The following is a 56,202-nucleotide window of genomic DNA, read 5'->3' as shown; positions in this document are numbered from 1 at the left end:
AACTGCTTAACCACCTCGGTGTTCAGGTCGATAACCTGTAACTGATGACCCTCCTGCTGGCAGTAGCTCAGCAGGTTGTTCGCCATGCCTGAGCCCATATTGCCCAGTCCGATAAAACCAATATTCATTACAGCTGATTCCTGTGGCTGTCAGCGCCGCATTACTCAGGGGCGTGCGGCAGCTGGGTGGCAGTTACTGTTTGTAGGATGGGTCCAGGCGATCGCACTTGCGCAGCAGTGCCGGCCATTCGTACATTCCAGGAGAAAAGGCTTCATACTGTTTTGAGGCCAGCTCCCACAGGTGAGTCGGGCCTGGATCAAGCTCGGCGCCAGATGCATTGGCCTGAAGTGCCACTTCACAGAGGCGGATCAGGTAATACATATTCATGAAGCACTCGCCGGCGGTCTCACCGACGGTAAGGAAGCCGTGGTTACGCATCACCAGGCAGCTGTTGTTGCCCATATTCTCGGCGATGCGGTGACGCTCATCCGGATCGACGGACAGCCCTTCCCAGTCATGGAAGCCAACCTTGCCGTAGAGCATGGAGGAGTCCTGTACCAGGAAAGGCAGCTCCTTGAACGCCGTGGCGGCAATGGCGGATTTCGGGTGGGCGTGGAAGACAAACTTGTTGTCTTTGTGGGTCTCATTCAGGTGGATGGCACCATGGATAATAAATCCGGCCGTGTTCACATCGCTTGGCCCTTCCAGCACTCTGCCTTCCTCATCCACCTTGATCAGGTTAGAAGCGCACACCTCGTCGTAGTAAAGACCGAAACGGTGCATATAGAAGTGATGGTCGGCACCGGGAACCCGCGCGGTAATATGATTCCAGATTGTATCGTCCCAGCCGAAGTAATGGGTCAGGCGGAACATGGCGGCCAGATCGATCCGCACCTGCTCCTGTTGCTGTTCCAAAGTCAGCTCAGTTGTCATCTCGAATACCTCAATTAAGCGTTTTGTTTTTGTTAAGTTGTTACAGGTCAGCAGGCCTGGGCACTGCTGATCCCTGCTGGCTGGTGGAGCGGGAAGGGCTGCGCGCCGTTCTCTATCCGTTGAATGTTGTCAGCCACCAATCTGGCCGCTGAACGGGCGTAAGTAGCGCCGGACATATGGGGGGTCACCGTCACCTTGCTGTGATGCCAGAACGGATTGGCCTGTGGCAGCGGCTCACTGGCGAAGGCGTCTAACACCGCATGGGCGATGTGACCGTTGTCCAGTTGTTCTATCAGATGCTGATCATTGATGACGGCGCCACGGCTAACGTTAATCAGGTAGCTGCCTTGTGGCATCAGCGCCAGCAGGTGTCGGTCGATAAAGTGTTGTGTGGCTGCGTTCAGCGGCAGGCAGTTAACCAACACATCAGTATCAGCAAACGCTGATGCCAGCTGCGTGTCACCACTAAAGCAGTGGACATCTTCGATCTCCTGAGGGAACCGGTCCCAGCCGGACAGTTGGTAGCCATTGCGCGCCAGTGTCGAGGCGACGGTACGGCCGACCATGCCAAGGCCCAGCACGGTGACGCGGTAATCCTGAGGGGCGCAGATCTCATGGCGCTGCCAGTGGGCATCCCTCTGTTGCTCGCGGTAGCGATCGTACTGGCGATGGAAATTCATCACCCAATAGAGCGCGTACAGTGCCATATCATTCAATACTTCCGGATCAACCAGGCGTACTACCGGAACATCGGGCAGCTGAGTTTCCTGGTCGATCGCTTCAGTACCGGCGCCCAGGAGCAGAATCGCCCGCAGGTTGGGATAGCGGATCAGGTCGCCGCGGGGATGATCCCAGACCACAGCAAACTCAATCTCTTTCCGAATCGCTTCAATATCGTCAATTTCCGGAAAAATATGGATTCTGCGCTCAGGCATCAGCCTGGACAGTGCTTCCAGCCAGGAGCGATTATCGTAGCCGTTGTTATTCAGAAGGATGGACATGGGAGGTCTCCGGGCCGGTCGTTGTATCGGAAGAAACGGAACTCACGGAGTGAAGGCCGATAACACCGATCAGGATCATCGCGATAAAGAGCAGCCGGGCGGCACTGATCTGTTCCTGGAAAACCAGCACGCCAAAGGTGGACACCATGACAATGCCAACGCCGGACCAGACCGCATAAACGATGCTGACATCGATGGTTTTCGCCGCCATGATGATCAGGGATATCGCTACCGCAAACAGCACAAAGCAGCTTACCGACGGCACCAGGTTGCTGAAGCCCTGGGATAGCTTCAGGCAGTAAGTGCCCGCTACCTCAAAGGCGATTCCCAGCAGTAAAAATGTCCATCCGCTCATCGCTTTTACTCTTAGTTTTTGTTCTCCGGCTAATATCCTCCGCCGCTTGAAAGTTGTAAAACGAATATATTCCATGGGGGGTATCGAAAAATTCGATATCAGATTAATGGCGGGTGGGTCTATTACGGAATTTAGTCAGGACAAATCTTGTTGTTGTGAATAAATCAGAATCTATTTGAAGATTTTATGAAGGAATAAAATAACCTGTCTCAGATTGATATCGGATTTTGTTTAAGAGTGCCGATACGTTTTTCGGGGTGTTTTAAAGTTAATGTTGTAGGGAATAGGCCGAATAATCAGAATGGTCTGGATTAAAAAATAGTGTACAGGGTTACGTTGCTGATGCCTGTTTCACGTTCCAGTTGCGCCATCGGTACATTGTTGGGTGGCATCATTTTCTGGATAACCGAGGCTTTCAGTTCGGTTGGATATCAAGCCATTTGTTCACTCTCCTTGATAAATCAGGAGAGGCGACAACTATGCTGACACAGGGGGGCTTGAAGATGTCCTCTTTGCTCATTCCCAGACTTTTCCACGCTTGGGTTGTTACCTCAGACGATATTGGAAGTTTCCGGATCGATCAGATATACGGCATCAGCCACATTATCGAACAGGGCTTCCAGTGCGGGTAGTTGGGAGAGGTTTTTTCCGGACATCTTGGCTACTACGTCATCGGATGTGAACCCACAAGTTCATTCGAGTAAACGATCGATAACCAGACTAAACATGTAGGTTTTGTACATGAAATTGCTTAGGGAGAAACAATTACGCTGACGACGATGATGACGCCGACTTTCAGCCCCCAGAAGTGGGAGCTATGCGAGCAGCTTGTCAGCTATTCAGGCGTTCAGCGAGGTAGTCGAGCAGTATGCGTACACGTCGTGACAGGTTTCTGTTTTGGGGATAGAGCGCTGAAATCGCAGTCGGCGGTTGGCTGAATTCAGACAGAAGTGATTTCAGTCTGCCATCCGCTAACGGTTTCTCGTACAAAAAGCTCGGCCCGTAGCCGATGCCTTGGCCGTTCAATACAGCGTTGTAGATCAGCGTACCATCGTTGCAGGTCAGATTGCCTTTGACCTTGATGGTGATGAATTCGCCATCTTTGAGCTGAAATGGCCAGTTACGGTTCGATTTGGATTCACCGTAAATCAGACAGTTGTGGTGGGTTAGGTCGGCGGGCTCAGTGGGTTCGCCGTTGCGCTTCAGGTAGGTGGGGGCGGCGACCACCTGAAAGCTGCAGTCGGCAAGCTTACGCGAGATCAGCGTGGAGTCTTCCAGTTGCCCAACCCGCAGCGCGATATCGATCCCTTTCTCTACCAGATCTTCTACGCGCCCACTGGCGATTACATTTAGTTCGATATCCGGATATTGCGCCTGAAAGTCCAGGAGCAGTGAACCTACACCCGAGATGATCAAACTCTGCGGAATGGTGATATTGATCCGGCCACGCGGCGTGCTCTGGCTATCGATAATCTCGGCGCGCGCATTCTGTGCTTCGCGCATGATGAGCTGACAATGGTTGTACAGCCGCGTGCCTTCTTCCGACAAACTGAGTTTCCGTGTCGTACGGTACAACAGCCGTGTACCCAGTTCCTTCTCAAGCGCAGAGACCTGCTTGCTCACAAACGCCTTTGACAGACCGAGCTGTTCCGCCGCAGCGGTGAAACTGCCCGTTTCTACGACCACCGCGAATGTTTCCATCAGTGTTAAGAAGTTCATATTGGTATTTCTGAGTTAACAATGTGTTGAATTGTAGCGCGTATATCGATCTTTAAGAAAACAATAAGCTTGTCTTATCAGGTCTCAAGCATGACCTAAGTGCGACCAGTTTAGATAAGAGAGGTGAGTTATGACGGGTATTCGCGATGCAGAGTTTAAGTACGGCGCAGTCACCAAGGTCCTTCATTGGGGGATGGCATTGATGCTGTTGACGCTGGTGGTGGTTGGCAGCTATATGACGGGTCTCGATAAAGCCGATCCGAGTCGATTGCAACTGATGGGGATGCACAAATCCTTTGGTGCGATCTTTATGCAGTTAGCGGTGTTCCGCGTGATCTGGAGCCGCATCAGTGCCCGGCCGCAGCTGCCTGAGGTGTTGTCCGGCTGGGAGAAACAACTGTCCCGCACAATCACCGCACTGCTGTACATCCTGATGCTGGCGGTTCCGTTCAGTGGTATGGCGATGTCGAACTTCTCCGGTTTCCCGGTGAGCCTGTTTGGTCTGGTTGAGTTTCCGATGGTGATTGCCAAGAACCCAGAGATGGCAGGTCTGGCAAAACAGGCACATGTGGCAATGGTGTATGCGTTGATGGGCGCGATTATTCTGCACGTGGCGGGTGCTTTGAAACACCGCTACCTGGACGATCCAAAAGCGGACGTACTGCCACGCATGACTTCCCTGAAACCACGGGTGTGATCCGGATTTAGCGAGACATAAAAAGAGGAGTAACAAGGTGTATTCGATAAAGCTTCATCACCATCCATTGTCAGTATGTTCCATGAAAGTGCGGCTGGCGCTGGAAGAGAAAGGATTGGTATGGGCCGGGCGTGAGATCGACATCATACGTGCCCAGGAACAGTTGGACCCGTGGTATCTGAAGCTCAATCCAAACGGGGTGGTGCCTACCCTGGAGTTCGATAACGGCAATGAAGAGGTGATTACCGATTCGGCACGGATCATCCGTTTTATCGCCACGTTACCTGACGGGAATCCTTTGTTACCGCAGGACGCGCAAGATCAAATCCAGATGGAGCAGTTGGTTGATCTGGCGGACACCATCGACCTTCAGATCCTGAGTTATGCGCGGCATCCATCGATGGAGAAGTCAGGCCGTATTCTGGATCGACGAATTCAGAAATCACTTCGGCTTTCGGAAGAACATCCTGAGCTGAAGGACAACTACCTGACCTGCGCGGAGCGTTCTGAAAAGAGTAAGCAGTTCCGGGTGGATGCGTTTCATGTGGCGCGTATGGAGCGCGAAGCACAGGAGGCGCTGGATATTGCAGAGGAGCGGTTGCACCAGGGTGAGTATCTGCTGGGCGAGTGTTATTCGCTGGCGGACGTGATCTGGACGGTGGTGCTCTCACGGCTTGATCTGCTTGGTTATACCGACTGGATTGATGGCTCGGAATATCCGGCGATTGGTGATTACTACCAGCGGATGCAAAAACGCCGAAGCTACACCCAGGCCCAGGTTCAGAACCAGTGGTGGGATAAATAATTCCAAATAAGAGGCAGGAGACAGATCGATGAAAACTCTATTTACGCGAGCCCTGATGGTTGTGGGCCTGATGATATCGACGCTTACATTTGCGTCTTCCAATTATCCGGTAAGCGAACCGATGGGTGGTCAGGCGTTTGGCCACAGCGTGAAGCAGATCAGTGACGGGCTCTATGTGTTCCGTTGGTGGGTATACCGCAATATCTTCATCGTTACCGACGAGGGTGTGATCGTGACCGATCCGCTTAATCCAAAAGCGGCGAAGCTGCTGCGCGAAGAGATCCGTAAGGTGACCGACAAGCCGGTGAAGTATGTGGTCTACAGTCACAACCACCATGACCACATCTCGGGCGGCAATATCTTCAAGGACGAGGGTGCAAAATTTATCAGCCACACCAATTTTGTGAAGGAGATGAAGGACCATCCAAGCCCGGTTATTCCACTGCCGGATATCACCTTTGATGACTCTTACACGCTGGAGTTGGGCGGTCGTACGCTGGAACTTCAGTACTTCGGTCCGAACCACGGTGACAGCCTGATTGTGATGCGTTTGCCGAAAGAGAAGATTCTGTTTGTGGTCGACATCGTGACCCCGCGCCGTGTGGCGTTCCGCATCATGCCAGACTTCTGGCCGGATGAATGGGTGCGCTCGCTAAAAGAGATCGAGCAACTGGATGCGGACTACGTTATCACTGCACACGGTCCTCACACCGAGCCGGCGATCGATACAGTATCCGTGGTAAGAGAGCAGCGTGAATACCTGGAAGATCTGATGGCGGCGGTGAAGAAGGCGATGGATGAAGGCGTGCATAGCCCGGACAAGCTGCGCGAAATGGTCAAACTGCCGAAATACGAACACTGGCGCAACTACGACATCTGGTTGCCGATGAACATCGAACGTATCTGGGCGTATTACCACATGGGCTGGTGATCAGGAGTAGTATCTGAAACTGGCACAAATCAAAAGGCGCATTGGACTCTCAATGCGCCTTTTTAGCTAATGCAGCAGATCGGATAGCGCGTCGATTTCTCAGCAGGGTAGAGCCGCCACTGACCACAATCAGCAGTCCCCCCATCAATGTCATCAGATCCGGACGTTCGCCAAAGACAAAGATACCCAGAATTAATGCAAAGATCAGACGGGTGTAGCGGAACGGCGTGACCACCGACACATCGCCGGTACGCATGGCGATGGTTAGCGCGTTGTAGGCGATCACACCAAAGATGATTGAGCCAAGAATCTGCACGGATGCGCCTGGATCAAATGAGATCGCTTCACCGGAATAGATCAGCAGGGCAAACCCGGTTGGGATCAACACAAAGAAACCGTACACACCCAGCTGCATATTGGATAACACTGGTGGTGCTGCACGGGTCGCCAGATCTCTTCCGGCAAAGCCCAACGTACCGATCACCGCAAAGATCGATGCGGGCGTAAAACCTTCCAGCCCAGGACGGATAATCATCAACACACCCACGAAGCCCACCAGAATCGCCAGCCAACGCTTAAGGCCAACGCGTTCACCGAACAGCAATGCCGCACCCATCACGACCACCAATGGCGTGGCCTGCAGGATTGCCGAAGCACTGGAAAGCGGGGTAAGTGTGATTGCGAGGGTGTAGAACAATCGGCCCGTGATTTCGGAGACCGCGCGCAACAAAATCGGTTTGGATAGCAGTGCCGGATGGATGATCTGCTCGCCCCGTTGTTTGGTAAGCAGCATAAACAGCAGCGTTCCGCCCAAGCCAAACAGTGCAAGCACCAGTCCGGTTGGCATATTCACCGAGGCGGCTTTGATAAACATATCCTCCACGGCAAACGCGGCCATGGCGAGGATCATAAAAAGGCTGCCTCGGGTGTTGTCCAACGGTGTTCTCCTTCCGGTTAGCTGCAGGTCAGTCCATCTATCAATGACGGTGACAGGGTTGTGATTTGATGTCTGCCACCAATGCGGTACGGCAGATAAGGCCAGCCCAGATTAGTATTGATCAGCGTCTTGAAACAGATACAGGTAGGTAAATTTTGCGGGGGATAGTGAGGAATCTCGTCTTAGATGTTGAGGTGATCGTTTCGGTAATATTTTTGCTACCGTGAATTATGAATCTTTCATGGAATTTAGTTCATAAAAAGCGAACAGTATGGAAATAATCGGACTGAAAACCTTCAAAGGGGTTGTTGACGAAGGCGGTATCAAGGGTGCTTCCGAAAAGCTGCAATAGCACTTTTAAAGCACTTGCAGTGCTAAAAGAAATGAAAAGCGAGGGTTGGCCGTGTCCCTTTGCAGAGCACGGGGCCAAGGTTAGCTGCAGTTCTAACTCGCTTTGTGACGTAGCCGCAGTGCCAGATGGATTGGCTGCCTAGATATTGTTTGAACCAAAGCGTTTCGATGACAGCAGAATACTGGTCTCTGAGGCTGCGATACCCGCTATCGTTCTGATTCTGCCCAGTACCTTATCGAATGCCTCCAGGCTATTGGCCTGCAACTCTACCACCAGGTCCCAGCGCCCGTTAGTGGAGTGATACGCCAGGACTGCGGGTTCCTGGCTCAGTTTCTCGCGAATCTTCATCGAGCAATTACCTTCAATCTTGATACTCATCATCGCCCGTACTCTGGATAGTGCCTCGTCGCTCTCACTGCTGAGCAGCACCGTGTAGCCGGTGATCACGCCCTGCTTTTCCAGCCGACTCATGCGGTTCTGTACTGTGGCTCTTGAGGTACCGATCGCCTTGGCCAGGGAGGCCACGGAGCTTCTGGCGTCTGTTCGCAGCAGGCTGATGAGTTGGCGGTCCAGATGATCTATTTCTGACATTATGTAATCCAGTCTTATCAAATCGACAGTTTATTTAGCATTTAGTCAAAGTTTATCACTTATTTGTAGCTTTGCTACTCCAGATAATGGTGCTTCCTCAATGAACTAACGAAAACAAGACCATGACCCATTTCATTGATGTTGCATCTCTAAGCCACTTTATACGCCGTCGGTCAGCCACCGAACTAATGTCAAAACTGGTGGGCTACCTGGAGCAGGATTACCTGCGTTGGGGCGAGTTTGATAAGTCTGCCCGCCTGGCCGCCCATAGCGAGGTCGGCGTTATCGAGCTGATGCCGATTGCGGACGACAAGCTGTACTCCTTCAAGTATGTCAACGGACATCCCAACAACCCTCAGCAGTTGCTGCCAACGGTAATGGCCTTTGGCGTGCTGGCTGATGTCGGCACCGGTTACCCGCTGCTGCTGAGTGAACTGACTCTGGTAACCGCACTGCGCACAGCGGCGACCTCAGTGATGGCTGCCAAGTACCTGGCGCGTCCGGGCTCTACCTCGATGGCACTTATCGGTAACGGTTCCCAGAGTGAATTCCAGGCGCTGGCATTCCATTCGCAGCTGGGAATTACCGAGCTGCGTTGCTTCGATGTGGATCCTGCGGCCAGTGAGAAACTCAAGGCTAACCTGAGCGGTTACCCGGACCTCAAGGTGGAGATCTGCCCATCGGCGGCAGAGGCCTGTGAGGGGGCAGACATTATTACCACCGTCACCGCGGACAAGCGGCTGGCCACCATCCTGACCGCGGACATGGTGTCTCCGGGCGTTCATATCAACGCAGTGGGCGGCGATTGTCCGGGCAAAACCGAGCTGGAGCGGGCGGTGCTCGAGCAGTCCGAGATCTTTGTCGAATACGAACCCCAGTCTCGTATCGAGGGCGATATCCAGCAACTGCCGGCTTCCCATCAGGTGACCGAGATGTGGCGGGTCATCGCCGGCGAGCAGCCGGGTCGTACCGAGGAGCAGCAGATCACCGTCTTCGATTCTGTTGGTTTCGCGCTGGAAGACTACTCTGCGTTGCGGATGCTGCACGAGTACGCCTGCCAGGGCGAGCTGGGTAGCGACTTCAATCTGATTCCTCAACTCGATAACCCGAAAAATCTCTTTCAGCTGCTGTTGGCAAATGAGCCCGTACAACAGAAAGCTAAAGTGGCGGTATAACAGATGATGGCAAGCAGTAATTATCAGGTGCGGCTTTCAGTGCAGTCTCCACGCGCAGTGGTGATGATCCGGCCCCATTGTTTCTATCCCAATCCGGATACGGCTGAGGACAATGCCTACCAAAAGCAATCCATCAGCGAAGAAAAGCCCCAGGTTTCACAGCGTGCCTACCAAGAAGTAACGGCCGCCGCGGAAAAGCTGCGTGAGCACCAGGTCGAGGTCTTCCTCTACGACGATGAAGGTGAAGCAACCCCGGACTCGGTGTTTCCGAACAACTGGTTCTCCACCCATTCCGGCGGGCATATAGCGCTCTATCCGATGTATTCCAACAACCGGCGTCTGGAGCGGCGTAGCGATGTTATCGAGGCGCTGAAGCAACGTTGCTATGTCCAGGATGTGATCGACTATTCCGGCCTGGAGCAGGATCAGATCTTCCTCGAAGGTACTGGCGCCATGGTGCTGGATCACATTGAGCGTGTGGCTTATACCGCCAAATCCAATCGTGCCAACGAGATCGCGTTGGAGCGATTCTGTACCCATTTCAACTACGAGCCGATGGCCTTTACCACCGCAGATCGCAACAGTCAGTCGGTCTATCACACCAACGTGATGATGAGCGTCGGCACCGAGTTCGCCATGGTCGGTACCGAACTGATCAGCGACGAGCCGCGCCGCCAGGCGGTGGTTGATCGCCTCAAAGCATCCGGACGCGATGTGATTGAACTGAGCCAGGAACAGATCGATCAGTTCGCCGGCAACGTGCTGGAGCTGGCATCACCCAATGGACGCCTGCTGGCGCTATCCCGCACCGCTTTTAATGCCCTGAACGAGTTGCAGCGCAAACGCCTGCAGCAATATGTCAGCTTCGTGGTGCTCGATATCCCGACCATCGAGCTTGCCGGTGGTTCAGTGCGCTGCATGCTGGCGGGTATCCATCTGGCGACACGCTGATTCAGGTTTTGATCGTGGCTTGTGTAAGCAACGGCCCTGGAGGGCTAAGGGGCCGGGCATCTACATAGGTTACACGACAGATGAGGCCTGAAAGAAATAGTGCGCTTTTTGGCCTGAAAACCAGGCACTGAAAATAATAAATAGATACGGAGCTCAAAATGAATAAAGCATCCAAATTACTGGCCTCAGGCTTTGGCATCTTTCTATCCACCGCAGCGCTGGCCGCCGATGCGGGTCAGTCCACGCTGGATGAGATCAGTGCTTCTGGCGAACTGAAAGTCTGCTTTGATGCCGGTTACATGCCTTTTGAAATGAAGTCCAAAGCGGGCAAGTTCATGGGATTTGATATCGATCTGGGCAAAAAAATGGCATCGGCGATGGGGGTTAAATACGTGCCGGTGAATACGGCCTGGGACGGAATTATCCCATCGCTTCAGACCGGCAAGTGCCACATCATCATGGCGGGCATGACGGTGACCGCGCAGCGCAACATGAAAGTGAGTTTTGCCGAACCTTATATCGTAGTGGGGCAGTCCATTCTGCTGTCGCCAAAACTCAATGGCACCATCAAAAACTACCGTGACCTGAATGACCCGAAATACAGGGTGGTGACGAAGCTGGGCACGACCGGTGACGCAGCCGTTAAGAGGCTGCTGCCTAAGGCGACTGTAAACCTGTTTGAAACCGAGACAGATGCCGTGCTGGAACTGGCAAGCGGCAAAGCGGATGCCTTTGTCTATGACATGCCATACAACGCCATTTATGCCTCACGGCACCAGGGGGCGGTAACCCATCTCGACAAGCCATTCACCCATGAGCCCCTGGGCTGGGCGGTGCGACGAGGCGACACTGATTTCCTCAACTTCCTCAACAACTACCTCAGCCAGATCAAGGGCGACGGGACCTACCAGCGTATCTACAACAAGTGGTTTAAGAGCGATGCCTGGCTGAGCCAGGTGCAGTAAGCCATTCGGCGGCGGTCGGTCCTCCGGCCGCGTTCTTCGATAATTACAACAGAGAGAGAGCTGAATGTTTGCGCAATCGAACAGATGGTTTTGGCACGGGGTGTTTATCGCCGTGCTACTGGGGATGGCGCTGCTGATCCAGAGCAGCAGTAGCCATATCAACTACAACTGGAACTGGCAGGTCGTTAAGCCTTACCTGATTAACACCGACCCGCTGCCGGTCTTTGCCTCGGAGGAGGGCACCATTTCTGCAAATGCCACAGGAGATCTGGTGCTGCGTACAGACGCGGGTGACGAGATTCTGAACCTGTCGGCGTATCCGGAGTTGAGCGTTGGCGAGGGAGACCTGGTCTTCGAGGGTGAGCAGCTGGCAAGTCAGCCCAACTGGCAGATGGGGCCGTTGCTGAAAGGCCTGGTGGTCACCATTGAGATATCGATCTATTCACTGATACTGGCGATCATTTTAGGCCTGATCTTCGGCCTGATGCGGGTATCTTCTAATGTAGCGCTACGTAACCTGGCGATCACCTACGTTGAGATCATCCGCGGCACGCCATTGCTGGTACAGATCTTTATCTTCTACTTCTTTATCGGCACGGTGCTGGACCTGGACCGCTTTACTGCCGGTGTTATTGCTCTGGCCGTCTTCTCCGGCGCCTATGTTGCAGAGATTACCCGCGGCGGTATTCAGTCGATCCCCAAGGGACAGATGGAGGCAGCCCGCTCGGTGGGAATGACCTATATCCAGGCGATGCGCTACGTGATTCTGCCTCAGGCGTTCAAGCGAGTGTTGCCGCCGCTGGCCGGCCAGTTTATCAACCTGATCAAGGACTCGTCGCTGGTCTCTGTTATCGCCATTACCGACCTGACCAAAGCGGGCAGGGAGGTTGTCGCGGGTAGTTTCGCGCCTTTCGAAGTCTGGTTTACCGTGGCCTTACTGTATCTGGTGCTGACCAGCAGTCTGTCCTGGGGTGTTCAACGTTTGGAAAAGAGGTTAGCCGCAAGTGACTAGAGATTATCAGGGCAATGACATGATCATTGCGAAGAACGTCGAGAAGATCTACCCCAATGGATGCCACGCGCTGAAGAAAGTGTCGGCAACTGTCAGGCGCGGTGAAGTGGTGGTGATCGTCGGGCCGTCCGGATCTGGCAAGTCCACTTTCCTGCGAACCCTGAACCAGCTCGAAACCATCAACGGTGGTTCCATCAGTATTGATGGCACCGATATGTACGATAAGAAAACCGATATCAATCAGCTGCGCGAAGAGGTTGGTATGGTTTTCCAGGGCTTCAACCTGTTCCCGCATATGGATGCATTGGGCAATGTGATGCTGGCACCGATCAAGGTAGCCAAACGCAATAAGGCCGATGTTGAGCGCCAGGCGATGGAATTGCTGACTAAGGTAGGCCTTCAACAGCGGATGGCCAACTACCCCAGCAATCTCTCCGGCGGTCAGCAGCAACGTGTGGCTATTGCCCGGGCCCTGGCGATGAAGCCCAACATCATGCTGTTTGACGAGCCAACTTCGGCCCTGGACCCGGAAATGGTCGGGGAGGTGCTGGACGTGATGAAGAGCCTGGCTGCCGATGGCATGACCATGGTGGTGGTGACCCATGAGATGGGCTTTGCCAGAGAGGTCGCAGATCGGGTGCTGTTTATGGAAGACGGCCAGCTGCTGGTGGATGAAACGCCGGAAGCGTTCTTCGATAACCCGAGCAATCCACGCCTGCAACAGTTCCTGTCGATGATACTGTAACGCTTCCACCTCAAGACAGAGGGTTGTCTGGCAACCCTCTGTCTTATTCCACGGCTAGCTTCGGGCATGGCCCGCCGGTTCAGTTCCTGCCAGCAATAACGCCACCATCCACATCCCAGATAGCCCCGGTGACCCAACTGGCCTCATCGCTCAACAAGAAGCTGATGCTGCTGGCAACATCTTCGGCGGTGCCGATACGGCCAATCGGATGAAAGCCGTCGAACCCCGCCAACTGCTCATCAATACTCTCTTGCGGGATAAACTCCTCATAGATCGGGGTTTTGACCACGGCCGGAGAGACGGCATTGACGCGGATACCGGCTTCGGCCAGTTCCATCGCCATATGCTGCGTCAGTGCATGCAGTCCTGCCTTGGCCATCGAGTAGGCGGATGAGGGTGTGGCCTTGATTGCCTGTTTCGCCCACATCGAACCGATGTTGACGATTGAGCCTCCTCCCTGGGTTTGCATATTGCGCGCTACCGCCTGGGATATAAAAAACAGCGCCCGGTTTAACTGTTGGTATTGTTCGTAATCGTCGTGACCATGCTCAAGAAATGGCAGGGGATTGAAATACCCTGCAGCATTAACCAGATATTTAATATGGCCTTTGTTTTCCTGCACAAAGCTTATTACCGCCTGTAGACCTGAATCCGTATAAAGATCTGCTTCGATATATTGACTGGGTGCTAAAGCTGAAAGCGCCTGATAGGCTGACTCCAGTTTCTCTGGATTCCGCCCGACAATCACGGTTTCTATATTCTTTGCTGCGAGTTGTTTCGCGGTAGCATATCCAATACCACTGGAGCCGCCGACAATGAGTGCGATAGTTTTGTCTGCTGAGTTCATATTGATACCTCCTGTCTGGTGGAGGCAGAATACGTCTGCAGACTGTGACGGAAAAAGTAAGCACAAATTGGTTAGGTAGTTACTTTTTGGTACATCTTGATGATAAATAACGAAAAAATATTTTCCCGAAAATCTGCCCCGGCGCGCAGTGCCCGCATGGTCGAGACGATCTATGGCTGCAAGTGGTCGCTGACCGTCTACCAGCTACTGGCCGCTGGCATAAACCGGCCGGGCGAGATGGTCCGTAGTGTCGAGGGACTGACCACCAAGGTGCTGAACGATTGCCTGCGTAAGAACGTCGAGTTTGGCATTCTCGAGCGCATTGCCTACAACGAGACCCCGCCCCGGGTTGAGTACGTAGTGACCCCGTTCGGCAACAAGTTCCTGCGTATTCTTGATGAGCTGGAAGCGTTGCAGCAGGAGATCGAGCAGCACAGCTAACTGACGTTCTGGTTGGTACTCATATCATCGGAAACCACTTCGCGCAGCGTTTCAATGGCGATCTCCAGCAACTCCATATCCACCGGCTCCTTGGGATAGGCCATATACACCGGACGTTGGAACTTGGGCGCATCTTCGATATAGAACAGCTTGCCCTGGTTAATAAGTGACTCGATGCTGCGTTCGGGGAAATAGCCGCAGCCGCCGTAGCGCAGGATATAGTCCAGCCCCACCATGCCGAGGCCAACGCTGAGCTTGGGCGCCCGGGTCTCCGGATAGGCCTGGGCGTGGGCCGCCCTGAATTCGGCACCCCAGTCGACAAAGACATAGTCGGGCATCCAGTGCTTGACCGCCTTGCGCGGCTCGGTCGATACCAGTACCAGGGTATCTTCCATCAGGAATTCGCTCACCAGCTCCGCCTGCTGGCGCGGGACAAAGGTGATCGCCAGATCCAGCTCGCCGTTGCTCATCGCCTCCAGCAGGTTTTCCGAATAATCCATCATCACCCGGGTGCCGATCTCGGGTAGTTTATGCTGCATCCGGTCGATCCAGGGCGGTGCCATCCGGTCCCAGAGATTGAGTTGCACGCCGAGCGAGATCACTGACTTCAGTTCATCGGGTAGCCCCACTTCCTGACGGGCCTGCTCCCAGGCGCGCACAGCGGTATGGGCGAAACGGATAAAATGCCGTCCAGCACTGGTCAGCTCGGAACCATCCCGTTTCCTGATCAGCAGCGAGCTGCCCAGCTGGGTCTCCAGCACCTTGATGCGTGAACTGACGGTGGATTGGGTGATATGCAGGCGCTCGGCGGCCAGCTGGAAACTGCCACTCTTGGCGACTTCGAGAAAGGCGCGCATATGGTTGATGTTCATGATGCTTATTCTTGTTGTTATTGAGAAATTAGATATATGAGGCTAGTAATAACTGATTATTGAATCAATAAGGGTGGCGGGGGCAGAGCAGAGGTGGCGCAAATTACATACTTTTCGTGACTTGAACTGCGTTAGCGATAGCCAGAGCAGTCGCAAGCTACCCTTGCACGGATCGAACTTTTCGATCGCCATAGTGGAAAAATTCAATTGGGAGAGCCTGAGTTTCCCCTGCTATTGTCGGGCAAGTCATTCAGTACAGGGGCAGGTGTGCAATGCAGCTGGTTCACTCGGAAAATGTAGCGGCGCGAAAGGGGATTGTGTTGTGCCTGCTATCGATGCTGGTATTTGCAACCCAGGATGGCATCACCAAGGTGTTGGTGCAGGATATGGCGGTGGCGCAATTTGTGATGGTGCGGTACTGGATATTTGCCCTGTTTGCCGTGGTTTACCTCCATCTCAGGGGAACACTTCGCCAAGCCTTTAGGACGGAGCATCTCGGCTTACAGTTATCACGCTCAATCCTCTCTGTGGCGGAGATCGCAATCTTCAATCTCTCGTTACGTTATCTTGGCTTGGCTGAGGCCCATGCCCTGCTGGCCTGTTTCCCATTGCTCGCAATTGTGCTGGCGGGACCTTTGCTGGGGGAACGTGTGGGGCGGCTACGCGGGATGGCAGTGCTGGTGGGCTTTATCGGCACCCTGATTATTATTCGCCCGGGCCTGGGGTTGTTTAAACCTGAGGCGCTGATTGCCCTGTCGGCTGCCGTCACTTTCGCCCTCTACAATATCATCACTCGCAAGGTCAGCCGCCACGACAACTTTGATACCAATATGCTGTATATGGCGCTGGTGGGCTGCATCGGTGGCAGCTTGTTCGGTATTCCCCAGTGGCAACCACCCAACTCTGATCAGTGGTTGATGCTGAGCATCCTGTCGGTCAGCGGGATTGCCGGACACCTGTTTCTGGTCAAAGCGCTGGAGTACGCTCCGGCGTCGATGCTGCAACCCTTCAACTACAGTTTGCTGTTGTTCGCCACCCTGATTGGGGTGGTGGTGTTTGCCGAGTTACCCGATGGCTGGACGATCCTGGGGGCTGCCATCGTGATTGGCAGCGGCCTCTATGCGATCGCCATCGGACGAGCCGAAAACAAGCGATGCTGAGGAGTACGCGATGAGTGAGATTAGCCAGTCGCCTACACAACGGTTGTACCGTATTGTCGAAGAGGCAATGTGCACCGGGTGCGGCTTATGCCAGTCCCTTGCCGGGGCAGAGAACGTTGAGATGTGTAAAGTGGCCAGCGGCTTTGAGCGGCCGGTAGTGGTGGGGGAACTTGATGACAGCGTGGTGGATCAGATCTACCAGCATTGTCCCGGAATCGTGATTGAAGGTATGCCGCAACGGCTTATAGCCTCGGATAGCAAGTATGACGAGACCTGGGGTAGCTATCGCAGGATGACGTTGGGTTGGGCTTCTGATGCCCGGGTACGGTTTGAGGCCTCCACCGGTGGGGCACTGACGGCCTTGGCAACACACCTGCTTGCCAGCGGCGAAGTCGATTTTGTCCTGCATGTGAAAGCTTCACAGCAGCATGCCATTTTCGGCCAGCGTCACCTCAGTTTTGATGCCGCCGATGTCTGGGAGGCAACAGGCTCGCGCTATGGGCCGGCAGCGCCGTTAATCGACATCCTGGAGATCCTGGAGCGTAACCAGCCGTTTGCCTTTATCGGCAAGCCCTGCGATATCGCCGCACTGCGCAACTATGCCCGTCAGGATAGCCGGGTCGACCAGCTGGTGAAGTACTGGCTGGCGCCGGTCTGTGGCGGCTTTCGCGAACCTAAGGCGGTGGAGGCCTACGCTGCCGAATTGGGGATGGCCCCGGATGTGTTACAGCACGTGCGTTTCCGTGGCCGGGGTTGTCCCGGGCCGACCCGATTTGAGTCGACGGATGGGCGGGTGATCGAGCGACGTTATTCCGATTTCTGGGGCGAGGATGAAGCTGGCTGGTCACTGCCGTTTCGTTGCAAGATCTGTCCCGATGGCATGGCTGAGGGCGCTGATCTGGTCGCTGCCGATAGCTGGCCAAACTGTACTGTGGATACCGAGGCAGAGGCGGAAGATCCGGGCACCAATACCATTATTGCCCGAACAGTCGCCGGGCAGGCATTGCTGCAGTCGGCGGCAGATGCCAGGACATTAACACTGGGGAAGGCGATCACGCCACGGGATATGGATAGTTACCAGCCCCATCTGGTGAATAAGAAGCAGGCCGCAGCGGCACGTATCGAAGGGTTAATGGCCGAGGGGCACCTGGGTATCCAGCATGCCAGGCTACGGTTGAACCGGTTGGGCGAAGCGCAGGGGATAGAGTTTAACCGCGAGCAGCGGGATGGAACCCGGCAGCGGGTCAGGGAGGGTAAGGCATCAGAAGCCTGCCCCTGTTCGGGTGAATAGGTTCAACACAGTGGCGGCCCCTCAGAGAGGGGCCGCACGGGCGATCAGTCCGTCTGGTTTAGTTTTAACTCAGCAGCTCGCTTTCAAACGGATAGGTCGATAGCTTTTCATAGCCATCAGCCGTGACCCTGACCATCTCCTCCAGTTTTACCCCCTCGCGGGCACCCTCGGCACCGGAGAAACTTTCGACGCAGAACACCATATTTTCCTCGATGATGCCGTCATAACCGCTGCGTCCCCAGTCCTCTTCGTAATAGATTTTAGGATACTCATCCGACAGTCCGGCCCCATGGAAAGAGCAGACATAGCGATTGGCCTTGTACTCCGGCTGGCGTTGGAAGGCGTTGTCGGATAGTTCCTTGAAGCTGACGCCGGGACGGATCAGTTCCATATTGAATTGGATCTCGTCATAGGCATGGCGGTAGGCGGCGCGCTGCTCGGCATTGCCCGGGCCGCCGCCACAGATCCAGCTGCGGGAGATATCGGCGATAAAGCCCATCGGGCCGATCAGGTCGGTGTCGAAAGCGACCATATCACCCGCTTCGATGCACCGCCCGGTGGCCTCCTGCAGCCAGGGATTGGTGCGCGGGCCGGACGCCAGCATCCGGCCCTCGATCCAGTCGCCACCATGAGCAATATTGACCTGGTGCAGTACCGACCAGAGTTCATTTTCGCTGATGCCCGGACGTAACTGGTCATGCATCTGGGCGATACCGAGCTCGGCAACGGCGATGGCGTGACGCATGCAGCGGATCTCGGTTTCATGCTTGATCAGCTTGGCGCGCTCGACGATACATTCGGCATCGGTCAGCCTGATGGAGGCCGCTTGCAGGGCCAGGGTTGCCAGGGGGGTAAAGCGTTCCAGGGCGACAGTCGCATCGGCAGGATCAAGCCCGAGGGAGCGCAGGGTCTCGCTCACCGACTGGCTAAAGCGGCGGCAGTTGCGATCCAGATCCAGGCCGCCATCAAACGGGGTCAGAAAGTCGGAAGCCTGATAGTGTTCCACCCCCGGAAGCGAACGGCTGGTGGCACCGTGCATCTGCAACGGTCCTTCCTGCGGCAGGAACAGGTAACAGGTGGGGATATGGGATTGAAACACCTGATACTCGTCGAAATTGACCGCATAACGCAGGTTAACCGGATTGCTGAGTATGCACAGATCCACCTGCTGCTGTTTCATCGCTGCACGGATGCGCGCCAGCCTGTAGTCGAACAGCGTATCGAGTTCGTTTTCACTGAAGTCCGGGGCACTGATCTGCGCCTGCATAGGGTAGCTCCTGTCGCTAAAGGGCCGGCGAATTGCCGACGCTCGAAGCATCAAGCTATCAACTAGTTCCCGCCAGTGAAAATTAAAAAATCGATGCCTCCTATCAAATATTTAAATATTCGATATCAGATACGGGTTGAGTGATTAAATTGGGCTGAATTCATCGTTTTAATGCCGGTTTATATAGAGAGGGTCTCTAAGGTACTTTATTTAAAGTGGTAACATTGCATTGAAAAGTTCGATATGAACCACAGAAAAAACTCGTTGTATTTCCTGGCTGAAAATTAGGATTATCGGTTTCAAGGTTTAAGCCTGATTTCCCCCAAAGGTTTAGAAAAATAAAAAGCAGGAAATACTATGAATCAAGCAGTGGAACTACCAAACCGTACCGGTCTGCCAACCCTGGCCGAGTTTGTCGATCTTGAGCGCTATCCAATCGACCAGCCGGACCACCCTTTACGTCAGGAATTGGTCGAGCGTTGTCGCGCTGAGCTGGATGCGGTGGGCTGCTGTCGTATTCCCAATATTATTCGTGATGAGTCGATCGAGCGGATGCGCGCCGAGGTGGAGCGTCAGTATGGCGAGATCTACTGGTCTGAAGACAGTCATAATCCCTATATGACGAAAGATGATCCTGAGATGCCTGAAGATCACCCCAAACGATTCTTCGAGCGCCGCAGCAGCGGTTTTGTAAACTCCGATATTCTGGAAGAAAATTCCGACCTGCGTGCAATCTATGCTTCTGACGAGATCCGCCAGTTTGTTTCTGATTGCCTGGGTGTGGCACCGATCTATAACTGGGCCGATCCGCTGGGTTGTAATCCTTACAGTGTGATGGAACCGGGCAATTACTTCCCCTGGCACTTCGATGGTAATGAATTCACGGTCAGCATCCTGGTACAGGAGCCGGAAAAGGGCGGTGAGTTTGAATACTATCCGGATCTGCGTACCCCGGAAAATGAGAACTTTGATGAAGTAGGTAAGGTATTAAACGGAGGACGAGAGGGCGTCCATACGCTGGAACTGCGGCCCGGCGATATGCAGATATTTAAAGGGCGCTTTTCCATGCACCGTGTGACCCGGGTTGAAGGTGAGCGCTCACGTTATATCGCGCTGCCTACCTATGTCACCGACCCGGATACGGTTAACCGTCCCGAGCGCGCTAAGCAGTTCTATGGCCGAGCGTTGCCGGTGCATTACGAACGTGAAGCTAACCGTCCCGATAACCTGACCGACTGAGGTTGTAGTACGGATTTGATAAACCGGGCCGATCATCGGCCCGGTCTGCCTTATTCCTGGTCTTCGCCGCAGACCTGCTGCCATAAGGCTTCCGCCAACGGCGACAGCTGGGAGGCGAAGCGATAGAGGTGGATCTTCAGCGTCATCGACGGCAGGGCTTCCAGCTGTACCAGCGAGCCTTGATCCAGCTCCGCCTCGATCAGGCTCCGAGGTAGTCACACCACCCCCATCCCCTGCTGTGCCACCGCTTTCATCGCTTCGCTCAGTGCGGTTTCCCCCATGGTATCCAGCCCCTGCTCGCTCTCCAGCCTTGGATAGATATGCTGGGTTAGCAACCGGCCAAAGAAAGACTCGGCCGGGAAACTGACGTGTGGTAGCTCAGATTGCTGTCCAATCCGGGCCGCCCGTTTTTCGGCTACCACCGGTATCAGGCTGTCGGCACCGACTACCACCGAACTGATATGGCTGTTTTCCAGCTCGTTACCGATCCCTTCCGCCCGATAGCAGAGCAGGAAATCGCTGTGTCCGGCCAGGAAGTAGTCGATGCAGTCATGATAGTTGCTGGCGTTGAGGCGTACGCCGCTGCGGCTGTCGTCGTCCTGCAACTGGTTAAACCAGTTGGGAAAGAAGGCGGTGCTGAGTGAATGCTGGGTTGATAGGGAGATCATGTTGTCCACGCTACCGGTAGTGCCGGTACCCAGGCGGGTCTGGTCACCGGTTTTGCCGGCAGCAACAGCCTGGTGCCTGTATTGGGTGTAGGCGTTCGTGTCCCTCAGGACGTGCAGGAAGCGAACGTCTTCCGTCTGGCGGAAGCGACCTGTGAACATATGGGCATTCCGGGTGCGGTAAAACGTGAGCAGGTGGTGGCTAACTGTAACTACATCGGTAAGGGTTACGGCTTCCCGGCGAAAAGCACCATCGAAGCGATTGAACTGTTGGCGCGTACCGAAGGCATCCTGCTGGATCCGGTGTACTCAGGTAAGGGCTTTGCCGGCCTGGTTGATCTGGTACGTCAGGGCCATTTTAAAGCGGGTGAAAATGTGGTCTTCGTTCACACCGGTGGCAGCCAGGCGCTGTTCGGTTACCGCGAAGCCTTTAACCTGCCGAAATATACCGGCTAAAACCTATCGCTAGCAGTCCCGCAGCCGGTGCCCGTAGCGGCTGCATGAGTATTTCATTCAGGCTATTCCTTCCGAGACAAAAGACGTTTACGCCGCTTTATAGCGGCGTTTTTTATTTCTGTGCTATTTGTTTCTGCCTTATAAGGGCTACCTTTACAGTAGCGCCGGGGTTCACTTTAGTAGCCTGTTTCCCGGCCCTGATCCCGGCTTTTCCCTTTCCATCTCACCTCCACGGACGGTATCGACAACCCGCCGGGTCCGATATCTCTATCTGTGTGGAGGCATATCATGAAATATATCGTCAACTGGCATGTCAGCAGCGACCACTATAAGGCGGCAGTAGAACGTTTTAAGGAAGCGGGGGCTCCACCACCGGAGGGCGTTACCATGCTGGGACGCTGGCATGATGTGACGTTAAGACACGGCACCGCTCTGTGCGAAGCTGACAGTCCGGTGCAGCTGGCACTCTGGACAAAGCAGTGGGCCGACCTGCTGCGCTTTGAGATCCGTCCGGTGCTGGACGATGAACAGCTGCAGCAGGTGTTGAGCGAATAGATAGCACCCCAAGGGCCTTTCTTTCACCGCTGTTCAGGGCAACCCTGTTTCTATCTATGGTAGAGTGCCGCATCAATCTACAGGTGTGAGGCCCTATGAATCCCTGGACGGTACTTGGAATAGCAGAAATTCCCAATGGTGGTGGTGAACTCAAGCTCTCGCAGCGAGGGGAGGAGTTTTCTATTCGCCTGTCCGGTGTGCGAGGTGAGCTGATGAATAGCCGCGTACACAATTCGGAGCAGGTCCTTGCCGAACTGGGCTGTGCTCACCTGAGTTCTGCCAAAGATGCGCAGGTGCTGGTGGGTGGCCTGGGGATGGGCTTTACACTGGCCGCCGCGCTTAAAGCAGTGCCGGCATCGGCCAAAGTGACCGTTGCTGAGCTTATCCCTGACGTGGTGGAGTGGAACCAGGGGCCGCTGGGAGCCTGTGCTGGCAATCCACTACAGGATAGCCGTACCCGGGTTCACCTCGGTGATGTGGCCGGATTATTTAAAGATGCCCAGCCGACTTTTGATGCCATCCTGCTGGATGTCGATAACGGTCCTGAAGGCCTGACCCAGACCGACAATCATGGTCTCTACTCGATGGCGGGGCTGGCCGCTATTCGATGCGCCATGCGCCCGGGTGGCATGCTGGCTATCTGGTCGGCCTTTCCCGACGATGCCTTCCTGACGCGGCTGAAAAAAGCCGGATACAAGGCTTCCTCCAAGATGGCCCGGGCCCGGGTGGGTAAGGGCAGCCGCCACACCATCTTTCTGGCCAAAAAGCCCTGAATGTGTGATCGGCCGGATGGGGCGGTTTATCAGCTTTAACCCCGGCTGATGGCAAAGTCCCCAAGTGTGATAATTCATAAATGTAGCTAAATCTGAAGGTGCAATGCGATGAGTGACAGCTGGGATCAATACGCTGCCGACTGGGATAGCAATGAAGATGTCAGGGCGTACGCCGACAAGGCATTCGCCAGCCTGACCGAAGTGGTGAATCCGGCAGGGATGCGGGTGCTGGATTTCGGTTGTGGCACTGGCCAGATGAGTGAGCGCTTAGCGCCTGTGGTGCAGGCGTTGGTGGCGCTGGACAGTTCTGAAAAGATGATCGAAGTGCTGCAGGCCAAGCAACTGGCTGGGCTGAATACGCTGGCACTGGAGTTGACGGCGGATAGCATTGGCGCCGAGCCACTACTGCAGCAACCCTTTGACCTGATTGTCGCGTCATCGGTCTGTGCCTTTCTGCCGCAGTATGAGCAGACCCTGGCGTTGCTGAAAACCCTGTTAGCGCCAAACGGCGTCTTTATGCAGTGGGACTGGCAGTCCGAGGGTGAAGAAGGGGATTTTGGCTTTACCCCGCAGCGCATTGAAGCGGCATTTGAGCAGGCCGGGCTGGAGACGGTGTCGGTGTCTGAGGCGTTCGTGATGCGCAGCGAGCAAGGGGAAATGACAGTTTTGATGGGCGTTGCACGCAACGGATGAGCGCCTGCTTTTGACGTCTGTCCAGTCTTAAAGGGCAGGAAAGGCCAAGAGCGGCAGATCAGCCGCTCTTGTGTTTTTTGATCCGGTTAGCCGCAGTATCCCGCTGACGACGACACGGGTATCAACCCAGTCTTCGTAACGGGGTTTCAGCCAGGTTTCGGCTTTTTTCGCTGCTTCCAGCACAGCGGTCTGCTGGGAGCCGCTCAGGCGCTCGAATTTGTTTTTGTTCATCATGTAGATGATGTTGCCGTAGAACAGGTCGGCGTTAACCATGTAAGGCATGACGTTCCACAGCTTCCATGAACTGTAGGTCGCAACACCCATGCTGATACCGTCCACGACGCCACGTTCGGCAGACTGGAACACCTCTTTCGGTGCCACAAATACCGGCTTACCCCCCAGCGCTCAATCATCATGCTGACCAGCGGCCCGATGGAGCGCACCAGTTTGCCATCCAGTTTGCCCAGGTTGTCGACCTTCTCTTCAAACCACCACTCCTGGTCATAGGAGTAGTTGGAGTTAAACAGCGGCATCAGGTTGGACTTAGCGGCTTCATCCTTCATCAGACTGGCGTATTCGGCATCCAGCTCGATCTGGTTTTCCAGACTGACAGAGGTCGGGTAGAGGGAGGTTACGCGATAACATGCCAGGCGCTTATCGGCCGGGATCCAGCTGATATCGGAGACGCCGCCCTGAACTGCGTCGACACCTTCACTCCAGCCGTTTAGGGTCGACTATGTCGAGCTTTTTACCCAGGGGCATGTGGATTATCTGTTCTGCTATGCCCACGATAATATCGGCTTGCCGCTGGATGATAGCCGCTATCAATATACGGTGGTGGGGCGGGAGAAACTAATCCCGGTTTCAGTGCCTGATGGCAGCCTGGATAATCCGTTATTTTCTCTGCCGGGCAGCCTCGAAGAGCCGGTCTCTTTCGTGGCTTATACCCATGAATCCCTCTTCGGCAAAGCGGTCGACCGGCTGATCCAGCAGAAAGATCATAACTGCTACCTGCGCCGTCACTACGAGAATCCCTTCTCCCATACCCTCAAATCGATGGTGCTGGAAAAGCTGGGTTTTGCCTGGCTGCCTTATTCATCCATCGTCAATGCCCTGCGTGACGGCAGACTTTGCCGCGCCGGTGATGAGCACTGGGACCTTGAGTTCGATGTCCGTCTTTACCACCACTCACGCGACAGCGAGTTGGAGCAGGCGGTACTGCAGACCTCCGAGGAGATGGGGCAGGAAGCCCTGAAGCACGGCTGAACTCGGGGAACTCTGATAAGGGGAACCTAACGCATGGTTCACGCGAACTTATTCAGGCCTTGTTATCCTTCAGAAACTGAACGGCCTGTAAGTTTGCTGTTACAGGCACCACTGCTAAGCTGACTAAAACAGCAGAATTCAGGGATGACGGCTGCAGTCATCGTATGGAATTTGTTCAGGTTGCTTAACAGCACAGGCTGAGAAGGGGATATCAAATGCGCTCTGCTCGGGCTTTTATCATGGGGTTATCGGCCCTCCTTTCATCTTTCTCGTATGCTGAAACCAACTCCGCGCAAGGCACCTCAGAGCCGTCGCGGCGTTTTGGTGTGGTCGTAACGGACAACAGTTTTCCGGTCAATCAGATCGTGCAGGGTGTGCAGGCGATGGCCTCCCTCTACCCGCAAACATTGGTTGAAGTGATCGATGGCAACAATATCGATCGCAGTATCTATAACTACGATCACCTGTTCTTTGTAAACGACAAGACGAAAAAATCCAAGTTGCCAATGGCGTTACAGGAGATGGGTAATATCACCCTGTTAGGGCAGTGGGATAAGCTGTCGACGCTGGGACGTACCAATATCACCATTGATAAGCCCATGGCGGCTGTCGAGATCGCACAGGGCGTCGGTGCCACTACCCAGACCGGTATTGCGCTGGTGGTTAACTGCGACAGCCAGAACAAAACCCTGGTGGAAGACCTTAAGAGTGCTTTCTTCCTGTCCAATATTGCCTACAAAGAACTGAAGTGTGATCAGCCTTTCGAGCCGCAGATCAAGGCGCTCTCTGGCGACGCGGTGGTGGCGCTGGATGAGGGATCGGCCCTGACGCTGGCGCGGATCAATAATCGCCGTTTTCGCCTCACTGCTTATGGCGAATCGATCCCGCTGATCAACAACGCCGTACTCTGTAATATTGATTACCTGGTCACTGACTTCTCCGGGATGCAGGGTGTGGTTGGCGTCAAAAATATGATGGAGGTATCGCATCGTTCACTGATGTCACCGAGTACCCGTATCCGTCCGCAGGGATTGGATTGCCGGCAGAACCGTCGTGATCTGATTAACCTGGGTGGCCTGAAACCCTTCAGGATGTGTGAGGACGGCTCTGTTTGCTGGAACTGACCTTCTGGCGCAAGAGGCCTTCCGGCTCGGATCTGAGGACAGGCCCGTTTGCTGGCCCGGGCGTAAAGAATTCTTGCTAAAGCATGGACCTGCCAGTGACGGAACTGCATTATCCCCGGATGGATAAATTCAAAGTATTTGGCCGCGACGCCGTGACCGGCGGCAACCTGATGGCGCTGGTCACCGAGCCTCATAACCCGGCCGAGTCCGGTATCCCTGTAACGGTGCTGCTCGAAGCGAGCAATTGCGCCGATATTCGCTTTCGTTTCTTCTATCCCGGCTCTAAGGAAGCACCGATCTGCGGTCATGCCCTGCTGGGCGCTGCCCAGCGGGTATCAGGCGATCATTTCCGTGTCGAGACCGGCTCCGGTATCTGCGAAGTCCGTAAACAGGGTGACTATGCGTTGGTGAATTTCGGCCCGCAACAGCGACTGGAGCCGGGTTTTACAGGGCAGCCTGATCCCGCCTGGTTTGGCCTTGGCGAGGGTGATATGGCGGTCACCGGAGTGTTCAGCGCCGGAAAGCCCAAGCTCTGCATTAAAGTCCGTTCGGCGGAAGCATTGCGTCAGGTTCGTTTCGACCTGACCCCACTTGGCGACTGGAACCGGAACAAAAACTTCAGCGGCTATATGCTCTGGTGCCGTGACAACAACCTGATCTATGCCCGGGCCAGCAATCCCCTCTACAACATGCCGGAAGATGCCGCCTGTGCCATCTGCTGCGCCGCGCTGCCTCTTTCAGAGGGAAAATCGGTGCAGGTTGCTATGGGTTGGCCGGAGTTCGAAAACCGTATCCGGGTTGAAAACCATAGCGGTGATATCTGGGTTGGTGGCAAGGTATTTGCCCTGTAGTCGGGCCGGGAATATTGCACGGGTTTCTGCTTCTTATAGCTGAGGTGTGGAAGTACTCTCGGCTGAGAATATTGTGTACCTGATAAAACGCTTTCCAGGCACGAATACCTGAGTTGTGGGACGATTTACTGTGCTATGAATGACTTCGAAGACTCTTTTAGGGTGAGCTTCCGGAGTCTGCTCTATTCGATCTGACTGAAAGCCAGTTTCCTGTTGTGAAGTTGTTCGTTTTCTTTGCTCACCCAAAGAAAACAGGTTTACCCCGGCAACTGCTGTACCGGCTGCTCCTGAGCCATTTCCCCTTTCGCCTTCTTGCGCTTAGCCCTGGAGGCTATTACGGCGGCACCGGCCAGCGCGGCGGCGCTGCAGAGGTACTTGGTGACCGTGGGCTTTTCCGACAGTGCGCTGGCCAGGGTAAGCCCTGCCGCAGCACCGATCAGTCCGTTATTGACCTGACGGGAATGGCTATCCAGCCCCAGCACATGAGTGACGAAGTGCTCGCAGTTACGTTTGCCGACAGAGTATTGCCACTGGCCGATCATGGCGCGGGCATTTTTCAGAACAAGATGCAGCGGCATCTCATGGCTGATCTGGGTGGGGTAGGTCTTCTTGCCGCGTGTCACAAGATCCCAGGGCTCCTCCTGTACCGTCCCCGTGCGGCGGCTGGCGGAGATCAGCATCGGCTTACCCTCATCGCATCGCTTGTTGGAGACGATAGAGTAGTGCTGGTAGCCACTGAAGTTGGTGACCACGATATCACCAGGAGAGACGACGATCTGATCCATAGGGAAGCCCTGTTTGGTTTTCTATGCGAAAGTAACTATATGGTGGCTGGAAGCTGATTCTTCAAGCATTCCGGCTTCTACCGTGCGAAGGGGAAGGCTGATCAGCGTAACGGCAGACTAATGTCGATACGTAATCCGCCAAGTTCCGACTTCATCAGATTCATAGATCCATTATGGTGATTGACAATGTCCTTCACTATTCCGAGTCCAAGGCCGGCTCCTGCAATACTTTCATCAAGCCGGACTCCCCGTTTACTGATATTAGCCAGTTCCTCTTCGTTACAGCCTTTACCATCATCTTCAATGACAATCTGTAGTTGGGGTCCTGTGGCACTGACAGAGACCCGAATGATGCCTTCACACCACTTGGCCGCGTTATCCATCAGGTTGCCGGCCAATTCCATAAAGTCGGCTTGTTCTCCTGGGAATGTGACCTCCTGTTGTATATCCAGCTGAGTGGTGATCGTTTTACTGCGGTGAATCATTTTCAAGGTGGCGGCGATCTCCTCCAATGCGGTTTGAATCGAAAAACAACTGGTCAGATGTCTCTCTCCGGCTATTACCGCACGGCGCATCTCCTGCTCGATAAGTCGGTTAAGCTGGTCTGCCTGTCGGGCAATGCCTGATCTTATCTCCTCCGGCAATGCCGGGTTTTTGCTGGCCGATATCTGGTGAAGCACGGCTAGGGGCGTTTTCATGGCGTGAGACAGGTTACCGATAGCATTACGGGTGCGTTGCGAGCGGCTGAGCATGCTGGTTGCTAAATCGTTAATCGCATTAATCAGTGGGGCCGTCTCTGTAAATGTGGGGCTGGAGAGCTGTATGCTTTCCCCCTTATGTAATGCCTGAACTTCGCGACGGGTCACGTCAAAGTGCAAGAAGGACATTCGCATCAGAGTGTGCTGAAGATAGATCATTACCGCCAGGACGGCGGATAGGATCAGGCCTAACTTTATATGGCTGTTGCGCAAAGTGGTGTTACTGGCAGTGATGTCCTTTGCGACGGCTACCTTTATAGGTGGGAAACCGGCTGAGGCAGGGTAACGCTTGATGCTAACAAGGAAGGTCTGTTTGCTACTCGCTACTTCATATTCGAAAGTGTTTTCTGTCTGGGTAAACCACTGCTGTGCCGGTAGGCTAAGTTGTTCGGAATAGCCGGATTGCCAGATCTCCCTTTTGTGAGCCACCATAAAGGCATGGCGTGGCACCCGACGATGATATAACAGGGTTTTAGCCAGTTCCTTATCCTGACTGAGGCTGAGCATTTCGTAGATCAGGTCTGACTCTTCGACCAGCGTATCCTTTTGCACCGCGCGAATTGTACTGTTCATCAGCCAGCCGTATAGCAATCCGGCCAGCAACAATAACAGGACTGACAACGCCAGAAACTGGCGTGTCAGAATTCGCTTGATCGATATCATGCCAGCCCCCGGAAGATATAGCCCTGCATCCGCTTAGTTTCAATGGCCTGCTTGCCCAGCTTCAGGCGAAGGCGGCGAATGTAGGCTTCAACGATATTGCTGTCGCGCTCATCACCATACTGGTAGAGGATGTCCAGCAGTTGTTGGCGACTGCGAAGTCGGCCGGCATTCAGCATAAAGTGCTTTAGCAAGCGGTATTCAGTTGCGGTGAAGTCGAGTAGCGTATCGTTGCTGACAATAAGAGCGGTTTGGTTATCTTCATCAAGCTGGATGCCTGCGACTTCCAGCTGTTGGCAGCGAAAGGGGTTATTGCGATTGAGCAACGCTTGCAGGCGTACTTCCAGTTCTTCAAAGTGAAACGGTTTGCAGAGGTAATCGTCGGCACCAGCCTTAAATCCTTCGACCCGCTCCTCCCAGTTACTGCGGGCCGTAAGTATCAGCACTAATATATGCATGTGGCGCTTGCGCCATTCACGCAGCAGGTCAAGACCGTTTTGGTCGGGCAGACCAAGATCAAGAATTATTAGGTCATAACTGATCTCGGCCGCCAGATACTTGGCATCGGTTGCGTTAGTGGCCAGATCAGCCAGGTAATTTCGCTCCATTAGGTTAGTTTTCAGGAAATGACCTAGGTTCGGATCATCTTCAATCAGTAAAAGACGCATCATATAAGCCTTTTGTCAGCAATGGAGGCCAAATGGCCTCCGGCTATCAGGGTTATTTATTGTTCGTGCCGGTATTTAGAGCGTGAAAACGGAGCATAAAGAACCGGAATAATGAACAGAGTAAGCAAGGTCGCAGAGATCAGCCCACCGACAACGACTGTTGCCAGGGGTTTCTGAATCTCAGAACCGATCTCCGTCGACATCAGAATCGGAATCAGACCAAAAGCAGACGTCAGGGCGGTCATCATGACCGGTCGCAGACGGGAGCAGGCGCCCTCAAAGATAGCAGTCTGCAGTTCTTGGCCGGCCTCAAGCCTCAGGTTGATACTCTCGACCATCACAACGCCGTTGAGTACGGCCACTCCAAACAAGGTGATAAAGCCAATGGAGCTGGGTACCGAGAGGTACTGGCCTGACAGATACAGCGCCAGCACACCGCCAATCAGCGCCAGTGGCAGGTTAAGCAATACCAGTGTGGCCTGCATCGTCGAGCCAAACGAGAAATAGAGTAACAGGCCGATTAATGCAATCGACAGCGGAACTACGACCATCAGCTTGGCCTGTGCCCGCTGCTGGTTTTCGAACTGACCGCCGATAGAGACTGTATAGCCCGCGGGAAGTTCCACCCGGGTATCGATAGCGGCATTGATATCGCGCACGATGCTGCCCATATCGCGGCCTTCGACATTGGCTTGCACCACCACCCGGCGCTGTACGTCGTCGCGACGAATCTGTGGTGGGCCGGATTCGATGGCGACCTGGGCTACATCGCCCAGCTTTACCCAGGCACCATTGGCTGACTGCAAGCGCAGATCGCGCAGGCGGGCAATATTATTACGCTGGTTTTGTGCCAGCCGGACATAGATATCGTAGCGTTCATTGCCGTTTACCACTTGGCCTGCGGCCATACCGCCGATACCAGTTTCGACTAGATCAATAATGTCTCCGATTGCCAGACCATAGCGGAACAGTTGTTCGCGATCAGGCCGGATAACCAGCTGAGCTTCACCTTCGACCTGTTCCATAGCGACGTCTCGGGTACCATCGATCTGTCTTACCTGCTGTTCTATCTCACGGCCTTTCTCGGCCAGAGTCGCCAGATCGGGACCGAACAGTTTAATTGCAAGCTGGGCTTTAACACCTGATAACAGCTCGTCTACCCGGGTAGCTATGGGCTGAGAGAAGTTCAATAACAGTCCGGGAAAGATTTCTAGTTTCTCTTTAAACTGTTGCTGCAGTTCCTGGCGGGTGGGTGCGGTGGTCCACTCGGATTGTGGTTTCAATCCGACGTAGATCTCTACGTTGGAGACGGGTTCGGGGTCGCCGCCCAGTTCAGGCCGACCTATGCGGCTTAACGCATAGGTAACTTCGGGGAACTGCAACAGTGTCTGCTCCAGTTTGGGGGCGATCTCCAGCGCCGTATCCAGATTCGCAGATGGTGCCAGGGTAACTCGGATATTAATGGTGCCTTCCTCCAGCTCGGGTACAAATTCAGTTCCAAGCTGTGGCACAAGTGCCATTGTTCCCAGTACCGATGCAATAGCCAGGGCCACCACAGCCTGGCGAAAGCGCAGGGCGCGCTGCAGCAGAAAGCGGTAAGCGGCGTCCAGGGGCTTAAGAATCGGACTTTCCTTCTCTCGAATTCCGGAGCGGAACAGGTAACTTGCCATTGCAGGCACTATGATCAGGGCGACTAGCAGAGCCGCCAGCATCGCAATAATGATGGTGATTGCCATGGGCTGAAAGAGCTTACCCTCTACACCGTCAAGGCTGAACAGCGGGGCAAATACCACGACGATAATCATTACAGCGAAGAAAACCGGACGCGCAACCTCTCGGGCAGCCATCTTGATTCGAAGTGGAATGCCGGAGTTATCGGTCGAAGCCGCGTAAGGATCATCACTGTCCGGCGCGGTATGGCCCTCGTGCATTTGATCCGGATGACTGAGGTGCTTAAAGATGTTCTCCATCATCACTACAGCGCCGTCGACCATCATACCGATGGCGATGGCCAGTCCGCCCAATGACATCAGGTTGGCTGACAGACCGTAGTAAGCCATCAGGGCCAGAGCCAGGCCGACTGAGAGTGGGATGGAAATTAGAACCAGTGCTGTGGCACGGAGGTTGAGCAGGAACAACGATAGTACAATGACGATAAAGGCAAATGCCTGCAGCAGGGCGGTGACCACGGTGTTGATCGCCTTACTGACCAGGTCAGCCTGATCATAGAATGGTTCAAAGGTAACACCGTCGGGAAGAGCACGATTGATCAGGGGAATCCGTGCTTTGATACCCTCTATTGTTGCATTGGTGTTGGAGCCCATGCGCTTCAGCACGATACCGGTAACTACTTCACCTAGACTTTCCGCTGCGCCAGACCCGTTGCGCATGGAGAGAGATACGGCGCCCTGACGGATTTCAGAGCCAAAACCGACGCGGGCGATATCGCTGACTCGTACCAGTGTACCGTCCTGTTCCTTCAGCGGGATTGCTGCGATATCGGCCAGGCCATCTGTGCCGTTACGTAACCAGCCGACGCCCCGCACAACCAGTTGCTCATTACCACGATCCATGTACCAGCCGCCGGCGTTACGGTTATTGGCTTCAATGGCATCGACAATGTCAGCAGTCTGCAGTCCGTAACTCAGCAGCTTGTTGGAATCAATCTCAACCTGATACTGTTTAACATCGCCGCCAAACGACAGCACTTCGGTCACACCGTCAACAGGCATCAGCAATAACTTAACCACCCAGTCGTTAAGACTTCGTAGCTGCATCACATCATAGTTGCTGCCGGGGTCTACCTTAAGCAGGTACTGAAATACCTGGCCCAGTCCGGAAGTATTGGGACCTATTTCGGGGATGCCGACCCCTTCAGGGATCATCTCGCGGGCAGCTTGGAGGCGTTCAAACACCAGCTGACGAGCGAAATAGATATCGGTGCCCTCCTTGAAGACAACGGTGACACCGGACAGGCCGGTTTTTGAAATAGAGCGTACCTGTGCCACATCGGGCAGGGCGTACATGACTGATTCGATAGGGAAGGTAATCAGCTGTTCAACTTCTTCAGCGGCAAGCCCAGGCGCTTCAGCATTGACTGTAACCTGGACGTTGGTGACATCCGGAAACGCATCAAGGTTAAGCCGCGGGATCATCAGTGCAGCGGCTGCGATGCTGGCAAGCAAGAGTAGCAGTACCAGTAGCCGGTTTGTGACCGCCCAGTCGACAATACGGTTAAGCATTCAGATAGATCTCCAACTCAGTGGCCGTGGGTATTGAAACCGCTTTTGGCCTGCTCAGAGGCCAGATAAAAGGTACCTTGAGTCACAACGGCCTGATTAGCACGCAGGCCTGATACAGCGCGCTCACCCGGCAGGTCAGCTATGACCTCGACCTCTTCCTGTTGAAACTTACCTGGGGAGACCTCATAAAATAGTGCCCAGTCACCGTCGGCTGTGCGGGTCAGGGCCTGTTCCGGCAACAGATAAGCCAGGGTTTTGGATGACTGTCTGAAATCGACGTTAGCAAACTGGCCCGGATGCAGGTTATGAGCGCTGTTATCTACCGCCACCCGCATCATGCGTGTGCGGGTGCGTTCATCAATACTATGTGATTGCTGAATGAGTTGGCCGGGCAGTATTTCGTTGCCAATGCGGACACTGATGGTTAGCTTTTTGTTATCGCTTTGCAGAGCATCGGGTGGCAGCAGAGCTTCGACCCAGATCTCCGACTCATCGACCAGCGTGATTAGTGGCTGGCCAGGATCTGCCTGTTCCCCGATGATAAAGTCATCGCTTTGAATGACGCCGGCAAATGGCGCCTTCAATACCAGTTGCCCGAGAGATTGTGGGGCGGTAGCGTTATCCAGTTTGTTGATGTCGGTACGGCTAAGGCCAAATGAGGTCAACTGGGTCCTGGCTGCTCTGAATGCGGTCAATGCGTTCTCATAACGGTTGCGGCCGGACGACTGTTTGCCCAGCTGTTTCACCAACGCCCACTCCTTATGAGCATTGATATAGCGTGTTTGTGCATTGAGCAGGTCGTCACTGAACAGCGTCACCAAGCTTTGTCCTTCACGGACATGATCTCCGAGAACAACATGGCGCTGCAGCACCCGGGCGGTTTTAATCGGAGAGATAACAGAGCTGCTGTATCGGTTAGCAACTACTTCTCCCGGTGCAGAGATTAGCTGAGGCAGGGGCTGCTTACGTGGCAGCTGGGTCTTGAGTCCTATCAGTGCCCGTTGTTGTTTGCTTAGAGAAATCGTCCCTTCATTCTCTTCGGTATCTCCTGTGTTCTGGTGATTTTCATTGGCGGGGTGGGCATTTCTATCTTCGACTGCCTGCTTGCTCGCCGGAGTGGCCGCAGACGCCAGCAGCAGGCCCAACGCCAAAGTGGCAGAAAGTAGAGAGTTCTGTGGCATTTTCATTGTCCTCGGTTTAGCGGTTGAGCCAGCTGAATAGCTGATCGCTTGCTTCCAGCCAATCAATACCGGCTTGCTGATAGCGGGCGTTCAGCTCTATCGCGGAAGCGATCGCTTCGTTGCGTTGTTGCAGGTTTTGCAGGTAGTCCCGGGTTGTAATCTCGCCCAGCTGCAGCATGCGGTTCATCAAGGCGCTGAATGCATTAATCTCGGTCTCACTGTCCTGTTTGGATTGCCGGTTACCGCGATCCAGAATCTGTAGCTGGGTCTGCAGCATTTCCAACAAGGTTTGGCTCGCGCGTAAGACCTGATTCAGTCGTTCTGTGCTCTGGTTATTGCGGAATGCACTGGCGCGCTGTTCTGCACTGTAGCTGTTACGGATATTCAGCGGCACGGTAAATGTGACTGCGGCTGTGGCGTTGCCGTCATCATCTCCCAGGCTGAATCCGATAGTCGGGTCGGCTTTGCTTAGGCTGGCAGCCCGCTTGATGTCCAGCTGACTCAGCTGAGAGTCCAGCTTGGCCAGGCGCACATCCAATACCCGCGGCAGTATTGCATTAATATCAGCGGCTGATGGTGGCTGAAAGGACAGATCATGAACAGCCATCTGTAGACCGCCTTGCCCGAGTAGTTCGGTGATGGTTGCTTCGGCCTTAGCATGCCGGTTATTGGCTTCGGTTTGGCTGAGGATTGAGTTGCTAACTGACAGGCGTACCAGTTTCAGATCGGATTGATTGATATCGCCTGCCTGGTACTGTTTTTCAGCTTGTTCTACCAAACTCTGCATCAGTGCCAGATTGCGCGTCTCCAGTACCAGTTGTTGGTTGCTGCTATCCAGCTCAGCCATTGCCCTGAGTGTATCGGCTATCAGCCGGTTGTTCTCCTGGCGTTTGATCAGGCGCTGTTTCTCCAGCCTGGTCTCTGCAATACGGGTATTAATCGCCCGCTTATCACTCCTGTCGATGGTTTGGCTGACACCCACCTGATAGGCTGCGGTATCGGCATCTTCGTAACTGAGCGACAGCTCAGGGTTGTAGATAGGCTGCTGTGCCGCATCCAGGTCGGCCTCGACTGCATAGACATTTTGCTCCTGTTGCCGCCAGCGTGGGTGCTCTGATAGCAATGACAGCAATTCTTGCCGCTCGCTTTCAGTCGCAGCATTGGCCGCCAGCGGTGTTAATACCGCCAGCACAATCAGGCTTTTGCCCAATAGTTTCTTCATTTCCACCTCCGTTCAAATCGGGAATAGATGGAAGTGTATTGTTGCTAAATGATTTGCAAATGAACGGAAATTAACTTCGTTAATAGATTGTTAAGCAATCGATCAGGATTTCATTTGCAATTCATTTTTCTCCCTATAATTTGCTGGGATCATGAGTGGATTTGAGTATTTTAAAAGAAACTTTCCGGGGCAGAGGTGTTTATGCGAATTGTCTGGGTCGAATCAGATACGGTCTTTAGAAACCTGCAGTCAGAGAATCTTCGAAGCCTGGGCTATGTAATCGATCAAGCTACAGATCTTGCACGGGCAGTGAAGTTAGCACGGAGTGGAGGGCGTGGTCTTATTATCTATGACAGGTCCTTTGGGCAAGGGATCGATTGGCTATCACTGAGCTTTTTGGCAGAGGTGAACATACCGTTGCTGATTATCGTCGATCAGGAATCTTCAGCGAAGCGTGAAGATATCATCGGTTTTAAGATCTGCCGGATAATTCATCGACCGGTTTCAAAAGAGAGGCTACTAGATGAAGTTCGAAACTGTCTCACTGATGGACGCTGTGAGCTTGAAGGCAGTCGCTATCGGTTAAACGGAGTTCTTTTGGATGAGGCGCGTTCAGAACTTGTGGATGAGAAAGGCGATGTAATCTGCTTGACACGAAGTGAAATGACATTGATGCGTTCGCTATTAATGTATCCGGATAAGGTCTTTTCAAAACATGAGCTGAATGTCTTGCTTGGTACAAGGCCCAATGGTTTCAAAGGGAATTGTGTGGAAGTACATATAGGGAATTTGCGGAAGAAAGTAGGAGCTTACCGAATAAGAACTCTGTGGGGTCGAGGCTATATGCTGGCCGCTACACCTTTTGAAAGAACTGATCGGTCCTGAATGATCGGTATAAATTTCCGGTAAGTTAATTTTGTTCATTTGTAATTCACTTCTCGAATTTATATTGATTGCATGAATACAGCATCGAGGAATTAGACATGAGCGCTATATCTAAAGTTATACTGGTTTCTGCTTTTTTTCTGTCATCTCAGGTAATGGCGGCGGGTTATCATTCAGCAATATCTGATCAGGGAAATACGCCATTCATGGGCCTGGAGCCTGCAGCTCCTTCGAAAGAAGCTCATATGCTTGAAGGTACTGATCGAACAGAGCGATTTGAAAATAAGGATGGCGAACCTTACAATTTTTCAAAAATTGGCCCAGCATGGCCATCTAAGGAAGCCTCTATGATGGCGATTGCAAGCAGAGATGTTCAATCAAAAAATACTCGAAGAGGTGATATCAGCGTAGACAAGATATTCTCTTCACTGGAACCTGGTTACCCATCAAAGGAGGCTGCCATTCGATAAAATAATTCTCAATACTCAACGACTTGTTAGATAATTAGAAGCAGTATGCATTTTCGTTACGGAAATGTAAAAGCTGATGCCGGGAAGAGTGATTTATCTGATTGCCAGACAGATACGGTTCCCTCCGGCGCTCCCTGAGTTGTACAGCCCTTCGTCGCAGTTTCGATCCCCCTTTCCCCCTTCAATAGGTCGGGGCTGCGACTTTTTTCTACTGAATTTCCTAAAATAGTATTTTATTTTCTTTTGATTTTTGAGCACTATTTCCCCCTTGTTATGAATTGAAAATGAAAACATAAGCTGTTTATTAAAATAAAGCCTCTAATTTGCTCGCTTGTGTGGTTTTGTATTGTTTTGTAATTCATATCTTTAATAATGGCTCTGTGAATCAAGTGGAGGATGGCTGTCATATAAGCAGGTGTTCTCCAACTTTAAAGGTGGTCTGCTTTGTATTAAGAGATGGTTTTGGTCATTTATTGTTTGCGATGCAGTCCTGATGGTTGTTTAGGTGTGATTAAACAGAGTCTGATATGAAAAACAAATTTGTAGTTACCTCTATTGCGATTGCCGTTTCCTCTGTGCTTTCTTCGGCAGCCTATGCTGCTGGGAGTGCTCAGCAAGATATTCAGCGTGAGATATCTCAGCTAAAAATGGAGATGGAACAGCTAAAAGCGTCTCAGGGAAAAGGAACTGCTGCTAAAAATACAGGGCCAAAAAAAACACATGTGGAAATATCCGGACACATTAACCGAGCCGTTCAGTACTTAAGTGATGGTAGCGATAGTTCTGTGAACAGTGTAGATAATGATAATTCTGCGACTCGGTTGCGGGTTATCGCGGAAAAGACGCTGAACAATGATCTTATGGTTGGCGGTGCGCTGGAAGTTCAGCTGGAATCTAACAGTACAGCTTCCATTAACCAGAATAATGAAGAGAGTGGAGACGGTAGCCAGTCTTTCAGTGATCGCCGTGCTGAAGTTTATGTCCGACATGAGAATTTAGGTAAGCTTTGGCTGGGGCAAGGCTGGACTGCATCTGATGGTACTGCTGAGAATGATCTGTCTAACACCTGGCTTGCCAGTGGTGCTTATGTTGGTGGTGCGGCTGGTGCTCTGTTCCGTCGCTCAGATGGCGTACTGGATACCGACAAAATAGGGTCTCTGGGGGCTAACCTGGATGGCCTGGGCCGGACTGACCGTATTCGCTACGATACACCATTCTTTGGAGGCCTCGGGTTTGCGACCAGCACCACACAGGGCGGTGCTTGGGATGTGGCGGCACGATATGGCTTAACCAATGAGGACCTTAAATTGCGAGCCTCTCTGGGTTATGCCGATGCCTCCGGTAACGATGACAAAGACTGGGATTCAACTACCAGTGGGTCAGTAGCGGTGAAGCTGGCGAATGGTCTCAATGGCTCAGTATCGATCAGCAGTCGGTCAGTCAAGGCAGGTTCTGCGCTGGCGGCCGCGGGGGCTGATCCGAAACACTTTTACACTAAACTAGGGTATCAGACGAACCTGGTACCCTACGGTAAAACCTCCTTTTCAGTGGATTACCGCAAGAATCAGGACATGCTGAGGGCTAACGATGAGTTGACCGGCTATGGGATTCAGGCCGTGCAATCGATTGCGGAATACGACACAGACGTGTATTTCGGAGTGAATCGTTATGAGCGTAACCGTGCCGGCGTTGACTATGAGCCGGTAACAGTCGCCCTGCTGGGCGCGCGAGTTAAATTCTGATGATCAAGGTAAGAGCTATCCTGAATCAGCTCGGGCTGGTTCTGCTTCTGGCCCTGGCTCCTATCATGCAGGGCTGTTCGGCATCAGTGCCTAAGCAGGATATTGGATATGCCAATCAGGGGCCATCTGAAAGTAAGGCTCCGCTGATCCGTCAGAAACAAGGCTTTTGGAAACGCCTGAGAGAGAAGCTTTAGAGACTGGGAGGTCCTGCTGTCAGCCTAGAAAGGGCCGGTAGATGAAATACGTATACCGGCCCTTTTTATTTACCCAGAAACGGTTTTAGCTTTAAAAGGGGGGCTGCTACCGGTCTGAAATCTTCACCGCCTCCTCACAGATAATCTCGCCCAGTAGCTGGCAATCCTCTTCGCTGAAGGTTAGCGGGATACGCATATCCAGCAGGGTGGAAAGGATCTGCTTGGTTTGTGGCAGCTGTGGGATCTCTTCGATATAGCGCCAGCTGTCGTAGCGGCTGGTGTAGTCGCGTGGCTCTTCATCACCGAACCACTTCAGTATTACCCCGCGTTCGGCGCAGTTGGCCACCAGTTGCAGGATCTGTTTGCGGCTGAAGCCGGGCACTGAGAACTGGATCGAGCTGGCGACAAACTGCTCTTTCTCCGACCGGGCCGGGATATGGATCACTTCAGAGTCGTTGAACTGGGTTTCTAAAATGCGGTAGCGGGCGTTCCAGCGCTGGCACTGGTTATCCAGGTCGGCGATCTGCGGGCGCAGGATCGCCGCGCGCAGATTGTCCATCCGGCCGCTGTAGTTCGGGGTCTCGTAGCGGATCTGCTCAAACAGCTCTTTCGGTGGTGCGGCGAAGTGGCGCTCAAACAGCATATAGGAGCCGGAGTGAATGATCGCTCGGGCCATAATCTCCGGGTGGCGGGTGGTGAGGAAACCACCTTCGCCGGAGTTCACATGTTTGTAGGTCTGGGTACTGAAGCAGGCGATATCACCGAAGGTGCCGCTCATTTTACCGTTCCAGCTGGCGCCCATGGTGTGAGCGCAGTCTTCGATCAGGAACAGGTCGTAGCGCTCGCAGATCTGCATAATGCGATCCATATCGGCCAGGTGGCCGCGCATATGGGAGAGCATAAAGTAGCGCGCGCCACTGTCGGCGGCTTTGCGCTCCAGGTCATCCAGATCGATGCAATAGTCTTCGGCGACATCGACCAGCACCGGTACCGCGCCGCTGTTGTGGATCGCACCCGGTACCGGGGCCAGGGTGAAGGCATTGCAGAGCACCTTGTCACCGGCTTCGACACCGGCGGCGCGCATGGCGATATGCAGGGCATAGCCGCCGGAGGCGCAGGCGAGGCAGTAGCTCAGGCCCATGTAGTCGGCAAACTCCAGTTCCAGCAGGTCGGTTTCGCTCTTCTCGTCCGGCAGGGTGTTGTAGCGGTGCAGGCGACCGGAGCGCATCACTTCAACCGCCGCCTCGATACCCGCTTGCGGGATCGACTCCTGCTGGGTAAAGGATTTCTCAAACTTTTTCATAGCGCGGCCTCAGTCGTAGTGCTTCTGATCGTACCGTTTTTGATCATAGACGTGGAAATCCCACTCTTCGTTCGGGAAGTACTTACGCAGACGCCAGTCACAGGCGCGGGCGTGGCCTTCCATCCCTTCGGCACGGGAGATGCGGGAACCGGCGGCGCTGAACGCCATATTGGCTTCTTCGCTGATCTCCTGGTAGGTGAGGATCTTGAGGAACTTCTGCACATTAAGGCCACCGCTGTAACGGGCTACGCGCTTGGTCGGCAGTATATGGTTGGTACCGGAACACTTGTCGCCGTGGGTGACGGTGGAGCCTTCGCCGAGGAACAGCGAGCCGTAGTTCTTCAGGTTATCGCGCCACCAGGTCAGGTCGGAGGTCATCACCTGAAGGTGCTCGGCGGCGTAGTCATCGCTGACTTTGACGCACTCTTCGCGGCTGTCGCAGAAGATGATCTCACCGTGGTTATCCCAGGCACTTTGCACCACTTCGGCGTTAGGCATATCGGCCGCGACCTGTGGCATCAGTTCGGCGACTTTCTCGCCGATACGGCGGCTGGTGGTAAACAACCAGACCGGAGAGTCGTAACCGTGTTCGGCCTGGGAGACCAGATCGACGGCGATGGTCATCGGGTCAGCATCGTCATCGGCGATGATGGCGGATTCGGTGGGTCCGGCAAAGACATCGATGCCCACCTCTCCGAACAACAGGCGCTTGGCTTCGGCCACATAACCGTTGCCCGGACCGACCAGGATATCCGCAGGCACTCCGGTAAACAGGCCCTTGGCCATAGTGGCAACTGCGTGGACGCCGCCCATTTCGAGGATGATATCGGCTCCGGCCAGATCCATCGCGTAGACGATGGCCGGGTGGATGCTGCCATCCTTCGGCGGTGAGCAGGCAACGATGGTTTCAACACCGGCGACCTTGGCGGTAGCGATGCTCATCAGGGCGGATGCGGCGTGGGAGTAACGGCCGCCGGGTACGTAGCAACCGGCGCACTGAACCGGAATGATCTTCTGGCCCAGCTTAACACCGGGCGCGGATTCGATCTCAAACTCGGTCAGGCTGGCGCGCTGGGCTTCGGCAAAGGTGCGCACCTGGGTATAGGCAAACTGGATATCCTGCTTTACCTGCTCCGGCACCTGGGCGATCAGTTCGGCGCGCTTCGCGTCGCTGAGGACGAAGTCGCCCTGCCAGTTATCGAACTGGGCGGCGTATTCGCGTACGGCGCTTTCGCCTTCCTCTGCAATGCGGCTTAGCATCGCTTTAACGGTCGCTTGAATCCGTTCGTCGTTTTCGGCAACCGGTGCAGTGGAGCGTTTCAGATATTCCATAGCTGTACCCTTGAGTCTGTATTCGTGATTATTGTTGTTAGCTTCTGACCTGATACTAGGGGCTGACGGCGGGGGCGGGCCAATGCTATTTTGGCTTTAGTGGTTACTTTTCGGCATAACAGCGATCTGCCAGCGCTGTTATTGTCGTCACCGGAATGCAGCTGTCGCTTTAAGGTATAGCAGGGGAGACTGGAATGGAGCTGAAGTGGTTAGAAGACTATATCGCGCTGGTGGAACATGGCAGCTTCTCCCGCGCCGCCGATGCCCGCCATGTCACCCAGCCTGCGTTTAGCCGCCGGATCAGGGCGTTGGAAGCCTGGCTGGAAGTCAGCCTGGTGGATCGCAGCCGCTCGGCCACCACCTTAACGGCGGCGGGAGAGGTGTTTGTCGATCAGGCCCGCCAGCTGATCGAGCAGATCTACGGCAACCGGGACCATCTGCAGGAGATCAGCTCTGACCAGCAGCAACTGCTGATCACCGCCCAGCATGCCCTGGCGGTGGCGTTTTTCCCGCGCTGGATGGCGTCACTCAGCGCGCTGGCGGACGATGCCCTGATCCGGGTCAGCGCCCGCGACCTGCATGATGCGGTGGAAGCCTTTATCTCCGGCTCCGGTGATTTCCTGCTCTGTTATGCCTCGCCCTCGATCTTTGACCAGCTGGAGCAGGATACGGTGGAGAGCCTGCAGGTGGGGGCCGATCAGCTGGTGCCGGTATGCGGTTGTGATAAATCGGGGCAGCCGCTGTTTGATTCGGCACAGGACAAGCCACTGCGAATGCTGCGTCATCCCTCGGAATCCTTCTTTGGCCGGTTGGTACAGCGGGAGTGCCTCAGTCAGTTACCACCCTCACTGGAGCTGCGTACCGTCTATGAAAATGCGTTGTCGGAAGGGCTGAAGGCGATGGTGTTGCAGGGGCAGGGTATCGCCTGGCTGCCCCGGAGCCTGATCAGTGCTGAGCTGGAATCCGGCCAGCTGGTGTTGCTGAACGGAGCACTGAGATCGATCGATCTGCAGGTACGCTTCTATCGCCTCAGGCGCACCCGCTCCGAAGTCGCTGAGCGTTTCTGGCGTTATCTGCAGGAGTTGTATGACCAGACCGCGCAGATCTATTAAGTCTCGGCTCGTGGGTTTCGTTCCTCTACCCACGCTACGAGCATGCTTTTGTAGCGTGGCGTAGAGCGCAGCGAAACCCACGAATAGGCTACAAAACGCCGCTATGCAAAAAAGTAACCGGGCGGCATGAAAAAGGCATTGGTCTATCGGTTGCTGCTGTTTTTATACTGCGAAAAAACAGAATCAGAAAGGTCCCGGAATATGCAGACCCAACTCGATATTCTTAACCGCGCAATTAACGAATGGATTCCGGATGAGCGCCCGGTCTCTCAGGCACCGCAGGCAAAGGAGCTGGCAGCAAAGCTGGACCTGGCGCTGGCGGATGAGGGCGGCTCCCAGGAAGAGCTGGAAGCGGCAATCAAGGCCTACCTGCACTACAACCCGGATGTGGCCCAGCCTGATTTTTTTAAGCTGCTCTATTCCGGCCAGAACAAAACGGCGGTGCTGGGCGACTGGATCACCAGCCTCAGCAACGCCACCATGCATACCTATCAGGTCGGGCCGGTGGCGACCCTGATGGAGATGGAGCTGATCCGCCAGTGGAACAAGCTGGTGGGCTTTGATGAGGGCGAAGGGGTGATGGTGGCTGGTGGCAGTCAGGCCAACTTAATCGCCATGATGCTGGCGCGTCACCATGCCTGCCCGGATATTAAAACCGAGGGCCTCAAGGGGCGGACGCTGGTGGCCTATACCTCCGATCAGGCGCATTACTCGGCGGAAAAGGCCGCCAATGTGCTGGGTATCGGCAGCAATAATCTGGTGGCAGTGGCCAGTGATGAAGATGGCCGCATGCTGCCCGAAGCACTGGATGCCGAGATCGAGAAGAGCCTGGCGGCGAGTCATATCCCGTTCTTTATCGGCCTGACGGCTGGTACTACCGTAGTAGGCGCTTACGATCCGGTCGAAGCCTGTGCGGAGGTGGCTAAGAAACATAATGTCTGGCTGCATATCGACGGTGCCTGGGGCGGTCCGATCCTGTTCTCTGAGCAGCACCGCCACAACGTTGCAGGCAGCCAGCTTGCAGACTCCTTTACCTGGGATGCCCATAAGCTGATGAATGTGCCGATCACCGCGGCAGTTATTCTGGTGAAGCATAAGGGTGCGCTGAAGGCGACCTGTTCCGGTGGCGGGGGTGAATACCTGTTCCACGAAGATGAGAATGCCGCCTACAACCTGGGTGAGCGATCGATCCAGTGTGGCCGCCGTGCCGATGCACTCAAGGTGTGGCTGAGCTGGAAGGAGATGGGCAATCAGGGTTTTGCCGCCAAGATCGATAAGCTGCAGCAGATCCGTAAGCAGTGTGTCGAGATGGTGGAAGGGCGCGATAACCTGCAGATGCTGGCCCCGGCGGTCTACCTCAACGTACTGTTCCGCTATGAGCCGCAGCATATTCAGGGCGAGGAAGCGATCCGCCAGCTGAATATCAGGATCTGCAAGACCATGATGGCTGAAGGTAATGCCTACGTCGATTACGCCCGCTTCAAGGGTCGTACCGGTATCCGCCTGATCCTTGCAAACGGTGAGGTCAGCCATGATGACCTGCAGCGCTTGCTGGATAACGTCCAGCGCATTGGTCGTGAGCTGGACCAGCCCGCGGACTGATTCAACAGGCTGAGTAAGCCTTAGATTCGTCTGAATGCAGGCGGGTGGTGAGCGCGCGAACCCCAGATGGGTGATATTGGGCTTTGTCGCTGCGCCAACTGACATTTATTCATGGTCTTCCGGCCATCTCCCCAAAAATCCCTGTCGCCACCGGTTACAGGGATTTCTCATTTTTGGCAGCTTTGCCAACCAGCGACCACACTTACCCTAATCTCAAGGCAAAGGGGCATCGCTATGTGGTTTCGGCGCAGTTGTGCAGCGCTGATCGGGATCTATCAGCGTTTTATCTCTCCCTATAAGGGCTTTCGCTGCGCCCATGCGGCGCTTCATGGCGGTACCAGTTGCTCGATAGAAGTGCAGCAGCTGATACTGCGCCATGGTCTGAGGGTGGCGTGGCCCCATATCCGCCAGCGCTTCGCCGCCTGTGACCGGGCGGCCCGCCACTGCCACGACTCCGATAAGGAGCACCCCAAAGGCTGTCGCCAGCGGGCCAGGGAGCGTTGCGCCCCGGAAATTTTCTGGCGTTAGCCCGCTCTGTCCAGGTTCTCACCGGTTTCGACGCCGAACAGGCGGTTTAATTTTTACTTAAGATAACCGCAATGGGGGCCTGTTAGGCTGCCTGCAAAATAATCTGCAGTGTACCTGAATCGATGGCCGCTCAACGCGAGTGGAGTCTGATGGCTGAATATCTGCGGAGGCTTTGGAGTTTACCGATCAATAACGTCGTAAACGGAGGTGACGTTGGATGATTGATCTCTATTGTGAGCGTCTGGATGCAGGGTTCTGGGCGGAACCGGTGAATGCGATCACCAATATGGCGTTTTTCTTCGCTGCTTTTATGGCCTGGCGTCTGGCGCGGGAGCGCGACAAACTCGATCTGCCGGTCAGGGTTCTGTTAGGCCTGATAGTGGCCATCGGTATCGGTAGCAGCCTGTTTCATACCTTCGCCAGCCAGTGGTCGCTGTGGGCGGATGAAGTGCCGATCATGCTGTTTCAGCTGGCGTTCCTCTGGCTCTACAGCCAGCGGGTGATTAAACACAGTATGGCTATTTCCGTCGCACTGCTGCTGGGATTCTTCGGTCTGACAGTACTGGCGGGGATGAACGCCGAGGCCCTGAATGGATCGGTGGTCTATCTGCCGGCGGCGGTGATGCTGTTCTGCCTGGCGCTCTACCATTCCATCACCCGGCATACCGAACGCAATGGCCTGATGATCGCCTTCGGTGTCTTTATGCTGTCTCTGTCCCTGCGCACCCTGGATAACCTGCTGTGCAGTGCCTGGCCGCTGGGAACGCACTTCGGCTGGCACCTGTTGAATGCACTGGTGCTCTATCTGGTGGTGCGCTCTATTCTGATGCGCCCGCTGACACCGTCGTCCCAGGCTCAGCATAACTCTGCACCCGCCTGATCCAGCCCGGCAGCCAGCGCGACTCATCCTTGGGGGCGTTGGCAACCCGTCTTCTCAGTACCTGTCCGGCGGCCCGGGCAAACTCCGCCGGAGGGTTGTCTGCCGTTGCTGACATCTCTAACAGCACCTGTTTCAGTCCCCAGCCCAGCCCCTGATAACGCTCGTTTTGGCTGGTGCCCAGTCCCTTGAAATTACTGTAGTCGAGCAGGGCGTAGAAGCCGGTGGCGCTTTGACGCAGTCGTTTTAGCTGCCCTTCCAGCGCGGCGCTTTCAGCAGCCGAGCTGTCTGCCAGCATCTGTTGAGAGCGTTGATTAAAGCGCTGCAGAATAAAGGCAGCCTGCTGAGGCAGGGTGTCGCTGAGTAACTGACGCAACGACCGTAAACGCGGCCCGTCAAAGTCGGCGTAGAAGCTTTGCCGGTCGGGCCAGGGACAGCCATCACTGTTGCTGAGCCAGTCGGGCAGGGGGATGCCCTGTAACTTCAGTGAATCCAGCAGGGCCGGAAACTGCTCTTCAAACCGGTCACTACGACCTTTGGGATACCAGAGGAAGTGGCCGATACCCAGCGAGGGGAAGGGTTCGTTTTTGCTCCAGTAGGTGAGATATTCGCGCTTGCCAGCCCCTTCGTTGTGCCAGATGCGCAGGGCGATCTGATTCAGCAGCGCGGCATCGGGCGCTGCGGCCGGAGGCGGTTGCCCGGCAGCGGCTATAGGGGGGCCGAGTAACAGCAAAAACAGCAGGGCAAAGTGCTTCATCATTGCGTCCGGAATGGGCCTGATGGCAAAGAAAGTACATTGAGTCATCCAGATTCGGCAATTGCTGAATCTATTGCAAGTTTAATTTACAGCACTGCCGTTCTGCACTGTCTAGACTCTGTATATACCCCGAAACAAGTTGTCACCTGTGGTTACCACTTGAATCCTGAGGGTCTGCTGGGAAGCGACCGTCACCATCCTTCTGCCTCAGCGCAGAAACCGGAGATCAGGCCGCTTCAGAATTCCACTGAGGAGCAGGCTTATGCGATTAAGTTACCCGCCAGGGAAGGGTTCCAGTTTAAAACGGGTTGGGCCGAATGGCCTGATCTTCATCTACCTGATTCTGGCCGGGTTGTTGATCTCCGGCTGCTCACTTCACCAGAAGCACTCATCCCTGCACCACAAGGTCTTTAGCCTGACCTCCGAATCACTGCAAAGCGGTGGTATCGCCTTTATGAGCCCCTCGACCGTCAACCGCAACGAAGAAGACCGTGAAACCGTGGCCTTTATCTTTGCCGATACGCTGGCGGCAGAACGTCCGGATATCCCCTATATCTCGCTGCCGGAAACCCTGGGCGCGATTAACCAGGCCGGACTGGCAACGGACTATAACCAGATGCTGAACAACTACCGGATGTCCGGGATCTTTGACCGTGAGACCCTGCTGAAGGTGGGTGAAGCCTCCGGCGCCCGCTACCTGGTTCAGCTTAAACTGGCTGAATTCCGGCAGGACTCACGTGGCCGTTTCGGCATACTGGGCATGCGCCTGTTCCAGACCAAGCACGCCAATATCCGCCTCTTTGTTCAGGTCTGGGACAGTCGCAACGGCACCATCGCCTGGGAAGGGGTGGAAGAGCTGAACCTGTCGGAAGACACCGGGCAGGAGAAGGATATCAGCTTCACCGATGTAGCCCAGGAGAGCGCCCGCAACCTGATCGGGCTGCTGCCAAAGAAGTTAGCGCTGGCGACATCGTCGGATGTTCCGACGGAGGAAACACTGGTGAAAAGCAACCCATAGCCGGGGCCTGTGCCTCGCTGCAATAAAACGGTTGTTAACGGTCATTCAGGCTTAAGTAGCGCACTTGCAGAATATGAACAGGGCACACCGATACCGGCCTGAATGGAAGCTCGGTATCCAGTTGCCAAGCTGGCGTATACAACGCCATAGCTGCTGCCGCGTGCGCTCCGCACCATCAGACACAGACTCAGTTCACCACTCATTGCAGACTCAAACTGGCAGAGAGTGACTTATTCGCTTTACTTAGCGTAGTTATTTGAATATAAATACGAATCGTTATTATTAAGTTTAAGTGGTGGTCGGATGAACTCATGGAAAGCACTGATGCGTACAGGTAATGAAGCATTCAAGTCCGGACGCCTGTCGGATGCCGAGCGACACTACCTGTCAGCGCTGCAACGGTTCGAGCACCTGGAGTTGCTGCCGGAACAGTCTGACGACCGGCTGATCTGCCTGATCGCCAACCACCATAATCTGGCCGAACTGTATCAGCGCTGCAGTGATCAGCAACGCGCCCTGCAGCACCTGATGGAACCCCATCGGCGGGTACTGGGACTGATGTCCGATGCCCGGGGTAATCACAGGCTGCTGCAAAACGCCTCAAGGGCGATGAGATATACCCTGCCACCCCTGATGAGCTTCGCCCGCTCACATCCGCTCTGCGATGACTGTATGTCGATGTTACAGCGCAGTCAGCAGTGGCTGGGAGCCGGTACCACCTACCACTAACTGCAAACCAAGGAATCCGAATATGCTGTATCAAGCCCTCTCTGCGCTGGACAAACGCATCAAGCTGCCCCGTGTTAAAGCCCATTGCGATATCCCCTGCAAGATCTACGATCCGATCAGCGCCCAGCTGGCAGTCCTGACCATGATTCGTATGGTCGATCTACTGGAAGAGCTGAGTGCCAAAGGTACCCTGACCGCCAATGAGCAGGCCCAGTTTTCCCGCCTGGTGGCGCAGAAGGAGGAACATGGCCTCAAAGTGAAGGAAGAGGTGCGGGTGATCTGGGGCGACTATTTCAAACAGCCGCAGTTTGAACAGTTTCCGGAGATTCACGACCTGGCCCACGGCATCATGCTGGCGGCATCGGCCGCGAAACAGCATATCAACCGCGACCGCGCGCTGGAGCTGCTGAACCAGGTTAACCGCTTTGCCGAGATCTTCTGGGCCACCAAAGGCGTTGCAACCTACACCGCCACCTGCCCGTATCCACCGGCCGAGCAGCTGGTCTACCCGAAACTGGCATGAGCAGCCTTCACCTGAGCCGGGTAGAGGGCCAGAGCATGGCCCCCCGGCTACCGGCCGACAGCTTTGTGCTGGTGATGCCCTGGCCGCGCTGGCTGAATCTGCGGCCGGGGATGCTGGTGAAGGTCTATCACCTGCGCTTTGGCTATCTGGTCAAGCGGCTCGACCATATCGACTCGCTGGGCTACCTCTGGCTGCGTGGGGAGAACGATCAGAGCCTGACAATGGAACAGATGGGACCGGTCGAGCGCGATCACCTCTGTGGCGTGGTCTGCTGGACCATTAAGCCCGACTGAGGCCGACCTAAGCCGCAGCCAGAGCCGCGGGTGCCTGTGGTAAACTCGCCACATCCTCCGTTCTCAGTAAGGAAGCGACTATGCACCTCAGCGCCGTCAGAATACCCAGCGACGATCTTCAGGCCTCTTTAACCTTCTACCGCGATGCCCTCGGCATGAGCCTGAAGTTCGGCAGCCCGGATCAGGGCTGGCTCGGCTTCGACGCCGGCAACTGCGACCTGCTGATCGAGCCCGCCGTAGCCGGTGAGTTCGAGGCCGGGCGCTTCCTCGGCATCTCCTTCCAGATCGACGACCTGCGCAGCCGCTGCCGTGAACTTAGTGTTATGGGCGTGCGCTTTGTCGGTGCCCCCGAACGCCAGCCCTGGGGCGGCGTACTGGCCCACTTCGAAGACAACAGCGGTAATGTACTGACACTGGTGCAGCAGGCTTAAAGCGCACTTCTGCAAGTGGCCCAGATGCTCTGGCACGACGATCAGGCTGACCTTCCGTTTCCGCATTTGCCGTTTTTCCGCTTGGTGGGGGGATGGCTACCTATAGGGTGCACTAATCCGGCAGTCTCATTAATTGATACAGGGACGTTTACGTTATGAAGAATGATTTAGTACAGCAAGCGGTAGCAGCGGAGCAAAGGCTTAAGGCCGCCATGGTTGATTCAGATATTGCTGTACTGGATGAACTGCTTGCGAATGATCTGGTGTTTATCAATCACCTTGGTCACAGAGCAAGTAAACAAGACGATATCGCCTTGCATCAATCCGGTTTACTGTCGATCGACTCAATCGAATTCACTGAATTGCAGGTCAGGCCTGAGGGGAATTTCGCGTTCGTTTACGTGAATGCAGAAATCAAAGGGCTCTACAATGGCGCAGAGGCCAACGGCAGCTTTGCGTTTTCCCGGGTCTGGTCTAAATCGGGCAGCCAGTTACAGCTTGTGTCGGCACAGTCGACAATCATTACCTGACAGGTTGCTATCCGCCAGGCTCAGTCCGCAATATAGCGCGCACTACTGAATCACCAGGTTGTTGGCCGCTCAAGGGGCGGTCTAGGATATCCGGATAAAAAAACGTCGAATGAAGGCATTATGATTGTAATTAAACGGCCACAAGAACTGGCGCGTTTGCGTCGCGTTGCACTGGCAGCACAGGGCTTGTTGCAGGCGCAGCCGTTTGGACGTGGTCTGGCGGGGGCACGTAAGGCGATTAACCATATAGGTTATGTACAGATCGACACCATATCGGTGGTGGAGCGGGCACACCACCATGTTTTCTATTCCAGGGTGCCTGATTTCAAGCCAGCCATGATCAATCAGCTGCTGCTCGACGGCGACATTTTTGAATACTGGTCACATGCCGCCGCCTTTTTACCTGTTGCCGATTTTCGTTTTTCCCTCCCCTACAAACAGGCGATTAAGAGTGGCCAGACCCATTGGTATAAAAATCCTGACAGAAAGCTTATGGGGGAATTGCTGGCGCGTGTGAGTTCAGAAGGTCCGATACGGTCGCGGGATCTCGAAACGAACACGACAAAGCGGGCCGGCTGGTGGGACTGGAAGCCTGCGAAAAAGGCGCTGGAACAACTGTATATGGAAGGTGAGCTGATGGTCAGCAACCGGGATGGTTTCCAGAAAACATACGATCTTACCGAGCGGGTACTGCCACCTGCGGTTAATTCGAAAATGCCCTCCATTGAAGAGTTTGCCGAGCATATAGTCGATCAGCAGTTGCGCTGCCATGGCTTTGCTTCACTTAAGGGGCTGACCTACCTGCGCCGGAATACTGAACTCCGCAAAGCGGTGAAAACCCTGGTCAATGAACGATTGGCAGCGGGGACTTTAGAGCAGCTGCAAGTGGGGACTGGTGAAGTATTTCTGCTGGAAGCCGGGGGATTCGAACGTCCCCTTCGGCGGCTGAAAAACCGTCTGTTGATTCTTTCACCGTTCGATAACAGCGTTATTCAGCGCGAGCGCCTCAAAGCACTGTTTCAGTATGATTATCAGCTGGAATGCTATCTTCCGGCAGCCAAACGTCAGTATGGCTATTTTTCCCTGCCGCTACTGTACCGCGATGAGTTTATAGGGCGGATGGATTGTAAGGCCTATCGGAAAATCCGCCACCTGGAGATAAAACGCCTGCACTTTGAACCGCACAGCTTCGATGATGAATTGGTTATCGAGGCATTTGTGGATGCCATTACCCACTTCTGCCACTTTCAGGCATGTGACGCAGTGTCTTTGACTGAAGCCCACCCCAAACAGCTGGCACAGCGCCTGCGCAGCGCGCTAAAACCGCTGGCGTGATGCCCGTATAGAGGCGATCTGGCAGGGCGCAGCCTGGCTGAGTTTCGGAAGCAAACAGTCAAGCGTGCTATAAAGCGGATAAAACTATGCATGGCTGATCGCAGCCGCAACAGAGAGATCGTGCGACTCACCCCCTGATCGTAAGTCGCCGGCAACGCTTCATGCAGCCCTGTCAAATCAGGCCGCGGCGCTCGCTACAGCTGCCATCACCATTAAAAATAGCTCGCCACCGGCTCGCCAAGCACATCCATATCCGGGGTAATGCCCAGCCCCGGGCTTGCAGGTGCGCGCACCTTGCCATCGATAATCGGGAAGTCGCCGCTGGCGGTTTGCAGGCTGACCATATCGCGGCACTCCAGTACCGAACGCAGCAGGTTAGGGCGCGCGCTCTGGCCGAGGTGGACGATCGCGGCGAAGGCGATATCAGAGCCGGTGGTTTCCTGCACGCTCATGGTCAGGCCGGCAGCGGTACAGATATCGCGCTGGCGGCGACCCTGCGTCAGGCCGCCGTTTTTTGATATTTTCAGGCCTATTCCGTCCGCCGCATCATCGGCGATCAGCTGGATAATACTGCGATCGTCCAGTGCCAGTTCATCGGCGATGATCGGCACGTCGGTGCGTTGACGCAGGCTTATGCACTCGCGCCAGGTGGCGCAGGGCGCTTCCAGTACGAAGTCCAGCCCCGCCGGTAGCAGGCGCAGCATCCTCAGGGCGTGTTCGACACTCATACCGCCGTTGGCATCGACGATGTAGTACTCACCCGGCTGGCGGTCCGCCAGCGCGGCAGCAATCCTTGCGGCATCCAGCGAAGGGCCGCCTTCGCTTTCAGATGCACCGACCTTTACCGAGTGACTTTTATAGCCCTGTCCACGGTGGGCGGCGACGCGACCGCGCATATCCTCCGGCTCGCCGGCGTAGATTGATGAGATAACAGGCATCGCCTCGCCGGTGCTACCGCCCAGCAACTCACAGACAGGCAGGTTGACGCTCTTGCCGAACAGATCCCAGCAGGCGATATCCAGCGCAGTCTTGGCATGCAGGTGACCGACCAGGGCCTGATCCATTGCATCGTAGATCCGGTCGACCTGACGTGGATCGCGGCCGATCAGGTTGGGCGCGATCTCGGCAATCCCCGCCCGTACGCCCAGGGCGTGAGCCGCGATATAGGTCGCGCCGAACGGGGTAGATTCCCCCCAGCCCTCCAAACCGTTATCGCAGGTAATCCGGACAAAGGTCGCATCGAAGCTGCTGAACAGGCGGCCGCCGGAGAGCTTATAGGTACCGCCGGAGTAGGGCAGGTCGACCTGAAAGACATCTATCTGTTTGATCTTCATGGTTCACTTTCACTGGTTGGCGATCTTATTGTTATTGGCCGCAGCGGGCGAGGCGCTGTAGCTGATCCTGATGCTTTGTCACCTTAAGAAAGGCCAGTGCTGCAGACAAACAAATAATTTTTAAGGATTACTTCAGTAAGGCTGAATAACGCTGTGATCTATCCATAAGTGTTGTAGTTCAGCCGTCAATGCTCAGCTGCGTCGAAGGGGGAAATGGGGCACTCCGTAGTGTGGTGTAGAGCGAAGCGAAACCCACGGCAGTTCCCAGGTCAATCACTGTGGGAGCTCGCTTCGCGAGCGAACGAATTCCGTGCCAGTACTAGTCGCGCACGGAGTGCACTCCTACAAGGTTCTGACCGCTTAGGCTCTTATCTAACTATGTACCAATGCCGATTTTGGTGGTTGTTCATTTCCTCTACTCGCATAAAGAAAATAAATAAAAAGAAAGTGTGTCCTACGACTTATGGGCTACGCCTGTTCCCTGCGCTTGCCGTCCACTACGAGGTGTGGTGAACACGCCTCGCTGCGCGCGTCAAACATCCGGCCCGCTGACCCGCATCAGCCGTTAATGCCCGGCTGCGTCGAAGGGCTGATTTACAGGAATAGCGGTACTCCGTAGTGTGAAATGGAGTGACCGAGCAGTTTACAAACAGGTATTGGATCAACCAATGGTGGAGAAAAGAGTTCAAGGGATTTCGTCGCAGATAGAGTTATGCGAGGATAGACACCACTTTGACGCTTTTCACAGAAGGACTCTGGAGCAATGCTTAAGGATGTGAGCAGAATCAAACACTTACCCACCGTTATTGAATCTCCGTTTTGTAGATATATGTCAAATTGACGTATTTAAACACGTCAATCTGACATATATCTAGCTGTTAACTAGCACGGTCAATATCGAGGTTACTGTGAAGCAAGCCGATCAAATAATAGAGCTATTGCAAGATACTTCATTTCCTCAGGTTGTATTACTTGATGGGGCATGGGGAAGCGGTAAAACTCACTTTATAAAGCACCACTTAAAAGCAAGGATTGAAGAACAATTCCGTCAAGAAATTTATTTTTTTTCTCTTTATGGTATTTCTAGTATTGATGACTTTAGAGATAAAATCATCTCATTATCATTAACTGACAAAGAAGAAGCCTCTATATTTGCAAAATATTTTTCTAAAGCTATTGATGGTGCAGCAATAAACTTCGGGGAGAGAGGAGTTGGAGCTGTGTTAAGCGGAGCTGCGGGGGCATATAAATATAAATTGTATGGTGAACTTAATGATTGTGTATTGATCCTAGATGACTTGGAACGAATTGCTGATGAAAAGCTAATAAAAAATATTTTAGGTGAGAGTTTAAGCTTAGCAGAGTCAAAAAATATAAAAGTAGTTGTCGTTGCCAATGAAGATAAACTTAACTGTAAAAATGATATTGAAAAGGTATTTGCAGATAAATATAAATTTAGTTTTACACATGAAGAAGTCGCCTCAATCCTTAAAGAAGAATATACAACTCTTAGTGACCAATTAGCTAACGAACTTCTTCTAAATATTACATCTATAAACTCGAAAAACATTAGAGTCCTAAAAAGAGCTCTATCAAAATTTACTCGTATTCAACAAGAAGTATCTCAAATAGAAAATGTTGTTCTTGATCAAGCACTATCAAGAATTTTAGGGGATATAGTAAGAATATGCTGTGCAAAGTTCGAGCGCTCTTTTTCTAAAGAAAAAATCATTGACGCTATTGATTCAAGACTTATTCGTCAAATGAAGAAAGATAAAGAAATAGAAGACAATGAAGAAACTAGTGATTATGAAAAGTTGGATGCAATATTTGCTGGTAGCTTCTATGGCTCTAATGAAAAGTTAATAAGTTACTGCTGTGATGGCCTTTATGAATTCACAAATTTAAAGGTAGAACTAAATTTACCAATAAAGCAGACTCTCCTTGATGCCATGAAGTCCCCTTGGGTACAAAATCAATTACCGGAAAGTGAGTTTCAAGAAGGAGTGTTATTACTAGAAAAATTCATATCATCAGAAACTGATGTAGATATTTATGAATGGTTCAGTATTTGTGACACATATATCTATATGCTTACTAACAAAGTTATCGACTCAAAACAGTACACGAAAACTAGTTTATTAGAATTATGTGGAAGCGTCGATGTAAATAGGTTTAAGATAACAACTGCAGAAGATGAGTTTGAATACAGGTATCGAATTAACTTTTATGATGACGAAGTCAGTAAAAAATTCTACTTGAAAAAATCTGAGCTAGATGCTCTAAAGGCAGATAATAAAAATTCTGAATTCTCTAAAAAATTTCAATTATCGTGGGCTCATATAAAGGATGATGTTTGCCAGAATTTGATGCATACACCTATTTTTCACAATCTGAGTCCAGAGACAGTAGAAGCAGCCCTTCGTACTTGGTCTAATGAAGATGTTTTTCAGTTCGCTAGATTCATCAAGCAGAGGTATAGCTTCAATAACATTGAAGATTTTTTTAAATCAGAATTAGAAGCTTTAGAAGTATTATATTTAATGGTTGATGATTTACAAAAAGAGCTAGGTGTAGGACTAAAAGTTGCTAGTTTAGTCGATCTTCATGATAGCTTACTTGAAGCACACTCTAGAATGGAAAAACATATATCTGAAAAAGGGCAAAGTGCTAGTTAACAAAGTGCTTAAAGGGCGGACACAAAAAGCTTTGGCTGGGTAGTGTTCAAAATTCTGTGTCACCTCTATAGTTTAACCCCTACAGGGAGTGACACACCATGTCTGACAAATACGAAATCGATATCCAGGCCTTCGCCAAGGCCCTTCAGTCTGGCCAAGATCTCAATGGGAAAGACGGCCTGCTAACCCCACTGATTAAACAGATCACCGAGGCTGCTTTAGGGGCAGAGTTGGATGAACATCTGGTTCAGGATAAGAGGGGAAAAAAGGACACCCACAAAATTTACAGCTGGGATTGGCTGATCTACAGTGAATCCCGGTAGCCACGGAATGGCTGCAATAGATGAATCTCATGGAGGAGTTCAAATGACCCGCGCCCGTTGTGAGCAGGTAAGCCTGCCAGCTACCCCTTATTACCACTGTATTGCCCGTTGTGTTCGCCGTGCTTTTTTATGCGGTGAAGATCAGTTTTCGGGCCAGTCGTTTGAGCATCGTCGGCAATGGATTCTGGATCGGATTGCGGAGCTGGATGCGGTGTTTGCTATCGATATCTGTGCCTACGCCATTATGTCCAACCACTATCATCTGGTGCTAAGGGTCGATCAGTCGCAGGCTGAATGCTGGACGAATGCAGAGGTGATCCGGCGCTGGAAGCTGTTGTTTACCGGCCCGGTGCTGATACAGCGGTTTCTGGACGGTGGCTGCTGTTCGCCAGCGGAGCTGGATAAGGTCGCGGAGATCATCGCGGAATGGCGCAGTCGGTTGAGTGATATCAGCTGGTTTATGCGCTGTCTTAATGAACATATTGCCCGTTTGGCGAATCAGGAAGACAACTGTACCGGCCGGTTCTGGGAGGGACGCTTTAAAAGCCAGGCCTTGCTGGATGAGCAGGGACTGCTGACCTGTATGGCTTATGTCGATCTGAATCCGATTCGGGCTGTTATCGCAGATTGCCCGGAGCGATCGGACTTTACCTCGATACAGCAACGAATACGAGAGTACCGGCAGCAACCAGCTGAGGCGGTAATCCTCCCATTTTTAGCTGATGCCAAAAGTAGAGGTTAAGCTGCCTTCAGTGGTGGTTTACCGCCGTTGGCTTTGTGTGGTCGTTCATGATTGTAAAACCATAACCATCGCGTTGCATAATCCTGGACATCGTCCAGCCTCTCGAACAGATGCTTACTGACCCAGCTATATCGTGCGGTGCGGTTAAATCGCTCGATATAAGCGTTCTGTTGAGGCTGACCCGGCTGGATATACTCAATTCTAATCGCGCGCTTACGTGCCCATCCAATGAATTCATGGCTGATGAACTCTGGGCCGTTGTCACATCGAATGATTGTG

At 53.7% G+C, this 56,202-nt stretch carries 57 protein-coding genes and 2 pseudogenes (1 of these 59 only partly in view); 36 read left to right on the top strand and 23 right to left on the bottom strand.

Annotation, left to right across the window (positions count from 1 at the left end):
- From Q354_RS0114280 to Q354_RS0114255, 5 genes are all read right to left on the bottom strand, one after another.
- Positions 1-128, bottom strand: partial view of an NAD(P)-dependent oxidoreductase gene (locus Q354_RS0114280; RefSeq protein WP_027858197.1) — the 5' portion only. It extends 766 nt beyond the left edge of the window; the window shows 128 of its 894 coding nt (coding positions 1-128); it begins with the start codon at positions 126-128; the stop codon falls past the left edge of the window.
- Between the two features lie 64 nt (positions 129-192).
- Positions 193-933 carry a class II aldolase/adducin family protein gene (locus Q354_RS0114275; RefSeq protein WP_027858196.1) on the bottom strand — a complete coding sequence of 247 codons (741 nt, stop codon included), beginning with the start codon at positions 931-933 and terminating at the stop codon, positions 193-195.
- A gap of 47 nt (positions 934-980) precedes the next feature.
- Positions 981-1,934, bottom strand: coding sequence for a 2-hydroxyacid dehydrogenase (locus tag Q354_RS25890; RefSeq protein ID WP_051560155.1), 954 nt, complete (start codon positions 1,932-1,934; stop codon positions 981-983).
- Positions 1,915-2,289, bottom strand: coding sequence for a DMT family transporter (locus Q354_RS0114265; protein WP_027858195.1), 375 nt, complete (start codon positions 2,287-2,289; stop codon positions 1,915-1,917). Before Q354_RS0114265 ends, Q354_RS25890 begins: the two co-directional genes overlap by 20 nt.
- Positions 2,290-3,120: 831 nt before the next feature.
- Positions 3,121-4,008, bottom strand: a complete 888-nt coding sequence (locus Q354_RS0114255) for a LysR family transcriptional regulator (RefSeq protein WP_027858194.1) — start codon at positions 4,006-4,008, stop codon at positions 3,121-3,123.
- A gap of 130 nt (positions 4,009-4,138) precedes the next feature.
- Between Q354_RS0114255 and Q354_RS0114250 the strand changes: the two genes are divergently transcribed.
- Genes Q354_RS0114250 through Q354_RS0114240 form a run of 3 tightly spaced genes read left to right on the top strand, consistent with a single transcriptional unit; the run spans position 4,139 to position 6,441 of the window.
- Positions 4,139-4,705 carry a cytochrome b gene (locus tag Q354_RS0114250; protein ID WP_027858193.1) on the top strand — a complete coding sequence of 189 codons (567 nt, stop codon included), beginning with the start codon at positions 4,139-4,141 and terminating at the stop codon, positions 4,703-4,705.
- A 37-nt stretch (positions 4,706-4,742) separates the two neighbouring features.
- A complete protein-coding gene (locus Q354_RS0114245) occupies positions 4,743-5,510 on the top strand; it encodes a glutathione S-transferase family protein (protein ID WP_027858192.1) in 768 nt (255 codons plus the stop codon).
- A 28-nt stretch (positions 5,511-5,538) separates the two neighbouring features.
- Entirely contained in the window at positions 5,539-6,441 is a 903-nt protein-coding gene (locus tag Q354_RS0114240; protein ID WP_027858191.1) for an MBL fold metallo-hydrolase, read from the top strand.
- A 49-nt stretch (positions 6,442-6,490) separates the two neighbouring features.
- On the opposite strand, the gene Q354_RS25885 is transcribed toward Q354_RS0114240, so the two are convergent.
- Both Q354_RS25885 and Q354_RS0114225 read right to left on the bottom strand, forming a co-directional pair.
- On the bottom strand, positions 6,491-7,378 hold the full coding sequence (locus Q354_RS25885; RefSeq protein ID WP_211252265.1) for a DMT family transporter: 888 nt from the start codon (positions 7,376-7,378) through the stop codon (positions 6,491-6,493).
- Positions 7,379-7,868: 490 nt separating this feature from the next.
- Positions 7,869-8,321 carry an Lrp/AsnC family transcriptional regulator gene (locus Q354_RS0114225; protein WP_027858190.1) on the bottom strand — a complete coding sequence of 151 codons (453 nt, stop codon included), beginning with the start codon at positions 8,319-8,321 and terminating at the stop codon, positions 7,869-7,871.
- Between the two features lie 122 nt (positions 8,322-8,443).
- On the opposite strand from Q354_RS0114225, the gene Q354_RS0114220 reads away from it, so the two are divergent.
- The 5 genes from Q354_RS0114220 to Q354_RS0114200 all read left to right on the top strand — a co-directional run bounded on the left by Q354_RS0114220 (position 8,444) and on the right by Q354_RS0114200 (position 13,169).
- Complete coding sequence (locus Q354_RS0114220; protein WP_027858189.1) at positions 8,444-9,496, top strand: ornithine cyclodeaminase; 1,053 nt, start codon at positions 8,444-8,446, stop codon at positions 9,494-9,496.
- 3 nt (positions 9,497-9,499) lie between these two features.
- Positions 9,500-10,447 carry a citrulline utilization hydrolase CtlX gene (gene ctlX / locus Q354_RS0114215; protein ID WP_027858188.1) on the top strand — a complete coding sequence of 316 codons (948 nt, stop codon included), beginning with the start codon at positions 9,500-9,502 and terminating at the stop codon, positions 10,445-10,447.
- A 158-nt stretch (positions 10,448-10,605) separates the two neighbouring features.
- Positions 10,606-11,412, top strand: a complete 807-nt coding sequence (locus Q354_RS0114210) for a transporter substrate-binding domain-containing protein (protein WP_027858187.1) — start codon at positions 10,606-10,608, stop codon at positions 11,410-11,412.
- A gap of 64 nt (positions 11,413-11,476) precedes the next feature.
- On the top strand, positions 11,477-12,424 hold the full coding sequence (locus Q354_RS0114205) for an amino acid ABC transporter permease (RefSeq protein WP_027858186.1): 948 nt from the start codon (positions 11,477-11,479) through the stop codon (positions 12,422-12,424).
- A gap of 19 nt (positions 12,425-12,443) precedes the next feature.
- A complete protein-coding gene (locus Q354_RS0114200; RefSeq protein WP_027858185.1) occupies positions 12,444-13,169 on the top strand; it encodes an amino acid ABC transporter ATP-binding protein in 726 nt (241 codons plus the stop codon).
- Between the two features lie 79 nt (positions 13,170-13,248).
- Here Q354_RS0114200 and Q354_RS0114195 read toward each other — a convergent pair whose 3' ends face one another.
- Positions 13,249-14,016, bottom strand: coding sequence for an SDR family NAD(P)-dependent oxidoreductase (locus tag Q354_RS0114195; protein ID WP_027858184.1), 768 nt, complete (start codon positions 14,014-14,016; stop codon positions 13,249-13,251).
- Positions 14,017-14,115: 99 nt separating this feature from the next.
- On the opposite strand from Q354_RS0114195, the gene Q354_RS0114190 reads away from it, so the two are divergent.
- The gene (locus Q354_RS0114190) at positions 14,116-14,457 is read left to right on the top strand and encodes a winged helix-turn-helix transcriptional regulator (protein WP_027858183.1); all 342 of its coding nucleotides are present in this window, start codon (positions 14,116-14,118) and stop codon (positions 14,455-14,457) included.
- On the opposite strand, the gene Q354_RS0114185 is transcribed toward Q354_RS0114190, so the two are convergent.
- Positions 14,454-15,329 carry a LysR family transcriptional regulator gene (locus Q354_RS0114185; protein ID WP_027858182.1) on the bottom strand — a complete coding sequence of 292 codons (876 nt, stop codon included), beginning with the start codon at positions 15,327-15,329 and terminating at the stop codon, positions 14,454-14,456. The genes Q354_RS0114190 and Q354_RS0114185 overlap by 4 nt on opposite strands.
- 272 nt (positions 15,330-15,601) lie before the next feature.
- Between Q354_RS0114185 and Q354_RS0114180 the strand changes: the two genes are divergently transcribed.
- Positions 15,602-16,489, top strand: a complete 888-nt coding sequence (locus tag Q354_RS0114180; protein WP_027858181.1) for a DMT family transporter — start codon at positions 15,602-15,604, stop codon at positions 16,487-16,489.
- A gap of 10 nt (positions 16,490-16,499) precedes the next feature.
- Complete coding sequence (locus Q354_RS25880; RefSeq protein ID WP_169828893.1) at positions 16,500-17,780, top strand: Coenzyme F420 hydrogenase/dehydrogenase, beta subunit C-terminal domain; 1,281 nt, start codon at positions 16,500-16,502, stop codon at positions 17,778-17,780.
- 64 nt (positions 17,781-17,844) lie between these two features.
- Here Q354_RS25880 and Q354_RS0114170 read toward each other — a convergent pair whose 3' ends face one another.
- Positions 17,845-19,047, bottom strand: a complete 1,203-nt coding sequence (locus Q354_RS0114170) for a M24 family metallopeptidase (protein ID WP_036229936.1) — start codon at positions 19,045-19,047, stop codon at positions 17,845-17,847.
- Positions 19,048-19,404: 357 nt separating this feature from the next.
- On the opposite strand from Q354_RS0114170, the gene Q354_RS0114165 reads away from it, so the two are divergent.
- A complete protein-coding gene (locus Q354_RS0114165) occupies positions 19,405-20,286 on the top strand; it encodes a HalD/BesD family halogenase (protein WP_051560153.1) in 882 nt (293 codons plus the stop codon).
- Positions 20,287-20,501: 215 nt separating this feature from the next.
- On the opposite strand, the gene Q354_RS25875 is transcribed toward Q354_RS0114165, so the two are convergent.
- Positions 20,502-21,113, bottom strand: a complete 612-nt coding sequence (locus Q354_RS25875; protein WP_027858178.1) for a type 2 periplasmic-binding domain-containing protein — start codon at positions 21,111-21,113, stop codon at positions 20,502-20,504.
- On the opposite strand from Q354_RS25875, the gene Q354_RS25870 reads away from it, so the two are divergent.
- The 4 genes from Q354_RS25870 (at position 20,994) to Q354_RS0114135 (ending at position 23,428) form a co-directional block, all read left to right on the top strand.
- Positions 20,994-21,407 (top strand): pyridoxal-phosphate dependent enzyme, encoded by a 414-nt coding sequence (locus Q354_RS25870; RefSeq protein ID WP_084332610.1) that lies wholly within the window; start codon positions 20,994-20,996, stop codon positions 21,405-21,407. The two genes, Q354_RS25875 and Q354_RS25870, sit on opposite strands and share 120 nt — an antisense overlap.
- Before the next feature lie 288 nt (positions 21,408-21,695).
- Positions 21,696-21,962: a DUF3303 domain-containing protein gene (locus Q354_RS0114145; RefSeq protein ID WP_027858176.1), complete on the top strand. Its 267-nt coding sequence runs from the start codon at positions 21,696-21,698 to the stop codon at positions 21,960-21,962.
- A gap of 95 nt (positions 21,963-22,057) precedes the next feature.
- Complete coding sequence (locus Q354_RS0114140; protein WP_027858175.1) at positions 22,058-22,735, top strand: spermine/spermidine synthase domain-containing protein; 678 nt, start codon at positions 22,058-22,060, stop codon at positions 22,733-22,735.
- A 108-nt stretch (positions 22,736-22,843) separates the two neighbouring features.
- Complete coding sequence (locus tag Q354_RS0114135; protein WP_027858174.1) at positions 22,844-23,428, top strand: class I SAM-dependent DNA methyltransferase; 585 nt, start codon at positions 22,844-22,846, stop codon at positions 23,426-23,428.
- Between the two features lie 27 nt (positions 23,429-23,455).
- Here Q354_RS0114135 and Q354_RS28570 read toward each other — a convergent pair whose 3' ends face one another.
- Positions 23,456-23,809, bottom strand: a complete 354-nt coding sequence (locus Q354_RS28570) for a type 2 periplasmic-binding domain-containing protein (protein WP_211252264.1) — start codon at positions 23,807-23,809, stop codon at positions 23,456-23,458.
- 369 nt (positions 23,810-24,178) lie between these two features.
- Between Q354_RS28570 and Q354_RS25860 the strand changes: the two are divergent.
- The 3 genes and pseudogenes from Q354_RS25860 to Q354_RS0114110 all read left to right on the top strand — a co-directional run.
- A pseudogene (locus Q354_RS25860) lies at positions 24,179-24,694 on the top strand (LysR substrate-binding domain-containing protein); the annotation flags it as partial.
- Positions 24,695-25,020: 326 nt separating this feature from the next.
- Positions 25,021-25,818 (top strand): hypothetical protein, encoded by a 798-nt coding sequence (locus Q354_RS0114115; protein WP_156948356.1) that lies wholly within the window; start codon positions 25,021-25,023, stop codon positions 25,816-25,818.
- A gap of 95 nt (positions 25,819-25,913) precedes the next feature.
- Positions 25,914-26,669 carry a PhzF family phenazine biosynthesis protein gene (locus Q354_RS0114110; protein WP_211252263.1) on the top strand — a complete coding sequence of 252 codons (756 nt, stop codon included), beginning with the start codon at positions 25,914-25,916 and terminating at the stop codon, positions 26,667-26,669.
- Positions 26,670-26,926: 257 nt separating this feature from the next.
- On the opposite strand, the gene Q354_RS25855 is transcribed toward Q354_RS0114110, so the two are convergent.
- The 6 genes from Q354_RS25855 to Q354_RS0114080 form a co-directional block, all read right to left on the bottom strand.
- Positions 26,927-27,454 carry a lecithin retinol acyltransferase family protein gene (locus tag Q354_RS25855; protein ID WP_051560151.1) on the bottom strand — a complete coding sequence of 176 codons (528 nt, stop codon included), beginning with the start codon at positions 27,452-27,454 and terminating at the stop codon, positions 26,927-26,929.
- Positions 27,455-27,555: 101 nt separating this feature from the next.
- A complete protein-coding gene (locus tag Q354_RS0114100) occupies positions 27,556-28,875 on the bottom strand; it encodes an ATP-binding protein (protein WP_027858169.1) in 1,320 nt (439 codons plus the stop codon).
- Entirely contained in the window at positions 28,872-29,543 is a 672-nt protein-coding gene (locus tag Q354_RS0114095) for a response regulator transcription factor (RefSeq protein WP_245601054.1), read from the bottom strand. Before Q354_RS0114095 ends, Q354_RS0114100 begins: the two co-directional genes overlap by 4 nt.
- Positions 29,544-29,596: 53 nt before the next feature.
- A complete protein-coding gene (locus Q354_RS0114090) occupies positions 29,597-32,782 on the bottom strand; it encodes an efflux RND transporter permease subunit (protein WP_027858167.1) in 3,186 nt (1,061 codons plus the stop codon).
- A 17-nt stretch (positions 32,783-32,799) separates the two neighbouring features.
- Complete coding sequence (locus Q354_RS25850) at positions 32,800-33,963, bottom strand: efflux RND transporter periplasmic adaptor subunit (RefSeq protein ID WP_169828891.1); 1,164 nt, start codon at positions 33,961-33,963, stop codon at positions 32,800-32,802.
- Positions 33,964-33,979: 16 nt separating this feature from the next.
- Positions 33,980-35,185 (bottom strand): TolC family protein, encoded by a 1,206-nt coding sequence (locus Q354_RS0114080; protein WP_027858166.1) that lies wholly within the window; start codon positions 35,183-35,185, stop codon positions 33,980-33,982.
- 201 nt (positions 35,186-35,386) lie between these two features.
- Here Q354_RS0114080 and Q354_RS0114075 point away from each other — a divergent pair, with 201 nt between their 5' ends.
- From Q354_RS0114075 to Q354_RS0114065, 3 genes are all read left to right on the top strand, one after another.
- Positions 35,387-36,070 (top strand): response regulator transcription factor, encoded by a 684-nt coding sequence (locus Q354_RS0114075; RefSeq protein ID WP_027858165.1) that lies wholly within the window; start codon positions 35,387-35,389, stop codon positions 36,068-36,070.
- 98 nt (positions 36,071-36,168) lie between these two features.
- Positions 36,169-36,540, top strand: coding sequence for a hypothetical protein (locus Q354_RS28275; protein WP_156948354.1), 372 nt, complete (start codon positions 36,169-36,171; stop codon positions 36,538-36,540).
- Positions 36,541-37,067: 527 nt separating this feature from the next.
- Positions 37,068-38,282, top strand: a complete 1,215-nt coding sequence (locus tag Q354_RS0114065) for a porin (protein ID WP_027858164.1) — start codon at positions 37,068-37,070, stop codon at positions 38,280-38,282.
- A gap of 300 nt (positions 38,283-38,582) precedes the next feature.
- On the opposite strand, the gene Q354_RS0114055 is transcribed toward Q354_RS0114065, so the two are convergent.
- On the bottom strand, positions 38,583-39,779 hold the full coding sequence (locus tag Q354_RS0114055) for a DegT/DnrJ/EryC1/StrS family aminotransferase (protein WP_027858162.1): 1,197 nt from the start codon (positions 39,777-39,779) through the stop codon (positions 38,583-38,585).
- A gap of 9 nt (positions 39,780-39,788) precedes the next feature.
- Positions 39,789-41,111, bottom strand: a complete 1,323-nt coding sequence (gene hisD, locus Q354_RS0114050) for a histidinol dehydrogenase (RefSeq protein ID WP_027858161.1) — start codon at positions 41,109-41,111, stop codon at positions 39,789-39,791.
- A gap of 194 nt (positions 41,112-41,305) precedes the next feature.
- On the opposite strand from hisD, the gene Q354_RS0114045 reads away from it, so the two are divergent.
- The 4 genes from Q354_RS0114045 (at position 41,306) to Q354_RS0114030 (ending at position 45,233) form a co-directional block, all read left to right on the top strand.
- Positions 41,306-42,223 (top strand): LysR substrate-binding domain-containing protein, encoded by a 918-nt coding sequence (locus tag Q354_RS0114045; protein ID WP_027858160.1) that lies wholly within the window; start codon positions 41,306-41,308, stop codon positions 42,221-42,223.
- Positions 42,224-42,424: 201 nt separating this feature from the next.
- Positions 42,425-43,825, top strand: a complete 1,401-nt coding sequence (locus tag Q354_RS25845) for a pyridoxal phosphate-dependent decarboxylase family protein (protein WP_036229929.1) — start codon at positions 42,425-42,427, stop codon at positions 43,823-43,825.
- Positions 43,826-44,059: 234 nt separating this feature from the next.
- Positions 44,060-44,353: a membrane protein insertion efficiency factor YidD gene (gene yidD / locus Q354_RS25840; protein ID WP_051560149.1), complete on the top strand. Its 294-nt coding sequence runs from the start codon at positions 44,060-44,062 to the stop codon at positions 44,351-44,353.
- Between the two features lie 217 nt (positions 44,354-44,570).
- The gene (locus tag Q354_RS0114030; protein ID WP_027858159.1) at positions 44,571-45,233 is read left to right on the top strand and encodes a ceramidase domain-containing protein; all 663 of its coding nucleotides are present in this window, start codon (positions 44,571-44,573) and stop codon (positions 45,231-45,233) included.
- Here Q354_RS0114030 and Q354_RS25835 read toward each other — a convergent pair.
- Positions 45,172-46,035 carry a hypothetical protein gene (locus Q354_RS25835; protein ID WP_156948352.1) on the bottom strand — a complete coding sequence of 288 codons (864 nt, stop codon included), beginning with the start codon at positions 46,033-46,035 and terminating at the stop codon, positions 45,172-45,174. The genes Q354_RS0114030 and Q354_RS25835 overlap by 62 nt on opposite strands.
- 214 nt (positions 46,036-46,249) lie before the next feature.
- On the opposite strand from Q354_RS25835, the gene Q354_RS0114020 reads away from it, so the two are divergent.
- The 7 genes from Q354_RS0114020 to Q354_RS0113990 all read left to right on the top strand — a co-directional run bounded on the left by Q354_RS0114020 (position 46,250) and on the right by Q354_RS0113990 (position 50,846).
- Positions 46,250-47,005, top strand: a complete 756-nt coding sequence (locus tag Q354_RS0114020) for a hypothetical protein (protein ID WP_027858158.1) — start codon at positions 46,250-46,252, stop codon at positions 47,003-47,005.
- Positions 47,006-47,308: 303 nt separating this feature from the next.
- A complete protein-coding gene (locus Q354_RS0114015; RefSeq protein ID WP_027858157.1) occupies positions 47,309-47,734 on the top strand; it encodes a hypothetical protein in 426 nt (141 codons plus the stop codon).
- 22 nt (positions 47,735-47,756) lie between these two features.
- Positions 47,757-48,257 (top strand): superoxide dismutase, Ni, encoded by a 501-nt coding sequence (sodN, locus tag Q354_RS0114010; RefSeq protein ID WP_027858156.1) that lies wholly within the window; start codon positions 47,757-47,759, stop codon positions 48,255-48,257.
- The gene (gene sodX / locus Q354_RS0114005) at positions 48,254-48,550 is read left to right on the top strand and encodes a nickel-type superoxide dismutase maturation protease (RefSeq protein WP_027858155.1); all 297 of its coding nucleotides are present in this window, start codon (positions 48,254-48,256) and stop codon (positions 48,548-48,550) included. Before sodN ends, sodX begins: the two co-directional genes overlap by 4 nt.
- Before the next feature lie 80 nt (positions 48,551-48,630).
- Positions 48,631-48,981: a VOC family protein gene (locus Q354_RS0114000; RefSeq protein ID WP_027858154.1), complete on the top strand. Its 351-nt coding sequence runs from the start codon at positions 48,631-48,633 to the stop codon at positions 48,979-48,981.
- A 155-nt stretch (positions 48,982-49,136) separates the two neighbouring features.
- On the top strand, positions 49,137-49,511 hold the full coding sequence (locus Q354_RS0113995; RefSeq protein WP_027858153.1) for a nuclear transport factor 2 family protein: 375 nt from the start codon (positions 49,137-49,139) through the stop codon (positions 49,509-49,511).
- 120 nt (positions 49,512-49,631) lie between these two features.
- Positions 49,632-50,846 carry a winged helix-turn-helix domain-containing protein gene (locus Q354_RS0113990; protein WP_027858152.1) on the top strand — a complete coding sequence of 405 codons (1,215 nt, stop codon included), beginning with the start codon at positions 49,632-49,634 and terminating at the stop codon, positions 50,844-50,846.
- Positions 50,847-51,058: 212 nt separating this feature from the next.
- Here the strand turns inward: Q354_RS0113990 and Q354_RS0113985 are convergent, their stop codons facing one another.
- The gene (locus Q354_RS0113985) at positions 51,059-52,180 is read right to left on the bottom strand and encodes a mandelate racemase/muconate lactonizing enzyme family protein (RefSeq protein WP_027858151.1); all 1,122 of its coding nucleotides are present in this window, start codon (positions 52,178-52,180) and stop codon (positions 51,059-51,061) included.
- 908 nt (positions 52,181-53,088) lie between these two features.
- On the opposite strand from Q354_RS0113985, the gene Q354_RS0113980 reads away from it, so the two are divergent.
- The 3 genes and pseudogenes from Q354_RS0113980 to Q354_RS25825 all read left to right on the top strand — a co-directional run.
- Positions 53,089-54,858, top strand: coding sequence for a P-loop NTPase fold protein (locus Q354_RS0113980; protein ID WP_027858150.1), 1,770 nt, complete (start codon positions 53,089-53,091; stop codon positions 54,856-54,858).
- A 98-nt stretch (positions 54,859-54,956) separates the two neighbouring features.
- Positions 54,957-55,181: a hypothetical protein gene (locus Q354_RS25830; RefSeq protein ID WP_036229915.1), complete on the top strand. Its 225-nt coding sequence runs from the start codon at positions 54,957-54,959 to the stop codon at positions 55,179-55,181.
- A gap of 43 nt (positions 55,182-55,224) precedes the next feature.
- A pseudogene (locus tag Q354_RS25825) lies at positions 55,225-55,843 on the top strand (transposase); the annotation flags it as partial.
- Between the two features lie 76 nt (positions 55,844-55,919).
- On the opposite strand, the gene Q354_RS0113965 reads toward Q354_RS25825, so the two are convergent.
- On the bottom strand, positions 55,920-56,202 hold a 283-nt coding region (locus Q354_RS0113965), incomplete at its 5' end, for an integrase core domain-containing protein (protein ID WP_027858149.1).

The organism is Marinobacterium jannaschii DSM 6295 (genome assembly GCF_000620085.1).
Classification (GTDB): domain Bacteria; phylum Pseudomonadota; class Gammaproteobacteria; order Pseudomonadales; family Balneatricaceae; genus Pontibacterium; species Pontibacterium jannaschii.
This window is presented reverse-complemented; position numbering and strand designations above follow the sequence as displayed.

Coding starts and splice junctions, on each gene's coding strand:
- Q354_RS0114185 (WP_027858182.1), bottom strand. CDS start 15,329: ATGAACATCAACCATATGCGCGCCTTTCTCGAAGTCGCCAAGAGTGGC.
- Q354_RS0114265 (WP_027858195.1), bottom strand. CDS start 2,289: ATGAGCGGATGGACATTTTTACTGCTGGGAATCGCCTTTGAGGTAGCG.
- Q354_RS0114275 (WP_027858196.1), bottom strand. CDS start 933: ATGACAACTGAGCTGACTTTGGAACAGCAACAGGAGCAGGTGCGGATC.
- Q354_RS0114055 (WP_027858162.1), bottom strand. CDS start 39,779: ATGAAAAAGTTTGAGAAATCCTTTACCCAGCAGGAGTCGATCCCGCAA.
- Q354_RS0114195 (WP_027858184.1), bottom strand. CDS start 14,016: ATGAACTCAGCAGACAAAACTATCGCACTCATTGTCGGCGGCTCCAGT.
- Q354_RS0113990 (WP_027858152.1), top strand. CDS start 49,632: ATGATTGTAATTAAACGGCCACAAGAACTGGCGCGTTTGCGTCGCGTT.
- Q354_RS0114100 (WP_027858169.1), bottom strand. CDS start 28,875: ATGATATCGATCAAGCGAATTCTGACACGCCAGTTTCTGGCGTTGTCA.
- Q354_RS28275 (WP_156948354.1), top strand. CDS start 36,169: ATGAGCGCTATATCTAAAGTTATACTGGTTTCTGCTTTTTTTCTGTCA.
- Q354_RS0114220 (WP_027858189.1), top strand. CDS start 8,444: ATGACCCATTTCATTGATGTTGCATCTCTAAGCCACTTTATACGCCGT.
- sodN (WP_027858156.1), top strand. CDS start 47,757: ATGCTGTATCAAGCCCTCTCTGCGCTGGACAAACGCATCAAGCTGCCC.
- Q354_RS0114090 (WP_027858167.1), bottom strand. CDS start 32,782: ATGCTTAACCGTATTGTCGACTGGGCGGTCACAAACCGGCTACTGGTA.
- Q354_RS0114020 (WP_027858158.1), top strand. CDS start 46,250: ATGCGATTAAGTTACCCGCCAGGGAAGGGTTCCAGTTTAAAACGGGTT.
- Q354_RS0114180 (WP_027858181.1), top strand. CDS start 15,602: ATGCAGCTGGTTCACTCGGAAAATGTAGCGGCGCGAAAGGGGATTGTG.
- Q354_RS0114095 (WP_245601054.1), bottom strand. CDS start 29,543: ATGATGCGTCTTTTACTGATTGAAGATGATCCGAACCTAGGTCATTTC.
- Q354_RS0114255 (WP_027858194.1), bottom strand. CDS start 4,008: ATGAACTTCTTAACACTGATGGAAACATTCGCGGTGGTCGTAGAAACG.
- Q354_RS0114190 (WP_027858183.1), top strand. CDS start 14,116: ATGATAAATAACGAAAAAATATTTTCCCGAAAATCTGCCCCGGCGCGC.
- Q354_RS0113995 (WP_027858153.1), top strand. CDS start 49,137: ATGAAGAATGATTTAGTACAGCAAGCGGTAGCAGCGGAGCAAAGGCTT.
- ctlX (WP_027858188.1), top strand. CDS start 9,500: ATGATGGCAAGCAGTAATTATCAGGTGCGGCTTTCAGTGCAGTCTCCA.
- Q354_RS0114080 (WP_027858166.1), bottom strand. CDS start 35,185: ATGAAGAAACTATTGGGCAAAAGCCTGATTGTGCTGGCGGTATTAACA.
- Q354_RS0114205 (WP_027858186.1), top strand. CDS start 11,477: ATGTTTGCGCAATCGAACAGATGGTTTTGGCACGGGGTGTTTATCGCC.
- Q354_RS0114200 (WP_027858185.1), top strand. CDS start 12,444: ATGATCATTGCGAAGAACGTCGAGAAGATCTACCCCAATGGATGCCAC.
- Q354_RS0114165 (WP_051560153.1), top strand. CDS start 19,405: ATGAATCAAGCAGTGGAACTACCAAACCGTACCGGTCTGCCAACCCTG.
- Q354_RS0114145 (WP_027858176.1), top strand. CDS start 21,696: ATGAAATATATCGTCAACTGGCATGTCAGCAGCGACCACTATAAGGCG.
- Q354_RS25880 (WP_169828893.1), top strand. CDS start 16,500: ATGAGTGAGATTAGCCAGTCGCCTACACAACGGTTGTACCGTATTGTC.
- Q354_RS25845 (WP_036229929.1), top strand. CDS start 42,425: ATGCAGACCCAACTCGATATTCTTAACCGCGCAATTAACGAATGGATT.
- Q354_RS0114015 (WP_027858157.1), top strand. CDS start 47,309: ATGAACTCATGGAAAGCACTGATGCGTACAGGTAATGAAGCATTCAAG.
- Q354_RS0114030 (WP_027858159.1), top strand. CDS start 44,571: ATGATTGATCTCTATTGTGAGCGTCTGGATGCAGGGTTCTGGGCGGAA.
- Q354_RS0114170 (WP_036229936.1), bottom strand. CDS start 19,047: ATGCAGGCGCAGATCAGTGCCCCGGACTTCAGTGAAAACGAACTCGAT.
- Q354_RS25835 (WP_156948352.1), bottom strand. CDS start 46,035: ATGACTCAATGTACTTTCTTTGCCATCAGGCCCATTCCGGACGCAATG.
- Q354_RS0114240 (WP_027858191.1), top strand. CDS start 5,539: ATGAAAACTCTATTTACGCGAGCCCTGATGGTTGTGGGCCTGATGATA.
- hisD (WP_027858161.1), bottom strand. CDS start 41,111: ATGGAATATCTGAAACGCTCCACTGCACCGGTTGCCGAAAACGACGAA.
- Q354_RS0114250 (WP_027858193.1), top strand. CDS start 4,139: ATGACGGGTATTCGCGATGCAGAGTTTAAGTACGGCGCAGTCACCAAG.
- Q354_RS0114210 (WP_027858187.1), top strand. CDS start 10,606: ATGAATAAAGCATCCAAATTACTGGCCTCAGGCTTTGGCATCTTTCTA.
- Q354_RS0114075 (WP_027858165.1), top strand. CDS start 35,387: ATGCGAATTGTCTGGGTCGAATCAGATACGGTCTTTAGAAACCTGCAG.
- Q354_RS25830 (WP_036229915.1), top strand. CDS start 54,957: ATGTCTGACAAATACGAAATCGATATCCAGGCCTTCGCCAAGGCCCTT.
- Q354_RS0113985 (WP_027858151.1), bottom strand. CDS start 52,180: ATGAAGATCAAACAGATAGATGTCTTTCAGGTCGACCTGCCCTACTCC.
- Q354_RS0114045 (WP_027858160.1), top strand. CDS start 41,306: ATGGAGCTGAAGTGGTTAGAAGACTATATCGCGCTGGTGGAACATGGC.
- Q354_RS0114000 (WP_027858154.1), top strand. CDS start 48,631: ATGCACCTCAGCGCCGTCAGAATACCCAGCGACGATCTTCAGGCCTCT.
- Q354_RS25850 (WP_169828891.1), bottom strand. CDS start 33,963: ATGCCACAGAACTCTCTACTTTCTGCCACTTTGGCGTTGGGCCTGCTG.
- Q354_RS25855 (WP_051560151.1), bottom strand. CDS start 27,454: ATGGATCAGATCGTCGTCTCTCCTGGTGATATCGTGGTCACCAACTTC.
- Q354_RS0114065 (WP_027858164.1), top strand. CDS start 37,068: ATGAAAAACAAATTTGTAGTTACCTCTATTGCGATTGCCGTTTCCTCT.
- Q354_RS25875 (WP_027858178.1), bottom strand. CDS start 21,113: ATGTTCACAGGTCGCTTCCGCCAGACGGAAGACGTTCGCTTCCTGCAC.
- Q354_RS25890 (WP_051560155.1), bottom strand. CDS start 1,934: ATGTCCATCCTTCTGAATAACAACGGCTACGATAATCGCTCCTGGCTG.
- sodX (WP_027858155.1), top strand. CDS start 48,254: ATGAGCAGCCTTCACCTGAGCCGGGTAGAGGGCCAGAGCATGGCCCCC.
- yidD (WP_051560149.1), top strand. CDS start 44,060: ATGTGGTTTCGGCGCAGTTGTGCAGCGCTGATCGGGATCTATCAGCGT.
- Q354_RS0114135 (WP_027858174.1), top strand. CDS start 22,844: ATGAGTGACAGCTGGGATCAATACGCTGCCGACTGGGATAGCAATGAA.
- Q354_RS0114140 (WP_027858175.1), top strand. CDS start 22,058: ATGAATCCCTGGACGGTACTTGGAATAGCAGAAATTCCCAATGGTGGT.
- Q354_RS0114225 (WP_027858190.1), bottom strand. CDS start 8,321: ATGTCAGAAATAGATCATCTGGACCGCCAACTCATCAGCCTGCTGCGA.